The sequence below is a fragment of the Pseudomonas weihenstephanensis genome (assembly GCF_001043055.1).
Classification (GTDB): Bacteria; Pseudomonadota; Gammaproteobacteria; order Pseudomonadales; family Pseudomonadaceae; genus Aquipseudomonas; species Aquipseudomonas weihenstephanensis.
In genome coordinates this window covers 1-57,671 of record NZ_JYLF01000002.1, presented here as the reverse complement: position 1 = coordinate 57,671, position 57,671 = coordinate 1, and the positions used below count along the sequence as shown (strand labels likewise).

47 protein-coding genes, 1 tRNA gene, 1 rRNA gene and 2 pseudogenes (1 of these 51 running past the window's edge) are annotated in these 57,671 nt (G+C 55.9%); 15 read left to right on the top strand and 36 right to left on the bottom strand.

What is annotated here, in order from left to right; genetic code table 11:
- The 12 genes from TU86_RS04400 to sctW all read right to left on the bottom strand — a co-directional run.
- Positions 1-1,738, bottom strand: partial view of an AvrE-family type 3 secretion system effector gene (locus TU86_RS04400; protein WP_048363090.1) — the 5' portion only. Its footprint begins 2,477 nt before the window's first position; only the first 1,738 of its 4,215 coding nucleotides appear in the window; it begins with the start codon at positions 1,736-1,738; its stop codon lies off the left edge, out of view.
- A 271-nt stretch (positions 1,739-2,009) separates the two neighbouring features.
- Positions 2,010-3,107 carry a type III secretion system export apparatus subunit SctU gene (sctU, locus tag TU86_RS04395; RefSeq protein ID WP_048363089.1) on the bottom strand — a complete coding sequence of 366 codons (1,098 nt, stop codon included), beginning with the start codon at positions 3,105-3,107 and terminating at the stop codon, positions 2,010-2,012.
- Positions 3,104-3,901 (bottom strand): type III secretion system export apparatus subunit SctT, encoded by a 798-nt coding sequence (sctT, locus tag TU86_RS04390; protein WP_048363088.1) that lies wholly within the window; start codon positions 3,899-3,901, stop codon positions 3,104-3,106. Before sctT ends, sctU begins: the two co-directional genes overlap by 4 nt.
- A gap of 9 nt (positions 3,902-3,910) precedes the next feature.
- Complete coding sequence (gene sctS / locus TU86_RS04385) at positions 3,911-4,174, bottom strand: type III secretion system export apparatus subunit SctS (RefSeq protein ID WP_048363087.1); 264 nt, start codon at positions 4,172-4,174, stop codon at positions 3,911-3,913.
- A gap of 10 nt (positions 4,175-4,184) precedes the next feature.
- A complete protein-coding gene (gene sctR / locus TU86_RS04380; RefSeq protein WP_048363086.1) occupies positions 4,185-4,838 on the bottom strand; it encodes a type III secretion system export apparatus subunit SctR in 654 nt (217 codons plus the stop codon).
- Entirely contained in the window at positions 4,835-5,905 is a 1,071-nt protein-coding gene (locus tag TU86_RS04375) for a FliM/FliN family flagellar motor switch protein (RefSeq protein WP_239658766.1), read from the bottom strand. The genes sctR and TU86_RS04375 overlap by 4 nt, the downstream gene beginning before the upstream one ends.
- Positions 5,902-6,345, bottom strand: a complete 444-nt coding sequence (locus TU86_RS04370) for a type III secretion system HrpP C-terminal domain-containing protein (protein ID WP_053075981.1) — start codon at positions 6,343-6,345, stop codon at positions 5,902-5,904. Before TU86_RS04370 ends, TU86_RS04375 begins: the two co-directional genes overlap by 4 nt.
- Positions 6,342-6,755, bottom strand: a complete 414-nt coding sequence (gene sctO / locus TU86_RS04365; protein WP_338053662.1) for a type III secretion system stalk subunit SctO — start codon at positions 6,753-6,755, stop codon at positions 6,342-6,344. Before sctO ends, TU86_RS04370 begins: the two co-directional genes overlap by 4 nt.
- 1 nt (position 6,756) lies before the next feature.
- Entirely contained in the window at positions 6,757-8,115 is a 1,359-nt protein-coding gene (locus TU86_RS04360) for a FliI/YscN family ATPase (RefSeq protein WP_048363083.1), read from the bottom strand.
- Positions 8,112-9,020, bottom strand: coding sequence for an FHA domain-containing protein (locus TU86_RS04355; RefSeq protein WP_048363082.1), 909 nt, complete (start codon positions 9,018-9,020; stop codon positions 8,112-8,114). The genes TU86_RS04360 and TU86_RS04355 overlap by 4 nt, the downstream gene beginning before the upstream one ends.
- Before the next feature lie 17 nt (positions 9,021-9,037).
- On the bottom strand, positions 9,038-11,131 hold the full coding sequence (gene sctV / locus TU86_RS04350; RefSeq protein WP_048363081.1) for a type III secretion system export apparatus subunit SctV: 2,094 nt from the start codon (positions 11,129-11,131) through the stop codon (positions 9,038-9,040).
- Positions 11,128-12,240 carry a type III secretion system gatekeeper subunit SctW gene (sctW, locus tag TU86_RS04345; protein WP_048363676.1) on the bottom strand — a complete coding sequence of 371 codons (1,113 nt, stop codon included), beginning with the start codon at positions 12,238-12,240 and terminating at the stop codon, positions 11,128-11,130. Before sctW ends, sctV begins: the two co-directional genes overlap by 4 nt.
- Positions 12,241-12,506: 266 nt before the next feature.
- Between sctW and TU86_RS04340 the strand changes: the two genes are divergently transcribed.
- A complete protein-coding gene (locus TU86_RS04340) occupies positions 12,507-13,046 on the top strand; it encodes an RNA polymerase sigma factor (RefSeq protein ID WP_048363080.1) in 540 nt (179 codons plus the stop codon).
- 80 nt (positions 13,047-13,126) lie between these two features.
- Here TU86_RS04340 and TU86_RS04335 read toward each other — a convergent pair whose 3' ends face one another.
- Positions 13,127-14,344 (bottom strand): MFS transporter, encoded by a 1,218-nt coding sequence (locus tag TU86_RS04335; protein WP_048363079.1) that lies wholly within the window; start codon positions 14,342-14,344, stop codon positions 13,127-13,129.
- A gap of 173 nt (positions 14,345-14,517) precedes the next feature.
- Here TU86_RS04335 and TU86_RS04330 point away from each other — a divergent pair.
- The 6 genes from TU86_RS04330 (at position 14,518) to TU86_RS04305 (ending at position 20,936) form a co-directional block, all read left to right on the top strand.
- A tRNA-Met gene (locus tag TU86_RS04330) sits at positions 14,518-14,594 on the top strand.
- Positions 14,595-14,805: 211 nt separating this feature from the next.
- Positions 14,806-15,336, top strand: a complete 531-nt coding sequence (locus tag TU86_RS04325) for a fimbrial protein (protein WP_048363078.1) — start codon at positions 14,806-14,808, stop codon at positions 15,334-15,336.
- A gap of 99 nt (positions 15,337-15,435) precedes the next feature.
- Entirely contained in the window at positions 15,436-16,164 is a 729-nt protein-coding gene (locus tag TU86_RS04320) for a fimbrial biogenesis chaperone (RefSeq protein WP_048363077.1), read from the top strand.
- A gap of 16 nt (positions 16,165-16,180) precedes the next feature.
- The gene (locus TU86_RS04315; RefSeq protein WP_053075980.1) at positions 16,181-18,820 is read left to right on the top strand and encodes a fimbria/pilus outer membrane usher protein; all 2,640 of its coding nucleotides are present in this window, start codon (positions 16,181-16,183) and stop codon (positions 18,818-18,820) included.
- Positions 18,821-18,858: 38 nt separating this feature from the next.
- Positions 18,859-20,172: a fimbrial protein gene (locus TU86_RS04310; RefSeq protein ID WP_048363075.1), complete on the top strand. Its 1,314-nt coding sequence runs from the start codon at positions 18,859-18,861 to the stop codon at positions 20,170-20,172.
- 2 nt (positions 20,173-20,174) lie between these two features.
- Positions 20,175-20,936: a fimbrial biogenesis chaperone gene (locus TU86_RS04305; RefSeq protein ID WP_048363074.1), complete on the top strand. Its 762-nt coding sequence runs from the start codon at positions 20,175-20,177 to the stop codon at positions 20,934-20,936.
- Between the two features lie 12 nt (positions 20,937-20,948).
- Here TU86_RS04305 and TU86_RS04300 read toward each other — a convergent pair whose 3' ends face one another.
- The 7 genes and pseudogenes from TU86_RS04300 to TU86_RS23615 all read right to left on the bottom strand — a co-directional run.
- Complete coding sequence (locus TU86_RS04300) at positions 20,949-21,596, bottom strand: response regulator (protein ID WP_048363073.1); 648 nt, start codon at positions 21,594-21,596, stop codon at positions 20,949-20,951.
- Positions 21,597-21,665: 69 nt separating this feature from the next.
- Positions 21,666-24,869 (bottom strand): hybrid sensor histidine kinase/response regulator, encoded by a 3,204-nt coding sequence (locus TU86_RS04295; RefSeq protein ID WP_048363072.1) that lies wholly within the window; start codon positions 24,867-24,869, stop codon positions 21,666-21,668.
- A gap of 118 nt (positions 24,870-24,987) precedes the next feature.
- Positions 24,988-26,178, bottom strand: coding sequence for a response regulator cyclic di-GMP phosphodiesterase PvrR (pvrR, locus tag TU86_RS04290; RefSeq protein WP_048363071.1), 1,191 nt, complete (start codon positions 26,176-26,178; stop codon positions 24,988-24,990).
- Positions 26,168-28,999 (bottom strand): response regulator, encoded by a 2,832-nt coding sequence (locus tag TU86_RS04285; RefSeq protein WP_048363070.1) that lies wholly within the window; start codon positions 28,997-28,999, stop codon positions 26,168-26,170. Before TU86_RS04285 ends, pvrR begins: the two co-directional genes overlap by 11 nt.
- Positions 29,000-29,091: 92 nt before the next feature.
- On the bottom strand, positions 29,092-29,976 hold the full coding sequence (locus tag TU86_RS04280) for a Dyp-type peroxidase (RefSeq protein ID WP_048363069.1): 885 nt from the start codon (positions 29,974-29,976) through the stop codon (positions 29,092-29,094).
- Positions 29,977-30,073: 97 nt separating this feature from the next.
- Positions 30,074-30,505 (bottom strand): annotated as a pseudogene (locus tag TU86_RS23620) (methyl-accepting chemotaxis protein); the annotation flags it as partial.
- Positions 30,506-30,613: 108 nt separating this feature from the next.
- Positions 30,614-31,300: pseudogene (locus tag TU86_RS23615) on the bottom strand (PAS domain-containing protein); the annotation flags it as partial.
- A 303-nt stretch (positions 31,301-31,603) separates the two neighbouring features.
- On the opposite strand from TU86_RS23615, the gene TU86_RS04270 reads away from it, so the two are divergent.
- Together TU86_RS04270 and TU86_RS04265 are read left to right on the top strand one after the other, a co-directional pair.
- The gene (locus TU86_RS04270; protein WP_048363067.1) at positions 31,604-31,834 is read left to right on the top strand and encodes a DUF6555 family protein; all 231 of its coding nucleotides are present in this window, start codon (positions 31,604-31,606) and stop codon (positions 31,832-31,834) included.
- Between the two features lie 129 nt (positions 31,835-31,963).
- Positions 31,964-33,373 (top strand): short-chain fatty acid transporter, encoded by a 1,410-nt coding sequence (locus TU86_RS04265; protein ID WP_048363066.1) that lies wholly within the window; start codon positions 31,964-31,966, stop codon positions 33,371-33,373.
- A gap of 55 nt (positions 33,374-33,428) precedes the next feature.
- On the opposite strand, the gene can is transcribed toward TU86_RS04265, so the two are convergent.
- On the bottom strand, positions 33,429-34,073 hold the full coding sequence (gene can / locus TU86_RS04260) for a carbonate dehydratase (RefSeq protein WP_048363065.1): 645 nt from the start codon (positions 34,071-34,073) through the stop codon (positions 33,429-33,431).
- 152 nt (positions 34,074-34,225) lie between these two features.
- Between can and TU86_RS04255 the strand changes: the two genes are divergently transcribed.
- Positions 34,226-34,639 carry a hypothetical protein gene (locus tag TU86_RS04255; RefSeq protein ID WP_048363064.1) on the top strand — a complete coding sequence of 138 codons (414 nt, stop codon included), beginning with the start codon at positions 34,226-34,228 and terminating at the stop codon, positions 34,637-34,639.
- 55 nt (positions 34,640-34,694) lie between these two features.
- On the opposite strand, the gene rimI is transcribed toward TU86_RS04255, so the two are convergent.
- Positions 34,695-35,147, bottom strand: coding sequence for a ribosomal protein S18-alanine N-acetyltransferase (gene rimI, locus TU86_RS04250; RefSeq protein WP_048363063.1), 453 nt, complete (start codon positions 35,145-35,147; stop codon positions 34,695-34,697).
- Positions 35,140-35,922, bottom strand: coding sequence for an SPOR domain-containing protein (locus TU86_RS04245; protein ID WP_048363062.1), 783 nt, complete (start codon positions 35,920-35,922; stop codon positions 35,140-35,142). Before TU86_RS04245 ends, rimI begins: the two co-directional genes overlap by 8 nt.
- Positions 35,923-36,091: 169 nt before the next feature.
- On the opposite strand from TU86_RS04245, the gene mksB reads away from it, so the two are divergent.
- The 5 genes from mksB to TU86_RS04220 all read left to right on the top strand — a co-directional run bounded on the left by mksB (position 36,092) and on the right by TU86_RS04220 (position 45,606).
- A complete protein-coding gene (gene mksB / locus TU86_RS04240) occupies positions 36,092-37,372 on the top strand; it encodes an Mks condensin complex protein MksB (protein ID WP_048363061.1) in 1,281 nt (426 codons plus the stop codon).
- Positions 37,362-38,024, top strand: a complete 663-nt coding sequence (mksE, locus tag TU86_RS04235; RefSeq protein ID WP_048363060.1) for an Mks condensin complex protein MksE — start codon at positions 37,362-37,364, stop codon at positions 38,022-38,024. Before mksB ends, mksE begins: the two co-directional genes overlap by 11 nt.
- Positions 38,021-40,861: an Mks condensin complex protein MksF gene (gene mksF / locus TU86_RS04230; RefSeq protein ID WP_048363059.1), complete on the top strand. Its 2,841-nt coding sequence runs from the start codon at positions 38,021-38,023 to the stop codon at positions 40,859-40,861. Before mksE ends, mksF begins: the two co-directional genes overlap by 4 nt.
- A gap of 489 nt (positions 40,862-41,350) precedes the next feature.
- Entirely contained in the window at positions 41,351-41,980 is a 630-nt protein-coding gene (locus TU86_RS04225; RefSeq protein ID WP_048363058.1) for a response regulator transcription factor, read from the top strand.
- Positions 41,981-42,027: 47 nt separating this feature from the next.
- On the top strand, positions 42,028-45,606 hold the full coding sequence (locus TU86_RS04220; protein ID WP_048363057.1) for a transporter substrate-binding domain-containing protein: 3,579 nt from the start codon (positions 42,028-42,030) through the stop codon (positions 45,604-45,606).
- Between the two features lie 69 nt (positions 45,607-45,675).
- Here TU86_RS04220 and TU86_RS04215 read toward each other — a convergent pair whose 3' ends face one another.
- The 13 genes from TU86_RS04215 to rrf all read right to left on the bottom strand — a co-directional run.
- A complete protein-coding gene (locus TU86_RS04215) occupies positions 45,676-46,605 on the bottom strand; it encodes a fimbrial protein (protein ID WP_048363056.1) in 930 nt (309 codons plus the stop codon).
- A gap of 66 nt (positions 46,606-46,671) precedes the next feature.
- Positions 46,672-47,193 carry a fimbrial protein gene (locus TU86_RS04210; RefSeq protein WP_239658764.1) on the bottom strand — a complete coding sequence of 174 codons (522 nt, stop codon included), beginning with the start codon at positions 47,191-47,193 and terminating at the stop codon, positions 46,672-46,674.
- Between the two features lie 45 nt (positions 47,194-47,238).
- Positions 47,239-47,718, bottom strand: a complete 480-nt coding sequence (locus tag TU86_RS04205) for a fimbrial protein (protein WP_048363055.1) — start codon at positions 47,716-47,718, stop codon at positions 47,239-47,241.
- A gap of 13 nt (positions 47,719-47,731) precedes the next feature.
- Positions 47,732-48,226 (bottom strand): fimbrial protein, encoded by a 495-nt coding sequence (locus tag TU86_RS04200; protein WP_048363674.1) that lies wholly within the window; start codon positions 48,224-48,226, stop codon positions 47,732-47,734.
- A gap of 10 nt (positions 48,227-48,236) precedes the next feature.
- Positions 48,237-48,812 (bottom strand): fimbrial protein, encoded by a 576-nt coding sequence (locus TU86_RS04195; protein WP_048363054.1) that lies wholly within the window; start codon positions 48,810-48,812, stop codon positions 48,237-48,239.
- A 21-nt stretch (positions 48,813-48,833) separates the two neighbouring features.
- Positions 48,834-49,595, bottom strand: a complete 762-nt coding sequence (locus tag TU86_RS04190) for a fimbria/pilus periplasmic chaperone (RefSeq protein ID WP_048363053.1) — start codon at positions 49,593-49,595, stop codon at positions 48,834-48,836.
- Positions 49,592-52,162: an outer membrane usher protein gene (locus tag TU86_RS04185; protein WP_053075978.1), complete on the bottom strand. Its 2,571-nt coding sequence runs from the start codon at positions 52,160-52,162 to the stop codon at positions 49,592-49,594. Before TU86_RS04185 ends, TU86_RS04190 begins: the two co-directional genes overlap by 4 nt.
- Complete coding sequence (locus TU86_RS04180) at positions 52,163-52,687, bottom strand: fimbrial protein (RefSeq protein WP_048363052.1); 525 nt, start codon at positions 52,685-52,687, stop codon at positions 52,163-52,165. It abuts the gene before it with no gap.
- A 100-nt stretch (positions 52,688-52,787) separates the two neighbouring features.
- On the bottom strand, positions 52,788-53,321 hold the full coding sequence (locus TU86_RS04175; protein WP_048363051.1) for a fimbrial protein: 534 nt from the start codon (positions 53,319-53,321) through the stop codon (positions 52,788-52,790).
- A 458-nt stretch (positions 53,322-53,779) separates the two neighbouring features.
- Positions 53,780-56,083 carry a PqiB family protein gene (locus tag TU86_RS04170; protein WP_048363050.1) on the bottom strand — a complete coding sequence of 768 codons (2,304 nt, stop codon included), beginning with the start codon at positions 56,081-56,083 and terminating at the stop codon, positions 53,780-53,782.
- Entirely contained in the window at positions 56,076-56,699 is a 624-nt protein-coding gene (locus TU86_RS04165; RefSeq protein ID WP_048363049.1) for a paraquat-inducible protein A, read from the bottom strand. The genes TU86_RS04170 and TU86_RS04165 overlap by 8 nt, the downstream gene beginning before the upstream one ends.
- Entirely contained in the window at positions 56,686-57,345 is a 660-nt protein-coding gene (locus TU86_RS04160) for a paraquat-inducible protein A (RefSeq protein WP_048363048.1), read from the bottom strand. Before TU86_RS04160 ends, TU86_RS04165 begins: the two co-directional genes overlap by 14 nt.
- Before the next feature lie 224 nt (positions 57,346-57,569).
- Positions 57,570-57,671 (bottom strand): 5S ribosomal RNA (gene rrf, locus TU86_RS04155); the annotation flags it as partial.

The window sequence follows — 57,671 nt, the reverse complement described above, 5'->3', positions numbered from 1 at the left end:
CTTCTTGAGTTTGACCCAAGACCGTTGAGGACGCGCTCCACGCGTTAGTGCCGTTGATGTGCCCTTTCATTTGTCCCTGCATCAAGACCGAACTTATCGGCGATGCATCTTTGTTGCTCGATGAAGTAACCGGCCCCCATTGCAGCGCTCCCTGCGCCGAGATATCCAGTCGCCGGTTTTTCTCGCCCCAACGTTTCTCCTGAGGATTATTTTCACCCCAACTGGCGATCAAATGCTGGTCAGCGCCCATGCGTAATGATTTAAGCGGCTGGTTGTCCGGCAATTGAACACGCCTCCAGGCGACGTCCGATACGTCAGGGGATTGCCAATCTGCTTTGTCCAGCCTGACTAACCCATCCGTTTGGGTTTGCCCATAAAGGTTGCCAAGGTGATCCAGCGCCAGAGCCTTCAGAGGAGTGGGAGTGGTAAACGTTAAGGTTTTTTCCTTTCCATCAATATGCGCGTGTAACTGATTTTTATCATCGAGGCTCACAAAGCGCTTGCCGTTTTCAACTGCAAAGCCGGTGATTATCCGCGCCTCATCTCCAGCCATGACCTCAGCGAGAGTGACGTGTGTCTGTGCACGGGCGGGAGGGGCCAAGTCATAACTGCCGCCCATATGGACCGGCTCTTGGCTTTTGAGTGTTGTCAGTTCTTTCAACTGGCCTGCTTGCAGCGCATAAGCACGACCATCCAGACCGCGCGCCAGATGATCCACATCCACATGGGGGGTCTTGTCCCAACTCTGTGCTGCCGAGTCCCAAGACATCAGCGTGCCACCCTCGAGCGCAACTTTACCCCGCTGCCCAAGATCGATACTGCCCGCCAATGCTTTCAAATCAAGGCCTGGCACCCCTCTGTCGACGACTTTGAGCATCACGTCAGTGAGGTTCCACTCCGGTAAGAATCGGGGGTTATCCGTTAATGGATTGCTATGCAGTTGCTTGTAGTTGTCAGCCACCAACGCATTAAGCTGGCCATTATCGTCATGCATGAAGCCTTTGACATGAGCGCCGCTTTTGGGCAACTCGACGGGCACCTGGTGCATCTGCAAAAGGCTTTTATCAGCACTTCGCAAATCTGCGCGAAGCAGCTCGCCGTCTTCAGTGGTGGCAAAGAGCGTATGACCTGCCAACCCGATTCGGGTCAGTGCAACAGGCTCACCAGACTCACTGACAGGTGTCAGCCGTGCAGGAGCACCACCTGTTGCAGTGTTAGCAATTTCAAGGGACATGTCGTCTTCTGATTGCATCAGGCTCACCTGCGTGGTGCCTTCAACACTCATGTCACTGATGCCCTGCGGCACCTTCATCAACGCGCCCTCATTGGTCAAACCAAGTCGTTGGTATTGCCCCTGATCTTTGTCGGGTAACCAGGTGTCCGTTTGAGGTTCAAAGCGATGCAAACGCTGTTCTATCAAGCGAAACTGATCACCTTCTTGCGTTGTGTGTACACCGCTGACTTGCCCTAAATGCGCTCTCCCCGGGTTATTTATGACCTCAGGACTGGCAGCCTGAGTGCGGCTGCTTTTGAACACAGCCGCAGCGGCCGGCGTACATGAAAGATGAAAAACATTGAGTTTTTGATCCACAAAACGTAGCCCTTGGCCTTTGTCTACCCCCGCGGAGTCTTGCATAAAGCGCTTGGGGAGCTGATTAAGTCGATCGGCCATTTCTCGGCCGGCTTGCGACCCTTGCACAACTACTTTTCCGTGTTGCAACGTTGCGTTGAACGCCATTGAGGACACGTGATAGTGACGAAACTGAGTCAGTGCGACAGGTTGCTTGCTGGCTCGCCCTCGGTGAAAGAGGTCACTGCAGCATTTAACAAAGCCACGAGAGGCTGGCTTTTGCGCTATGGCGTCATGGCCAGGCTTCGCTGCGCTTGACGTATTGAGATTACTCAGATTAGGAACGATGGCATCTAAAGGACTTAAGGGCATGAGACACTCGATTGACTGGCTGATATAACCTGAGTGACCGTTAACTCACACTCGGTTCCCTTAGCCCTTACAACCGATCAAGCTCCGGCAGCTCAAGGGTTTCACGAAGTGCCTCGGCATCCAGTTCCTGCAAAGTACGATAAATCAAAGCCACAGCCTGTAACGTCTCTCGACTGATGCAATGGCCCAGCTCTTCGCGATACAACGTTCGGGCCAACCATACACATTGAACAACCGGAACATCCGCAGCCTTGGCTCTGACGATCATGTCACGCGCCTGAGCATCCGTGCCTTTGTCGATTAACACCGGCAATGGGGTGTGCGGAGGCCGGTAATACAGCGCTACAGCAAAATGGGTCGGGTTCACCAGCAGCATGTCCGCGTCCTCGAGCGGCGGCGGTTTGGCCGACTCTCCCTCTTGCGACATCTCTTGTGCCAGTGCCCTGCGCATCATTTTCACGTGAGGGTCGCCTTCCATATCTTTGTATTCCTTGACCACATCGACATAAGTCATGCGCATACGCTTTGCAAAAAAGTACCGTTGAAGCGATAAATCGATCATCGCCAGAACCAACAGCATCCCCAGACAAACGTGCAATAAATGCCGAAACAACACAATCAACGCATCGATGTAACCCGGTAAATCACCGTTGACCAAACCCACCAAGGCGCCCAGTGAAGGCCCTATTACCCGATAGAGCACAAAACTGATCAATACGGCTTTGAACAGCCCCATCAACATGTTCATCACCGACTGGGCCGAGAACATTTGCTTGGCCTGGTTAATCGGGTTGAGGCGATTGAAGTCCGGCTTGAGCGTTTCGGGGGCAAACAGAAAACCAAACTGAAACCAACTGCTGATCAGCTTCATCAAAATGGCGCCGCCCGTCATCAACAACGCCAAACCAAGAAACACCTGAGTGACCTCTGCCACTACCTCTTGTAGAGCACGGATAAAGGGCTGTCCGATCAGGGAAACAGGCAATACCAATAATTGTTGAAGGCGCTGCATGACCCCATGAGCCGTCATCATCGCCAGCTCACTCAACAACGCCAAAACCAGCAGTTTGCCGACATCCTGGCTCTGTGCCACTTGCCCTTTCTTGCGTTGATCCTTGAGCTTTTTTTGGCTCGCTTCATATTTTTTTTCGCCAGAGTCACTCATGAGCCGGGCACTGTGAACAACAACGTCAGTGAGTGTTTCAAGTCATCCAGCAGCCCCATACGTCCCACAATCAAATCCTGCAGCTGTGGTAAGTAAATAATCAAAAAACATAACCCGGCCAAACTCTTGGCTGGCATCGATAACACAAAAACCTGCAATTGCGGGCTGTAAAGACTTAGCAGGGCGATGGCGAACTCAACGATCAACAGCAACGCGATAAAAGGCGCTGCGTACAACACCATATGCGTGAAGGTATCTCCCAGCAGGGTTAAAAAAACTGCATACCCATCTGCTGCCAGGTTCGGAACCCACAGGGTCGGTGGCCAGATCAAATAACTGTCCCATAGCACCTGAGTCAGGCTGGTCAAACCCAGTGTCACAATCAGCAGAAAAATGCTCAATTCCTTAAACATATGTCCAATGGGCGTGGCATCCGGCCCCAGCGACGGGTTGAGTTGACCACCGATCAGCGCACCTCGTTGATTATCGAGCAAAGCGCCCACCGACTCGAACAGCCAGAAAGGCATGGACAGCAGCATGCCCAACAAAAAACCTAAAATCGCTTCTTTGAATACCAGGCCACAGAGTGCCAACAACGTGTAATCAAACCCCATCAAATGGTGATGAACCCCCGGGACGGGCATAAGGGCGACTGAAAAAACAATGACGTGACGCGGCATACCGCGCACATGCTGAAAGCAAAAGGCCGGAACCATGTAAAAACAGGGATACAAGCGCGCCATGGCAATGGCCATGCTGGGCAGGTATTCAAGAAAGGGGATGTGTGGCGTCATGACCGCTCCCTATCCGCGCGCCGAGCGCGAAACCATGTCGAACATGAGGTTAAGGAGTTGAATCATCTCGACCCCGATCCAGCGTCCCGTCAACGCCAACGTTATGCCCACAGCCACCAGTTTGATCCCGAACGGCAGGGTTTGATCCTGTATCTGCATCAATGCCTGGACCAGGGACGTCAAGACGCCCACCACCACAGCCACAATCAGCGGAGGCGCAGACAGCAGCACCACCAACAACATGCCTTGTTTGAAAAGCAGCGTAGGGTCCATAGGGCATCTCTCACAGGTACGAAAGAAAAAGACTGTCGAGCAGGCGCGTCCACCCCGATACCAACACAAACAGCAGTAGTTTGAGTGGCAGTGAAATGGTCATGGGTGAAACCATTTGCATACCCAACGCGAGCAACAGGTTTGACACAATCAAGTCGATGACAATGAACGGGATATAAATCAAAAAACCTATCTCGAACCCGGCCTGTAATTGCGAAAGTACAAAAGAGGGCACTAACAAAATCAGGTCATCACGTTGAACATGTTGCGCCATTTCGGGGGGCCACATGCGCTTGGCACTTTCCTGAAGATGAGTCAGCACATCCGGGTCCGTGTTGCGGTTCATAAAAGCCTGCAGCGGTTTTACCGCTTGCAATCCGCTTTCTTGAAGTGCTTTTACGCTGCTTAAATCAACCGGTGTCTCTTTGAGGTTTTGTGCAATTTCATACCCCACCGGAGCCATCACGAACAATGTTGCCGCGAGTGCAACGCCATACAGCGCCATGCTTGGAGGCACTTGCTGAACGCCAATGGCATTGCGGGTGATCATCAGCACAATACATATCTTCAAAAACGCTGTGCACACCACCAACAGCATGGGCATCAACGACAAACTGCCAAGAAACAGCGCCAGCAATAGGGGATCAACCCCTTGAACGGTCATCGCGAAAAAATGATGCGTGACAGTTGCAAGCCCAGGCGTCCATCCACCTCCACCAATTGCCCCTGACCAATCGGCCGATCCCCGTAATAAAGTCCCGCCATGCCGGGGCTATAACCTTCAATGTTCAATACCACGCCCGGCGCTAGCTGGCGCAGCTCACCCAGACTCAGCTTCAGTGCGCCGCACCTGACGCTCAACGCCAAGGGCAGGTTTTCAAGCGACTGGTCCTCATCCAGCACTCGTTGCGCCTGTGCATTTGCATTTGCATTTGCATTTGCATTTGCATTTGCATTTGCATTTGCATTTGCATTTGCATTTGCATCAACGTCCGTACTTGCAAAAAAAACATCATCCACAGCCACTTCCTCGATAGAACAAATGTTCAAGCACCTGCGTGCACCTTCATCGTCAATCATCACGTGCAGCCGAAGTTTCCCAACATTCAGTTGGCCAACGCCCTCAACGTCCAATTGCGTGCTCTCCAGCAACACAACGTCTCCCGGTTGAACGGAGCGCAGTTGCTCAACGGACAATTGCAACTGCCCCAAAATCACTGGAATCAGAAATGGAAAGCGATCAGCCACAGATGCTTTAAGGGGGTGCCAATGGCCGGACTCATACAGCGCCAGTAACGATTCAGGCGCCATCCTCAGCCGACTGACGCTACGCGCTTGCCCCAACGCAATGCTGGCCCGACATTCAAAAGTCTGCGGTTGTACGTCGCAAATCGGCCGCACATAGCCAAAAACGGAGACCAGTTGCGTACTCATGCGCTGCTCAAATAAAGCCCAAAACCATGAGCACGGATCATTCTCAGTATCAGCCAGCACCACAGGGCAATCGCCCATCAAACTCAGCAGAGGGCCCGCATCGCTGAATGTCATCACTCCACAACGCGTCTCTAATGAGAGCGACACGCCACACTCTGGAGCCCTCCCTGGCTCAAGCAATAATTCGCCCACCTCACCAGCGACCTCGAACGAAAAACGCAAGCCTCGCCCCAACCGGCGGTAAGCCTGGACAGTCAGGCTGTCCAGCACGGGAAGTTTGATCACCGGCGCGGTCACTGCACACGATCCCATATCAACAACACTCTGACCGATTGACCCAACGTGCGTGAAAGTCGCGCTTGGCAGTCCGGCTGCTGGCCGATAAGCCATTGATGGGTTGCTGATTGCTCGGCCTCCAACGAGAACGTCCACCCGGCATATTCATGGTGCGCGCGGACATTGATCCGCCCGCGCCGCGCCAGGCTGATCACAAATTGCATGGGTGTGCTGACGCCTCTCGTCCAGCGAGGTCCACAACGCTCACCGATGGCCTGAAGCAGATCGCACCCCGTACCAGCCCGCGTAAATGATTCACTGCAACCCCAACTTTTTTCAGTGCCCTGTTGAGCCACAAAGCGAGCGAACAGACTGCTGTCAGTCATCCGGGCAGACGCGGGATGAGCCTCAAACGACAGTGCTTGTACGCGTAAAGGGGTTAAGTCAAGCCGTTGGGTCATTCCTCCTCCTGCGCCAGCAACGCAGACAACTCGCGGAGTTTTTCAACTTGTCGCGAACAGATGCTCGATTGCAGTCGAGCCTGTTCAAGCTGTTCGTTCTCGCGTGCCTGTTGATCAAACAGTTCCTGCAAATGCACTTTTTGCTGAGTCGTTTGCGCCGACAATTTGCGTTCATCCTCATCCCAGCTCGTCAGGGCCTGGGGCGAAAGAACCTGTCCACGGTGACGATTCAGCAACTCATTGCATTGCCGGGTTTCAAGCCCTCGTACCTGCTCAACACGCTCGCGGGCCTGTTGGATGCGCCCGCTCAACACACGCTGCGCCATGTAAGCTCTTTGTAACTGCCGAGCGGCCCTGTCTGCGCGATGCTGACGCAGTTGCTGCAAAGCCTGTATTTCACACAAAAACATTTCAGGAGGGGACATAGGCAGTCAGCTCACTCAGTTGGTCCAGGGTTGCCAAAAACGGCGTAGGTTCACGCAGGTCCTGCCGTAAAAAAGCATCCACTTGATGTCGGCTCTCTACAGCCATATCAGTCAGCGCATCATTGCCTGCTTGGTACTCACCCAATTTGAGCATCAGCTCGATCTGCTGATGCGCTGACAGCAGTCGCCTTAAAGCCGTCATGTTTTGCACATGGCCCGGCTCGGCAACATTGCTCAGAATCCGCGACAAACTGGCCAGCACATCAATCGCCGGGTAGTGACCGCGCTCTGCCAATTTGCGCGACAACACAATGTGGCCGTCCAGCAGAGAGCGCACTTCATCCGCAACCGGGTCATTCATGGAGTCCTGCTCAATCAGCACGGTGTAAATCGCGGTAATCACCCCTTGTTGGGTCAGCCCTGCACGTTCAACCAAGCGCGGTAACAGGCTGTATACGGAGGGCGGCAAGCCCCCTCGCCCCAAAGGTTCGCCAGCCGCCAGGCCAATCTCACGCTGGGCACGGGCAAAGCGCGTCAACGAGTCAATCAACAATAAAACTCGCTGGCCTTTACGACGAAACCCCTCAGCCAGAGCCGTCGCCGTAAAGGCTGCGCGCGCACGCTCCATACTGGAGCGATCAGACGTTGCACACACCAGAACGGCTTTGGATCGCAACTCATCATCGAGTTCATGATCAAGAAACTCGCGCAATTCACGCCCACGCTCGCCGATCAACCCGAAGACGATGACATCGCAATCAACATTACGAGCGATCTCAGCCAGCAGAGTGGTTTTACCGCAGCCAGCGCCCGCAAAAAGCCCGATCCGCTGCCCTTCACCCAAGGTCAGCAGACCATCAATTGCGCGTATGCCTGTGGATAAGGCACGGTTGATACGGGGTCTTTCGGTGGGCAGCGGCGCTTCACACATCACAGGACCCGCGTCGGCGCTGGACGGTGTGGCAAATGCACCCCAGCCGCTGCCTGTGAGTGGGCGACCAAAGCCATCCAGCACCTGCCCCAATAAACTCTCTGCAACGCAAATATGATGAGCTCCGCCTAAGCGCTTAACCGCAGCCCCTACACAAATACCTTCCAGGCTTCCCAATGCACTGAGCATCGCGTCTTGTTGATCAAAACCAATAATCTCGGCCAGGATCCAGTTGTTATCAGCCGTCTGAACCTCACACAGATCGGAGATACGCGACTGCGGCAAGCGACATTGCAATAACGTGCCATTGACCCGCTGGATCCGGCCGCACACCGTCACCGGTGAAAAACGAGCCAGATAAGCCGACTGGCGTTGCTGCCAAGACTCAAGTCTTTCCTCAAAACCCTGACTCACCAGCTCACCTCATAGCGCTGGCGCCCTTCAAACAACAGACGATTATTTTCGATAACCGTCAGGCGCACCCCATCCACTTCGTCACCAAAAAACAGACGGCGCCCGTCCGCTAACACCACATGGGCCTTTGGGCCGCCAATGATTTGAACAATTTTGAAAGGCAACTCACGGCTAATGAGCTGAACCTTGTTATGGATGGTTATCGAGGTATCGAATTGAAGCTGAAATCGTTTGAGCATCCGCGAGACCAGTGCTAATTGCTCAACCTGAACGTCCCCCCTCAGAGTCACTTGATGGCTTGTGGACTCCAGAATGACGTGGGTACTCAGTTCACGGTCGTTCAGCATCGAAAGCAGTTGCCGATGAACGTCGATGGCCGTCTGGAGAACGCGTTTTTCATTCACGACAGGGGCAGGCACCTCCAAGGGTACGTCCTCATCGCGCGACAGAAAAAAAGAGCCGGCCATCACCAGTACTAGCGCTGCCAATGCGCCTGCTATTGGTTTCTTTGCTGCCTTTTTCGACGTTTCTTGCACTTTGCCAGTCAGGGTATCGCCAGGTTCAAAGGGCGAATGACTTGGCGCTTGCGGCCAACTGCTTTCGGCATGCGCAACGCAGAGACGAATGCCACCCAAGGAAAACTCAGCTCCTGGAACAAGGTTTGAGATGTACGCCAAGGTAGCGCCCGCATCGTCCTGCAAAAGGCCTTCTTGAGCTTGCAACGACCAGTGTTCGCCAGTGCGCTGCAACTGCGCATGTCGAACATGAACGCCAGGATCATATAAACCCAGATCAGCTTCTTCGCTGGCACCGATGCTCCAACACTCACCAAACAGAGGCAAAGCCGCACCCTGATGCAAGCCGCTGAGTACGCGTAGCTCGAATATCTCGCAAGACGTATCCATGCTGTACGTTAGAACGTTCAAAAATCCGCCTCGTGCTCGTCACTGTCGCCTTCAAAATCAAGACGACCCAATACTTTTACCTTTGCCGTGCCCATCAACTCAGCAAAGGACAAAACAGGTACATGGTTAAATTCATCGAACAACAAAGTCCGTATGGGGCTGCGTAAATCATGGGCAACCAACAGCACCCTTTGCTCACGCTGATAGGGTAAAAAAGCCTCTTTGAGCAAGTTGATCAGCTGTGCACTGGGACCGCTTTCCAGGGCCAGAAATACACCGGTTTGAGTCTGGCGGAGCGCTTCACGAAAAATATTTTCGGCGTTGGATGAAAACAGCCAGGCATGCAGCCCGTCGCTTTCACTGTACTGATGATAAATCTGCGATTTCAGAGCAATCCGCGCGTAGTCCGCAAGCGCATTGACCTCACGCTCATGCTGCCCATACTCATTCAGCGCTTCGATAATCAGACGCACAGCTCGCAGGGGTACACCTTCACTGGCCAAGCGTTGCAGTACGGCAGAAAAACGTGAGAGTGGCATGATGCGCTGCAACTCTTGAACCAACTCTGGCTGACTCTGCTCTAGCCAGGAGAGGATGGATTTACATTCTTGAATACCCAGAAACTGCGGCCCACTGATCATCATGGCCCGCTGCATGCGCACGACGATCAAGTCGTGCGCAGTGAACGGTTCGATCTCTTCACCAGCCAAGATCGGATCTTCCGGTTGCAGCCATAACCATTCCTGCTCATCCCGCTCTTCACTGCCTCGTGGAGCCTCAGGGCATAGGTCCAGATAGCGACTGCGCATCAGTGCGATCAACGGAGAAAAAGTCGCCTTGATCATCGGTACTTCGTGCACACAAAAGCGAAACTCATCATCGGCCAGCGAGGCGCTGTATTCGATCTCAAAGGGAGGGAGGGTTAAACCGATCGCAGTGACAATGCTGTTTCGAGCCTGGCGGATGGAATGAATCAGCTGAAGGGTGCGCTGTTCGTCCTGCTGCAGAGCTGAAAATTGCAGCACATAGGGGCGCGTAGGTGTAAAACTGCGCAGGTCCTCATCCCCATTCAACTCAGGGGTGGTCTGGGGCACAGACGCAGACTCGACTGACTCACCCTTAGTGCCGCGAAACCACAGGTAAAAACCCAGCGCAAAGGTGTTCAGTGCAATAAAAATGAACACCAGGGTCGGCATACCCGGGAGTACGGCAAAGGCCAGCATGCCTGCCGAAGCGATCATCCAGCTCTTGGGCTCACTGGTGATCTGCTGCCCTATTTGCGTACCAATGTTTGTTCTTTCTGAGTCATCATCAGGCGCAACACGGGTGATGATCATGCCTGCGGTCAATGCAATCAGCAGCGCCGGGATCTGCGCAATCAAGCCATCACCAATAGTTAATACCGAATACAGCGTAATGGCGTCCGCAGCGCTCATCCCGTGTTGAATAATCCCGGTGGAGAAACCACCCAGTATATTGATAACCACAATAATCAGTCCGGCAACCGCATCGCCTTTAACAAACTTCATGGCGCCATCCATCGCACCAAACAACTGACTTTCGCGGGACAGTTGTTCGCGTTTATAGCGAGCCTGTTTACCGTCTATTAAACCGCCTCTCAAATCGCTGTCGATGGACATCTGCTTACCGGGCATCGCATCCAGACTAAAACGCGCTGCCACTTCAGCGACTCGCTCCGATCCTTTAGTAATCACCAGAAAGTTCACCAGCGTGATGATCAAAAAAATCACCAACCCTACGGCAAGGTTCCCCCCCACTACAAAGTTACCAAACGCTTCCACAATGTCGCCCGCGTCTTGTTCCAACAAGATCAGGCGCGTGGTCGCAATCGACAGCGCCAGGCGAAACATAGTGGTTAACAGCAACAACGAGGGAAAGGAGGAAAAAGCCAACGGGTTCGGTAAATAGAACGCGAGCACAATTAACAAACAAGAAATACAAATATTGACCGCAATCAGAATATCAATCAGCCAGGTGGGAAGCGGGACAATAAAAATAAAGACAATCCCGAGCACGACCATCGCCCCCAGCACTTCCCCTCCCCCGGAGACTTTGGAGAGCACATTATTGAAGGTGCCAGCCCACGTCATTTAACGATGCTCGAGTACCCGAATGCCTGTGGTACAAGCCCTTCGGACTGAGTCAGCTCATCCATCAAGCCCATCAGAAAACGCAACGTATCCTGGCGGTTTCGCTGATCACACCATATGGCCAGCGGAAGACGCTGAATCAGTGGGTAGACACGATTGAGCATGAGCAAATGACTGTCAGGGTTGGTCGCGCCCAAATCACGACCCAACGATTGACTCTCGCGCAGGTCAATACCCTCGCTGGCATACCCCAGCAAACGTTGTAACAGCGAAACCGCAGCCAGTTCGATTGATTTTTCGTGCCTGGGCATTTGCTCAATAAATCGGCGACAACTGTTCAATACACTGCCTAATTGCCTGCAACTTTGCAGACCCAACATAACGGACCTTAACTTGTTGGTCGGCAACGATGGACGTTGCGCTGCCATATCGTCAGCCAGTGCCCGACTCATCATTTTTAACCCTACGCTGAACCCTTTGTCCCCAAACATTCCCAGCAGTGCCTGCATGATGATCGCCGGTGACTGGCGCCTTACCACATTGGCGTAATACAGCGTGCGAACTGCCTGGCGCAAAGAAGCATCATCACTGATAGTGCTCAGCCCACGCGCAATGTTCATCCCCGCTTGAACAGGCTCTGCGTGCTGCGTGTGCAGCTGATCCTGATAGCTGTGCGACAACGCAACATCAGCGTCATGACCTTCTGATTGTGCCCATGCAGTCACGTAACTCAGCACTACACTGGTCCGGGCCGGATCACCTCCGGTCAGTTCAATCAGACTGTCCAGGCTAGACCTGGACGACATCTCCTGACGGACCTGTCTGGCTACCTGGCTCAAGCTGGCCTGACCGGGATGGCCCAACTGCTCGTACAAAGCCATGAGTTGCTCGATGCCCTCAATTCTGCGCACTCGAATCTCAGCCCCCGAGGCACGCAACGTTCGCTGCGCCGTTTCTTTGCTGCTGCTCTCGGTCTTTTGACTAAAGAGCATGCCGACCTCTTCGGCAGAACTTTGCTGAGTGGCCTGAGGTACCGGCGGTCGAACGTTTGTCGCAGCGAGCAAAGAGCTCACTGCTCGCGAGGGGTCATGTCGCACGTCAACTTTCATAGCGTAATCGCCCATCAGAGAAGTTTCGATCCTCTGTGTGGCCAAGTACGCGTGAACAGTTCCTTATTAATGTGACTATTTTTTAAATTGAAAAAGTTGGCGCACGCGCACGCATGATTATGCAAATAACGGCACAAAAAAAACCGCGGCAATTATAAAACCACATATAAATCAACTTGATAAATCACTTCAGAAGATTGGCACACGCAGTGCTTAGGAGGTCTTTCTCGAAATTATTTCGAGGCCGCTTATCCTGAGGATGAATAATGAATCAGCGTAAAGATGTTTCACTCACCCGACCTGTAAACGCGCCGCAGAACGTGTTGGATTTATCACCCGAACTTCAACGAAAATTGAAGGCATTTATCCACAAACGTGTATTGAACCCCGAAGATGCTGACGATATTTTTCAATTAACCTGCCTTGAAGCATGGCGCGGTAAAGACCGATACAGTGGCCAGGCAACGATCAGTACGTGGGTGTGCGGTATTGCACAGAACTTGATCCGCAATCACTTTCGCCGCCTTTACGCAAAACCCATACATTGCGAATTTGATGAAGCGCTGTGCACGGACCTGGATAACGCTCAAGACTTGGGTGGGCAGTTCGAGATCAAGCAACGCCTTGAGCGCACCCTGATTGCCATTGACCACCTGCCCAAAGAGATGCGCAATACGCTCTATGCCTCTCTGGAAACCGGCGGTAATTACCGAGACACCGCGCTCGCCCTTGAAATCCCCATCGGCACGGTTCGCTCACGCATCTCTCGAGCGAGAGAGCAGCTCAAGATAGCCACCCACCGTTAAAGACGATTACCCGCGTGAAGGTACTGACTCACCACGGGACTGTTCTGCCAAGTCCCGTGGTTTTGAGTCAGACAATGGCCTCACGCTTTTTGCGAGCGTGGCAAGAAAATAGCCAATACACCCAACAGCGGCAGATACGAGCACAAGGTGTATACGTACTCGATGCCATGAATATCAGCCAAATGCCCGAGCAGCGCGGCACCAATCCCTCCAAAGCCAAACATCAGGCCGAAGAAAATACCTGCGATCATGCCCACATTGCCCGGCACCAGCTCTTGGGCATACACCACAATGGCCGAGAACGCCGAGGCCAGAATAAAACCGATGACCACACTCAGCACACTGGTCCAGAACAGATCGGCATACGGCAGCAGCAAGGTGAACGGCGCCACGCCCAGAATCGAGAACCAGATCACCGCCTTACGTCCAATACGGTCACCGATAGGCCCGCCAAAGAAGGTGCCCGCCGCCACAGCGCCCAAGAACAGAAACAAATACATTTGCGAGCTGGCGATCGACACACCGAACTTCTCAATCAGAAAGAACGTGTAGTAACTGGTCAGACTGGCCATGTAGAAGTATTTGGAGAACACCAACAGCCCAAGCACGACGAGTGCCGCCAATACCCGTTGTTTCGATAACCCGTGGGTCGCCTTTTGCCCGGACTTGAGCTTGAACAGGTTCAAGTGGCTGCGATACCAGCGGCTGATGGCATACAACAATCCGACCGCGAACAGCGCAAACAAGCCAAACCAGGCGACATTGCCCTGCCCGAACGGAATGATGATCGCGGCGGCCAACAACGGCCCGAAGGCAGAACCCGCATTGCCACCGACTTGAAAAGTGGACTGCGCAAAACCATAGCGCCCGCCTGAAGCCAGCCGCGCCACTCTGGAGGCCTCCGGGTGAAAGGTCGACGACCCGATGCCCACCAATGCTGCGGCCAGCAGAATCAAGGGGAAACTGCCCACCTGAGACAGCATCAAAATCCCGACCAGTGTGCACACCATGCCCGCAGGCAGCAGCAATGGGTTGGGGTGTCGATCCGTGTAATAACCCACCCACGGCTGCAACAGCGACGCGGTCATCTGGAAGGTCAGGGTAATCAGGCCGATCTGAGTGAAGGTCAGGTCATATTTAGCCTTGAGCATCGGATAGATCGAAGGCAGAACGGCTTGAATCAAATCGTTGATCAGATGCGCCAATGCGACTGCGCCGATGATGCGCAGCACTAACGGGCTGGTTTGAGCGGGTGACGAGGCTGTCGTTGTTTTTGTTTGAGCGTTGCTAAGGGCCATAAGCGTTTCCGTACATCAGGTGAATGCGCACTTGCAGGGGACGTCAATGTGCCACTTTTTAACAACATATTTCCATGCAAACGCTGGAAAACCTTAAGCGGTTGATAGAACAGCAAATTTTTTAAGATATTTGCTTGACACATGCCCCACTCGAGGGAATAATGCGCGCCATTGGCTACATAGCTCAGTTGGTTAGAGCATAGCATTCATAATGCTGGGGTCCGGGGTTCAAGTCCCTGTGTAGCCACCAATACTAAAAATGGCTTACCGCAAGGTAAGCCATTTTTTTATGCCTGTAGAAAATCAGCGCCTCTGAACCGCAGCCCGCGGGCTTTTAAGAATCGTCTGATTAAAGATCTGCCCCCCGATCGATAACCTGAACTGGCTAAACCTGCTCCTGACCGACTCCACGAAGAATGGGTTGGGCTCGAGCCTCATCTCCAGTTATCAGGATTATTACTATGAAGCGTACTGCTCTGCTCATCGCGATGACGGCATTCCCGGCGATCTCTTTCGCTGCCGCCAGCCAAAACACCATCACCTTCAAGGGCCAGGTGTCTGACCAGACGTGCCAGGTGTCGGTCAACGGTAACTCCGGTAGCCCAATCGTGGTTCTGCCCACCGTTGCTTCCAGCGACCTGGACACCGCCGGTAAATTCGCAGGCGAAACGCCGTTCACCATCGCGGTGACCGGTTGCACGGCACCGACCACTGGCGACCTGAACATCAAGACCACGTTCCTGGGCGCTGACGTGAACGCCGGCGGCAACCTGGGTAACACCGGCACCGCACAAAACGTCGCCATCCAACTGCTGGATGCTACCGGCGGCAACCCGATCGCGCTGAGCGGCATGACCTCGGTTTCCGGCCTGATCTTGAAAAAAGACGAGACCGCGACCAGCCACGACTTCGCTGCGCGCTACATCAGCACGGGCGCAGCAACGGCCGGTACCGTATCGGCTTCGGCTCAGTACGCCCTCGACTACCTGTAAGCGTAGCCCTCTGACCTGCCGCCTTCGCACCTCGCGAAGCGGCGGGTCCGCACCTCGATTGCCCTTATCTGATCCCCAGCATTTCGGAAGGAGTTGGTCATGACCTGCCTGAAACGCTTAGCCCTGTCCGTTGGTTTGCTGATCGGCGTCACCGTTGCCCAAAACGCACTGGCCAGTGTGGTCATGAGCGGCACACGGGTGATCTACCCCGCCAGCATTCGCGAAAAAGCCCTGCAACTCACCAGTCACGATGCGTATCCCAATCTGGTGCAGATCTGGGTGGACAAAGGCGACCCGGCGTCCACGCCGCAAACCGCTGATGCGCCGTTTATCGCCAGCCCACAGATTTTTCGGATGAACCCCAAGGCCGGGCAAATCGTGCGCCTGGTGTACACCGGTAAAGACTTGCCGCAAGACCGCGAGTCCGTGTTTTACATCAACTTCATGCAGATGCCAGCCCTCAAGGCCCACGACATGGACGCCAACAAGCTGATGCTCACCGTGAGCAGCCGGATGAAGGTGTTCTATCGCCCTGAAAGCATCGCTGGCAACCCGGAAGACATCACCAAATCGATGACATTCAAGCTGCAAGGCAGCGGTTCAAACCTGAGCGTGAGCGCCGAAAACAACAGCGGTTATCACGCGGTGATCCGTGAGGCCAACCTGCTGGTCGGCGGCAAACCGGTCAACGTGGCCAAAGCCGTGATGATCGCCCCCTACTCCAACGCTCAATGGCCGGTTAAAGGGGCCAACGCGGGCAACCAATTGCGCTTGACGCTGGTGAACGATTACGGCGCTGACGTCACCACTGACTTGCCGCTTCACTAGCCCTGAGAAAATGCACATGACCGTGACTCACTTCACCCCTTGCCGGATCCGCAACCGCGCCCCCCATAGCCGTTGGCTGTGGGCAATGCTGCTGGTGTCGTCGACGATCCTGTGCAGCGGATTGAGCGCGGGCACCGCCCAGGCCGAGACCGAAACCAGCAGCAGTAACGACGACTATCAGTTTGACGACAACATGATGTTTGGCGGCGGCTCGCTGTCGCGCTTTAACAAAATCAACGCCATCGACCCCGGCCATTACACCGTCGACCTGTACCTCAATGATCGTTTCGTCGAACGCGTGCCCGTGCAGTTTGTGGCCGTAGCCCAGGGCGATGTGCAACCGTGCTTGGCGCGCGAGTTGCTGGAAGGCGCAGGCGTGTTGGCCAGTGCCATTACCGACACGCAAGGCAGCGAATGCCAATTGCTCAGCGACACGGTAAAAGACGCCAGCAGCCATTTTGACTTCGCCCAACTGCGCCTCGACATCAGCATGCCGCAAAGCTTGATGCTGCACGTACCGCGCGGTTATGTCTCACCGCAAAACCTCGACGCGGGCAGCACCATCGGTTTTATCAACTACAGCGCCAACCAATACCACGTCAGTCGCAGCGGGAGTCACGCCCAAGACACCGACTCCAGCTATCTGGCGCTCAACAGCGGCCTGAACCTGGGCATGTGGCGCCTGCGCCAGCAAGCGTCCCTGCGCTACGACTCGCAACACGGCAGCGACTGGAATGCCACGCGCACTTACGTGCAACGCGCATTGCCAAGCCTGCGCAGCGAACTGACCGCGGGCGAAGGCTACACCTCAGGGCGCTTCTTCTCCGGGCTTGGCTTTCGCGGGGTGCAAATCACCTCAGACGAACGCATGTTGCCCGAGTCGGTACGTGGCTATGCGCCGACCGTACGCGGGATCGCCAAGACCAACGCCAAGGTCACCGTGCGCCAAAACGGCAATGACATTTACGAAGCCACCGTCGCGCCGGGGCCGTTTGAAATCAACGACCTCTACGCCACCAACTACAACGGCGACCTCGAAGTCTCGGTACAAGAAGCGGACGGCAGCATCAGCCGATTCAGCGTGCCGTTCTCGGCCGTACCCGAATCGCTGCGCCCCGGGACCTCGCGCTACAGCGCCGCCGTGGGCAAGACCAGTGACGTGGGCGATAACGACCTGTTCAGCGAGTTCACCTACCAGCGCGGCCTGACCAACACCGTCACCGCCAACACCGGTTTACGGGTGGCGGACGGTTATCAGGCGTTGGTATTGGGTGGCGTGTACGCCAACTGGCTGGGCGCGTTTGGCCTGGACGCTACCTACTCACGGGCCGACATGCCGCAAGAGGGCCTGGTCGATGGCTGGATGGCGCGCTTGTCGTACAGCCGCACCTTCGCACCGACCAACACCACCTTGTCGATTGCCGGCTACCGTTACTCCACCGCTGGTTATCGCGACCTGGGCGACGTGCTCGGCGTGCGTGAATCGTTGCGCAAAGGGGAAGAGTGGGACTCGGCCAGCTACCTGCAACGCTCGCGATTTGAAGTGTCGGTCAACCAAAGCCTGGCCGAGTACGGCTCCATTTACGTGTCCGGCTCGACTCAGGATTACCGCAACGGCCGTGAACGCGACACACAGCTGCAATTGGGCTATGCCAATACGCTGAAAAACTCGGTGAGCCTCAACCTGTCGGTCTCACGCCAGTCCACGGGGAGCTTCGAAAACACCCGTTACGGCGGCTTCGACGGTCACAACAACGGCAACAACGTCAACGGCGGCAGTTGGAACCCTTCTTCGCCCGGCTCGACTGAAACCGTCACCTTGCTCTCGGTGTCATTCCCGCTGGGCAGCCCGTCGAAGAACAACACGCCGACCTTGAGCAGCTCGGTCAGCCACAGCTCGACCTACGGCAATGTGTATCAAACCTCGTTGTCCGGCACAGCAGGCGCAGAACAAACCCTGAGCTACGGGATGGACGTGTCTCACGACGCCGAGCAAAAACAGAACACCTGGAGTGGCAACCTGCAAAAACGTTTGCCCAAGACCAGCCTCGCCCTCAGCGCCTCCAAGGGCGAAGACTACTGGCAAGCTTCCGGCAGCGCCCGCGGTGCCGTGGCGATTCACAGCGGTGGGGTAACCTTTGGACCGTATTTGGGTGACACCTTCGCCCTGGTGGAAGCCAAAGGCGCCAGCGGCGCAAAAATCATGAACAGCCAGGGCACGACCATTGATGACTCAGGCTACGCACTCGTGCCCGCGCTCACGCCGTACCGCTACAACACCGTGGCCATCACCCCGGAAGGCATGAACCAGAAAACCGAACTCGACGACGGTCAGCGCCGCATCGCGCCGTATGCCGGTGCTGCCGTCAAAATCCAGTTCAAAACCCGTAGCGGCAACGCCCTGCTGGTCAAGGCCCTGTTGGCCAATAATCAGGCCGTCCCTATGGGTGCGGACGTGCTCGACGAAAGTGGCAGCGTGATCGGTATGGTCGGTCAAGGCAGCCAGGCTTACTTGCGCAGCGAGAAGCCTGAAGGCGCATTGACCCTGCGCTGGGGTGATCGGCCGCAAGAGCAATGCGTTCTGCATTACGACGTGTCGGATCGCGATCTGGAGCAGCCATTGCTGCGCGTGACCAGCGAATGCCGTGCGCTCTGATTTCCCCTTTATTCACACCCTGAAAATCGAGGCCTTTTATGTTCACTCTACGCCCACGATTGAATCAGTTATTGCTACTGGCGCTGACTCTCGCCGCGCTGCCCGCTGCACACGCCACCTGTACCCGCGTCTACAACGGCATTAACGTGCTTGACCCTTACTCGGCGCAAATCAGCTTTGGCCGGGTCAACCTCACCAGCACCTACCTGCAACCGGTCGGGACGCCGCTGGGCACCACCATCGTCGACAGCGCCACCGCGACGGGGCTAAACAGCGAGACCGTGCTCTGGCAGTGCGACCTGGCGGACAAAGATGAGCTGTATGAAGTGTTTGCCACCAACGGCGACGACCGGGTGGGCGGCTACTGGGAAATCGGCAACGGTGCCGGTACATCCACCAATGACGGGTTGCCCGGCTACTACGCCACGTACTTTCCGTATGTCGGCCTCAAATTGACGCACCTCAATTCCGGCAAAGTGTTCACCCGCTATTGGCAGCAAAGCAAGATCACCCAATACGACGTGGTCGGCAACAAGCTGCAAATCAAACCCAAGCACCTGAGCATGGTGCAGGCCGACCTGGCGCGCGTGTCCAGCCTGCCACCCACATCCGGCAGCGGCAGTAACTACTGCGGCGGTCAAGCGGCGGCGAGCGGCAGCGGCAATTACAGCTACACCTGCACCCAGCCCAATGGCTATGTGCAATTTCAAGGTCCGGGCTACAAGTCTGACACCGTGGGCACTGACTCCAACACCAACTATTACTTTTGGGGCCAGTACAACGGTATTGGCTTTGGCATGCGCAGCGCCGCGTCGATCAGCTACACCGCCACCTGCGTGGCGCGCAACGTCACGCCGCTGGTGATGTTCATGCCCGTCACGGCTCAGGAACTGAATGACAACATGACCCGCGAAAGTGATTTCAGCATCGAGATTGAATGCAGCGATCAGGCGGTGTCCGGTGTTAATACCAACCAGACGGCAATGGGCGTGCAAGTGTCTGCCGCCGCGTATGCCAAGGCCGCGGAACTGGGGCTGCTGACCGGGTCCCAAGGCGTCACGCATCTGGTTTCCAACGGGTACGGCACAGACCCCTCCATTGCCACCGGGGTTGGCATTGCCTTGAGCAACAACGGCAAGCAAATGAACTTCCTGGGCACGGGGGTGGCGGGCGGCGGTAACGCGAGTGGCTGGTACCCGGTCAAAGACGGCGCCAGTGCCAATGGCAGCGCCGCCTCGGGCTACACCACCTATACCCAGACCCTCACCGCCATTCTCAAAACCCTGCCGGGGCGTAAAGCCACACCGGGCAAGGTGAATGCCACCGCTTACGTCCTCGTTAAGGTGCAGTAAACATGACTAAAAAAATAACACTCACCCTCACCCGGCTATTAATGCTCGCCCTGTTGTGCGTGTTCATTCTCCCCGCACAGGCAGGCGTCATGGCATCACGCACGCGGGTCATTTATGAAGAGGGGCAAAATCAGCACTCGCTGATGCTGGCCAATATCAATCCGTATCCGGTGGTGGTGCAAACCTGGGTCAACGACGGCGAAGACCAGCAGGCACCGGAAAAAAGCACCTCACCAATGATCGCCCTGCCGTCTGTGTTTCGTATGCAACCGGGGGCGGTGCAAGGCTTGCGCATTATTTATAACGGCGATCAATTGCCCAAAGACCGCGAGTCGGTATTTTGGCTCAACCTCTATGAGATTGCTCCCAAGTCCACCACCACGCCTGCACCGCAGGCAGCCGTAGCGCTGGCCATGAACACCCAGATGAAGATTTTTTACCGCCCTAAGAACTTGCCAAGTACGGCCGAAGACATGCCCAAGGTGCTGACGTTCACCCTGGAGCAACAAGGCGAGCAATGGGTGCTGGTGCTGCGTAACCCGACCCCTTATCACGCCTCGATGGCGTCTTTGCGCCTGGTCGACAACGACAAGCAGATGGCCGTGCCGCAAACCCTGGACATGATGGCGCCACCGTATGGCGAAAAGCGCTATCGCATGGCCCCTGGCAGCCAGATCAACCCCAAAGGACTGAAAGTGAGCTTTACCTGGGTGGATGACGGCGGTCACTTTCACACCGCCACCGCCCCTGTGCTCAATCCCTAAACCTGCGGCGGTTCAAATCAGGTTCATGCTGATGCAGAAGGTCAGCAAGGCGTGATCGTTTTCCACGTCCAGCTTGCGCATGGCTGAAACCTTCTGCGAACTCACGGTCTTCACACTGCGATTAAGCGAGTGAGCGATATCGCGCACGTTCATCCCCGATGCAAAGCGGCGCAACACCTCAAACTCCTTGACCGACAGGCTGGAAATCCGCGCCTGCACGGCATCTGAACGCTCCACGACACTGGCGGCTCCCTGGGCGGCCTTGCTGTGCCACTTCTCTCCGTTTGCCAGCGCGCTGAGCGCCAGCGGGATCTCATTAAGGTCGCCGTTTTTCAAAATAATCCCGCCGACCCCCAAGTCATACAGACGCGACAGAATCAAGTTGTTGGTGAGCATGGTCAGCACCAGGATCTTGACCTGCGCAAAATGCCGGATCAGGTACTCGATGAGCTTGACCCCGTCGCCATAGGTTTCATCCCCCGGCATGTTGTAATCGGTGACCACAATGTCTGGCTGCAAGCGTTGCAACTGCTCAATCAGCTCTGTGGGGGTCTGAGCCTGGCCCACGACTTCATAACACCCATCACGCTCGATCAGATCCCTAACGCCCATCAGCACGATCGGGTGGTCATCCGCTAATACGACTTTTATTTTTGGCACAGGTACATCCTGTCAAAAGAACGATCACTCTGTGACGCGCTCAATCGGTGGTGTGGGAAAGCGAAAATATCAAACCGTAGCTACAGCCCGCTTGATGCGAGCCAACAGCGCCTCGATCTGATCGTACAAAGACTCATCCAATACATGACCTTCCAGGCGGTGCTCAAGTTCACCGCAGCGCTCGGTCAACGCATGTGCCTGAACCACCGCCAAAGCCCCCCGAATACAATGCAATAGGGCCTTGAGCGCATCACTGTCGCGAGCATTCAACGCCTGCTGCGCGTTTTTTATATCGGCGCCCATGGTGTTGATAAATAAATCACGCATCCGCGCAGAGACCACGATGGGTACTTCGACTGGCGCGGGATTCTGGGCCGCAGAAGGAGGCTCTGACTCAGGCAGTTTTATGCCGCAGGCGCGTACCAACTCGGCCCATAACCTCTGCAAGGTCATAGGCTTGACCATGCGTGCGTTCATACCCACCGCGATACACCGCTCGCCTTCCTCGCGCATGGCATTGGCGGTGACCCCGATGATCGGGATGTGGGCATCCTGCTGGCGAATGGCGCCAGCCAGTTCGTAACCATTCATGATCGGCATGTTGACGTCGGTCAACACCGCATCAAACGCCTGCGGCGACCACAAACTCAGGGCCTCTTGCCCGTGAGAAGCGAGTACCACACGACACCCCAGTTCTTCGAGCTGCTCTTTGAGAATGGTTTGATTGATCGGGTTGTCTTCGGCCACCAGCACCCGCAGGTCGAGCTTCTCGCGTCGCACAGGAGGTTGGCCGACGGTGGTGTCCACACGCCCAAGCTGCGCCAGCATGACGGCACGGGCCACACCGCGAATCATGTTCACGCCCACGAGCCAGCCCTGCGCCGTGTACTCCGGCTGGCCGGAGCCGGGCAGGCCAATCACGCACGGGCCAGGCCATTGCACGGTCGAGTGACGGCTGGGCAATAAATCCACCCATACCGCCCCAGGCGAGGTGCTGATCGAACCGCTGGGTGCAACCAGCGCATGGCCACCCCAGCGGTTAAGCCAGTCACAGGTGGTTTGCGCCAGCTCAATGACCGGTGCCCGCACATACACCGGGGTTGGGCGCAGATGCAGGTCGCTGACCGCCGGCAAGGCCCCCTCAAGGATCGGCATCTCCAGCATCAAGCTGAAACTGCTGCCCAGTCCCGGTTCACTGACCACACGCAATTGGCCGTCCATCAACTGCGTCAGACGCATACAAATTGACAGTCCCAGCCCCGTGCCGCCCGCTGAGTGGCCGTTAAACACCTGGTAAAACGGTTCGAACAAACGCTGCTGCTGGGCCTCGGAAATACCTACGCCGGTGTCCGTCACCTGCCACTGCAACGTCACGTTGTGCGCATCCCGGCTTAATACCTTGAGGCGCAGTACTACGCGACCATAGTCGCTGAACTTGATCGCGTTATTGAGCAGGTTGTTGAGAATCTGGCGGATGCGCGACTGATCACCGCTCAACTGGTCGGGCACATCGGCATCGATGCAGGCATAGATTTGCAAGCCTTTGCTTTCGGCGGAGGCCGCGTACGCGTCCACCACTTCCTCGGCCATGTCCAGCGGGCAAAAACGCCCCGTCTCCAGTGCCATTTGCCCGGACTCGATCTTGGACACATCAAGAATGTCGCTGATCAATTGCAGCAAGGTCGACGAGGAACGCGAGATGGTATTGAGGTACACCCGCTGACGACTGTCCAATGGCGTCAATTCCAGCAACTCAAGGGTGCCGAGTACGCCATACAACGGGGTGCGGATTTCGTGACTCATGGTCGCTAAAAAGGTGGTCTTGGCATGACTGGCCTCTTCGGCCTGATGCTTGGCGTGGTTCAGCGCAGCGGCGTCGTCCTTGTGCCCGGTCACGTCACTGAAGGCACACACGATGACATCCTGCTCCTGGTAGCGTGTGCTGCTGAAACTGACATGGAAATAGCGCCCGCCGACTTCCACGCAGGCTTCTCCCATGTCCGCTTGCTGCTCACGAACCAGCCGTGAAATGTACTGCGAATTGCCCAACCATTCTTGTGCCCGCTTGTTGGCCAACAACATATGGTTATCGGACTGGCGTACCACGCATAAGCCCGTGGGCGCCGTGTCGATCACTGCGCGGCTGAATATTTCACTTTCAATCACCCGCCGATGTGCGCGTTCAGCCGGGCGTACCACGCGTAGCCGGTACCAGCGATTGACCAGCCAGCCCACGTACACACTGAACAGCGCGATACACAAAATGCTCAACAGTTGCCATTTTGCATAATGAAAAAAGCTGTCGTAGCTGATCCGGTATAGCGCCGTCCAGCGATCCTCACCCTCACTGGAGACTTTCATTTCCAGCCCGTGGGAGGTAAAGCGCATGCCATCGGGCCGCGTGTTGTTGTCATGCACACTTCCCAGCAACACGGCACCCGTTGGCGCGATCAGCGTCAGGTCGTCAAACTTCGGGGAGGTCACACTCGAAGGGGTTTGGGCCAGGCGCCGCACATTGATCAGGGCCGCCAGCAGCACCTCTCGGTCAGTCCCCGCCACATCCAGAAACTTGGAGGGCAAGTTGATTTTTATGAAGGCAAACACCTGGGCATTGCCTTCACTGACACTGCCGGTGTTGGACCAGTACACCTGCCCCTCTTGCAGCTCATCCTTGCGCGCCTTGAACAGGTGCAGCAGGCTTCGGCTGGTGTTCAGATACGACTCAAGGCTGAGAATCGCTACATGTCCGCGACGAGCGCCGATGGCGGGTACGGCAAGGGTGAAATCATGGTTGGGCGGCAATAGAAACAATTGCGGCGAGGGGTACACCGACCCCGACCAAAAACCGCTGTAGAAGTTGGACAAGTGCATGCCCAGCGAAAACGCCGACTGGCTAATCGTCTGGCTCGCATCGCTTTGCGCCAGGTTGAACGGTGTCGAAAACGAGAACTCCTTGCCCTCATAGATGTTCATCCCGGCGCCTTGAAACACCAGAGCGCTTTGCAGCGGGGTGATGTTCTTGTCCAATACATCCTGAGCATCTTTGACGGCACTGTTAACGTTGTTCAAAAACAGACGGTTTTCATTCAGGTTCTCCACCAGCAGTGAAAAGTGATAATCGACCTTGTTCACTTCCACTTCCAGCAAGCGCTGCAACGCCCAGGCGCAGGTGCCCACCAGCACCACCGCGACGCCCACCAAAATCAAGACGCCACGGTTCAAGCGCATGGAACTCAATGCGAGTTTGCCCAGCGAGGTGTTGTCGGCGGTCATGTTACTTCCTGTTTTTGGCGTGATGGCCCAACGGGCTCAGGCTCGTATAGCGTAGACGAGCGGATGGCGGCGGATGAAGGCGGTCCATTTTCAGGCCAGATGCTGCCACTTGCCGGGGTCAGTGCAGCAGCGGCGGAGCATCCTCATGCAGCAGGTGCCCGAAGTGACCTGATGATACGGCACGCGATATCAGAAAACCCTGCACCCGGTCACAGTTGAGCTTGCGCAGCAGGGCCAGCTCTTCCTGACTCTCGACCCCTTCGGCGACCACCTCCAGACCCAACTGGCGGCCCAAGGCCACAATACTGGCCAACGCCGAGGCCAGGTTTTCATTTTCGACACAGCCATGCACCAGCGCACGGTCGATTTTCAGTTCGGTGAACGGTGTCGACACCAAATTGAAATACGAGCTGAAACCCTGTCCAAAGTCGTCCTGGGCCAGCCCAAAACCTTTCATGCGCAACCGGCAGGCGCCAGCGTAATACTTGCTGATGCCCTGCGTGGTGGAGCACTCCATCAACTCAAAGGCGAGCTTGGCCGGTATCCCGCCTTCGGCGCGCACGTAATCATGCAAGGCGTCGGCCAGGTCATCGTCATCGAGCAAGTGGGTGGGCAAGTTGATCGACACGGGAATGTCATAGCCCTGGCTGGCCCAACTGCTCTGGGCGGCAATGGTTTGCTTGATAAACAGCAGCAACAGTTCTTTTTCCAGCCCATGCCCCACCAACGACGGCAAAAAGTCAGCGGGCATCAACAATCCCAGCTCAGGATGAACCCAGCGCGCCAGGGCCTCGGCCGCCACGATGTGGCCGTCATGAAGTGATTTTTTGGGCTGGAACCACGCTTGCAACGCACCACTTGCCATTGCCGCGCGCAGGGCTTCACGCTCCAGCACCAACGGCTCGCGCTTAAGGGGTTGATCGCTGGTGAGTAATTTGTCCAGTGTGGTCATCACGGTACGGACCGCCGCGGGGACCACGGGTTTGGACAATTGCCCTACCACCGTCAACCCCATGCTTTGCGCCACCAGGCTGGCACTGACAATCATGCGCCGCGAGGCCGCGCTCATGATCGCCAGTGCCGGTTTGTGCGGCAAAGATGCCAGCCGCTGGATCAGTTGCACGCCGTCCATGCCTGGCATCAATAAATCGGTGAGCACCAGATCAAAAGGCCGCTTTTGCAGCCACTCAAACGCTTCATTGCCGTCACGGGCCGCTTCGACCCGAATATTGCCCAAGTCACGAAACAGGTTGAGCAAGTATTCATGCTGAAAAGGATGGTCCTCGACGATCAGAACGCTATACGGCATGCGGCTTCCTCTGGGTTTGCTCAAGGCAAGTAAATAAGGCGCTGAGGCCAAACGGTTTGACCAGGCATTCATTCATCCCCACCGCCAGGCAACGGGCACGCTCTTCGTGCTGCGCGTTGGCGGTGGCCCCAATGATGGGCACGCTGCTATCGAGCTGGCGCAATTGTGCGGCCAGTTCGTAACCATTCATACGTGGCATGTTGACGTCCGTCAGCACCCGGTCAAAGGTCGCCGGCTGCCACAGCGCCAGCGCCTCCAAGCCGTCCGAGGCCAGGTCGACCGTGCAGCCCAGCTCTTCGAGCTGGTCTTTGAGAATCAACTGGCTGATGGCGTTATCTTCAACCACCAACACGTGCAACCCCAAGGGTTTGAAAACACTGGTTGCCAGGCCAGCAGGTCGCGCATACGGGCTTAGCCCTTGCGCCTGACTGACCGCGCGACGCAAATCCTGCAAGTAGCTCAAGTTGACATGCCACTGCGGCGTTTCTTGTTCAGGCTGGGCAAAGCACACACTGCCGCAGGCCACGACCACCGGTCCCGGCCATTCCAGCTCATGGTTATGTGTGCAATCACCGGGGTGAATTTCAACCAGCACCGCGTTGCGGTCGCTGATGTCCATACCGGGGCGCAGCACTTGTGCCCTGGCGCCCCAGCGGCTTAACCAGCCACTGATGTTCTCGGCCATTTCCGGCATCGACGACACCACAAACACGGTTTCAGGCAGCAACTCAACGGGCGTCGTGATCCGTGGTGCATAGCCCTGTTCGAGCGGCAAGCTCAAGGTAAAACTGCTACCCAGCCCCGGCTCGCTGACCACGCGCATGCTGCCGCTCATCAGGTACATCAGGCGCTGACAGATCGACAAGCCCAACCCCGTGCCCGTGATCACGTTGGCACGGGTGCCGGTCTGATAAAACGGGTCGAACAAAAATGGCTGGTCCTGCTGAGCAATGCCCTGCCCGGTGTCCGTGACCTGCCACAGCACCGTCACCCGTTCATCGTTTCGGCTTTCAACCTTGACCCGCACAACGATTTGCCCACTTTCAGTGAACTTGACCGCATTGCTCAGCAAGTTGTTCAGGATCTGACGGATACGCGGGCCATCGCCGATCAGCTGCTCGGGCAACTGCGGATCAATGTGGGCATACAGTTGCAAACCTTTGCTTTGCGCGGCAGCCGAATAGCCATTGACCACGTCCTGGATCAAGTCCAGTGGCGCAAACTCATTGACCTCCAGCACCAACTGACCGGCCTCGATCTTTGACACATCCAGCACGTCGCAAATCAATTGCAGCAAGGTTGATGAGGAGTTCTGGATGGCGTGCAGGTACTCCTTTTGTCGCGGGTTCAGCTGGGTGCGGCTCAATAACTCAAGGGTGCCCAAGGCACCATAGAGCGGGGTGCGGATCTCATGGCTCATGGTGGCAAGAAACAAGGTTTTGGCTTCATTGGCCTTGTCGGCCTCGCGCTTGGCCTGCTCCAGCGCCAGCTCGACGTCCTTGTGCGCGCTAATATCGCTGAACGCACACAGCAACACGTCCTCACCTTTGTAACGGGTGGCCACACAGCTGATGTGTAAATGCCGACCCGCCACCGAAAACTCGTCGACACGGGGCAGGCCGTCGCCGTGGTACGCCTGATCGATCCAGTCATGGCACAACGCGTCGCGCTCACGGCCACGTCCCAGCCATTGCTGGGCCAGGGTGTTTTCCAGCACCACTGCGCCGTTGGCACGCCGTAATACACACAGGGCCACGGGCGCGGTCTGGATCACTGCGCGGCTGAACGCTTCACTCTCTATCAACGCCTGTTTGCGATTAATCGCCGGGTTAATCAATTGCCGTTCAATGCGCCGCACCAACAGGCCCAACGCCAGCGTGCAGCCCACAGCCAGCAACAGCCCAATCAGCAACGGCTCACGCATGGCCAGCAGCAAATGGCCGAACTCCATCGAATACACCACGTTCAGGTCGGCGTACCCCAACTGGTTGCGCATGATCAGGTAGTCCGGCCACACGCCTTCGCCGGTAAAGCCAAAGTGCTTGTCACCGGCAAAACTTTTCAGGGCCTGGCGTAAACCGGGGTTCAAGGCGCTGGCAAAAATCTCTTCGCCCTGGGCATTGAGCACCACAAAATCACCCGCATACTTGCGGTCCATCGCGGCGGAAATATCAGTCCCTTCTATTTCCAGCCCCAACCAGCCCGACGCGGGATCACGCTTGTCGAGCAACGTGAACAGGTACAACGCGGAGTTTTCAGTGAGCACCAGGTTGGGTGTGGCGTTGAACCAGTGCTCCCCCACGACCGAAACCTGCGAGTGTTCGAGCGCTTTGAGCTGGCGCAACACGTCCTGGTCCACTGCCACCGGGTTAAGTGCTGTCTGAGTCAATCGTTCGGCCTGCACGACACTGCCCGCCTTGACGTACAGCAGATTGATTTTTTTACTGCGCAGGTAGTCCAGTTCGCGAGATGTCTGCCACAGGCTCCAGGAGTGGGCGCCCTCACCCAGCACCAACTGGAATTCGTCACTGTCTTCTTCAGGTTCCATCACCGCCGGTTTGTTATTGCGCACCGCCGACAAACTGAGGCTTTTGAGAAGAATTTCATGGCCCGTAAAAAAACGTTGGGCCTCAAGAATGGCACCGCTCATGTAACCGCGACGCTGGGAGATTTCCCGGTCAAAGCTGGAATTGAGGTAAACGTAAAGCCCGCCGAACAACGAAAGCAGCAACGCGACGAAAAAAGAACGCAGCAAGGTACGCGCTGCGATTGAGGTCGAGAACGAGGCATCTAACGGACGGAAAAACTGTTTGAGCTTCATGCCGCCAGACTAGGGATCTGGCGGCTTTTGAAACATCAGACAAACCTTAAAAAAACGGTTCAGCCAACGCACTGTAGGCGTGCAAATAAAACTCAGGCAGGGCTGACGGCCCTGAAATCCAGGCGCCCGTCCTTGAGCGGCGGGCACCAGTAATAGCCGCCATTGAGCGGTCGGCTGTAGCGGTACAGGCCGTCAATAATGCCGTCTTCCAGACCGCTCATGCGGCGCAGTTGCACTTCAAAGGCGTTCAAGGTGCGACCAAAGGCGACAAACATCAGACCCGACTTACCGTTCTCGGTCCACGGCATGGAACGGCGCACGATAAAGGCTTCAGGGCTGAAGCTCTCTTGCGCAGTACGTTTGACGTGGGCGGATGCGGGGGCGTCGTCCAGTTCTTCGTTGTCGCTCATGCGACGGCCCATGATGTTGTCCTGCTCCTCGCACGGCAGTGCCGCGAAGCCGTTCAAGTCATGCTGCCACTGCTGAATGGCCACAAAACTGCCGCCATCCAGCCCCGGTCCTGCGTTGGCGACGATGGCGGCGTCGACGGCCGCCTCGTCCACCGGGTTTTCAGTGCCGTCTTCGTAGCCGGTCAAGTCGCGGTCGGTACCGTAGCGAAAGCCTTCGGTGACTTGCAGCAGGTTAAACGCAGAGGCCAGCGCGGTTTCAATCTTTTGGCTGCGGTGCAGCAGCTCGCCACGGTCATCGCCCAGCAGCCAAAGCCACAGTGCATGTTGGGTTGACGGGTTTTCGACCATCGCATTGAGCGCCGGGAACACGCGCAAGCCCTGAACTTTAGCGCCCAAAGCCATTACCAGCGGCGAACCAAAACCCGCCACCACGCTTTTGCCGTCCACCCACTGCGACAAAACGTCAAGTGCAGCCGGCAAGGCTTCTACTGACTTGAGGGCGAAAAACATATAACGCGCTTGCGAAGGGATCGGCTTAGCCAGAATGCTCGACTGGTAGAGACTCATAGAAACTCCTTTGGAAAGCGCAGAGTTTACGCCTACCCGTACTTTTTCCGTCACCCGGAGCTTACTTTTCTTGAGTACAACCCCGGCATATCAAGGTTTAAGACGAGAGTTGGTTAGCAAACTGCCCGACCGCGCTCACCACTTTTTGCGCACCGTCCTGAATCTCAACGATCACCGTGCCCGCTTCCGCCGCCAGTGCCAGCCCTTCTTCAGCCTGTAACTTGCCATCGGCCATCAAGGCCACGGCGTCGCGGGCCATGTCCTGATTGTGACGCACCACATTAATGATTTCTTCGGTGGCTTTGCTGGTACGAGACGCCAACTGCCGCACTTCGTCGGCGACCACAGCAAACCCACGCCCCTGCTCACCGGCACGCGCAGCCTCGATGGCGGCGTTGAGTGCCAACAAGTTAGTTTGCTCGGCAATGCCACTGATGGTTTTGACGATGGTGCCAATCACTTGCGATTGATCATTCAACGCCTCAATGCCGTCCCCGGCCTGCTGCATGTGTTTGGCCAGGTCACGCATCACATCCACAGCCTGGGTCACGACTTTGGTTCCGCGCTGCGCACTCTCATCGGTTTGCAAAGACGTGCTGTAGGCAATGCTGGCTGCCTCGGACACCGCTTGCTCCTGATGAATTTGATCGGTAATCACCGTGGCGAACTTGACCACTTTGTACAGCGTGTTATTGGCGTCACATACCGGGTTGTACGACGCTTCGAGCCACACGTCGCGGCCGTGGCTGTCAATGCGCTGGAAGCGACCGGCGACAAACTCACCCGCATTCAGGCGCTTCCAAAACGCCTGATACTCGGCGCTGCCTTGCTCCTGCGGGGTACAGAACATGCGGTGATGCTTGCCTTGAATCTGCGCCAGCGAGTAGCCCATGCCATTGAGAAAGCGGTCATTGGCGGTCAACACCTCGCCATTGAGGTTGAACTCAATCACGGCGGTGGAGCGCAGCAATGCGCTCATCAGGTTTTCGTGGTCGCGGGACGCTTCGATGGTGCGCGTCAGGTCGCTGGAAAAAATCGAAATACGCAACACACGGCCACTGGAATCAAGAATCGGCTGCACGATCGAGCGTAGCCAGGCTTCTTGCCCATTGCCGCGCAGCAACCGTACGGTGCCGCTGAAATGCTCACTGCGCGTCATGGCCGTTTTGAAACGACGCAAGTGCTCGTCGTTTTTCAGGTGCGCAGGGAACAGGTCGTCAATGTGCCGCCCAATCAGCGCGCCATGGGCGTAAAGCATTTCGTGGGTGAAATTGTGATTTGCGGTCTCAATGCGTCCATCTGCCCCCAACGAGAGCACCAGCATTTCGCTGTCCAGGCTCTCTTTAACTTGTTGCAAGCTGGACAGTTCTTCGCGAAGAGCCGCTAGCTCTTGCTTCAAGCGTTTGTTAAACATGGGATACCCGGGGCAATGATGGTCTGCGTGAAACAGAATCGGCTAGGAGTGCCTTTTCTGAAGGACAAAACACGACCGTTGATCAAAAATACTTTACGTACGAAACCTGGCCGACCCACCCCCTTAAACCGGTGTGCGTGACACCGACAATTGAAGTGAATTTTTCGAGATGCACGCAATCCCAAATACATCACAGGGAGCCATTGTTAAGCCATGAACTCAGCCAAACTTTTCGTTATTGACTACACGCTGCACGGCACACCGAAATCTTTCATCATCCGCCAGCCCCGCCTGAACGACGCCACGGCATGGTATTGGGCTGGCTGCGACGCGGGGGTCGAACGTATCGCGCGTAATGATCGCGATGCTGCGAAAAAACTCAGCCGCGCCGACATGGAAAAAAAAGGCGTCGCCAACGTGACATGGCGCTCGGCCTCCACCTAAGCCTGCGCGGGTGCCCATCGGCAATACCTCAGGATTGATTTATGGTGTGCTCAGTCGCCGCCTATGCCTTGAACCTTCAAAGGCTGGGTGCAGGCGTCACCATAATCATAAGAAATTGAGGTATGTCCCATGGCCGCTGAGATTGAAGCCAGCCGTTATGCCCGCTTTGCCCTGCGCTGTTCCAATTGGGCCGAACGCTGGTTCCCCGATTCATGGGTGTTTGCCGCCGTTGCAGTGATCACCGTGGCGCTGGCCACGATGGCAATGGGGGCCAAACCCACAGACGCGGCGATGGCGTTTGGCGATGGTTTCTGGAGCCTGATCCCCTTCACCATGCAAATGGCCTTCGTGGTCATCGGTGGCTACGTGGTCGCCAGCTCACCGCCCGCCGTCAAACTGATCGACAAACTCGCGCAAGTACCCAGGAACGGACGCCAGGCCGTGTGCTGGGTGGCGTTGATTTCGATGGTCGCCTCCTTGCTCAATTGGGGCTTGTCACTGGTCTTTGGCGGGTTGCTGGTGCGGGCACTGGCGCGCCGTACGAACTTGCGCATGGACTACCGCGCGGCCGCGTACCTGGGCCTTGGCGCGGTGTGGGCTTTGGGGTTGTCGTCTTCGGCGGCGCAGTTGCAGGCCAACCCGGCCAGTTTGCCGCCGTCTATTCTGGCGATTACCGGGGTCATCCCGTTCACTGAAACCATCTTTCTGTGGCAGTCCGGTGTGTTACTGGCGGCGCTGGTGGTGGTGTCGTTGATCGTGGCATACGCCACGGCCCCCGGCCCGGCGTCGGCGCGCGATGCCGCAGCGTGCGGCATTGACCCCAGTTTCAGCCTGCCCAAGCTGCCTGAACGCACCCGACCGGGCGAATGGCTGGAATACAGCCCACTGCTGACCCTATTGCTGGTGCTGCTGGCGGCAGGCTGGTTGTTTCACGAGTTCTCGACCAAGCCGGCAATCAGCGCTATTTCGGGGCTTAACACGTACAACTTTTTGTTCTTGATGCTCGGCGCGCTGCTGCATTGGCGACCGCGCAGTTTTCTGAATGCCGTCGCCAGCGCCGTGCCGACCACAACCGGGGTGATGATTCAGTTTCCGCTGTACGGCTCGATTGCCGCATTGATGACCGTGGTCAAAGGCACCGACGGGCAAACCCTGGCGCATCACATCTCGACGTTTTTTGTGCACATCGCGTCTCACGACACCTATGCCGTATTGATGGGCGTGTACTCGGCGGTGCTAGGGTTCTTCATCCCGTCGGGTGGCGGCAAGTGGATCATCGAAGCGCCGTACGTGATGCAAGTGGCCAATGACCTGGGTTATCACTTGGGCTGGGCGGTACAGATCTACAACGCGGCTGAAGCGCTGCCCAACTTGATTAACCCGTTTTATATGTTGCCGTTATTGGGTGTGCTGGGGTTGAAGGCTCGGGACTTGATCGGGTTTTCGTTCGTGCAGTTGTTGGTGCATGCACCCTTGGTGCTGTTTTTACTGTGGGCGTTGGGAACGACGCTGACGTATGTGCCACCTGTGATGCCATAAAAAATCCTCACCCTAACCCTCTCCCTTTGGGAGAGGGCTAGGGTGAGGGGGCTGTTTAGACCGGTTTTACCGGGCGCAAGCGGTATTGCGGCGGTAACTGGTCCAGGCCGCTGATGGTGGTGTTCAGGCTTTTCCAGCGACCGTCCTTGATCCCGTAAATACAGCCATGAACCGACAGGCTCTGCCCGCGGTGCCAGGCGTTTTGCACAATGTTGGTATGCCCCACGTTAGCCACCTGTTGAATCACGTTGAGTTCGCACAGGCGGTCAACCCGTTCTTCTTCGGTGGGCAGCAGCGCCAGCGCTTCGCGGTTTTCGTAATACAGGTCGCGAATCGAGCGTAACCAGCCGTCAATCAGGCCCAGTTGCTGGTCCTGCATCGAGGCGCGGACACCGCCGCAACCGTAGTGGCCGGTGACCAGGATGTGTTTGACCTTCAAAACATCGACCGCGTATTGAATCACTGACAAGCAGTTGAGGTCGGTGTGCAGCACCACATTGGCGACGTTGCGGTGTACAAACAGATCGCCGGGCAGCATGCCGACGATCTCGTTGGCCGGTACGCGTGCGTCCGAACAACCAATCCATAGGTATTCCGGCGCTTGCTGGCGAGCCAGCTTGGCGAAAAATTCGGGATCTTGCTGCTTGATCGCATCCGCCCAGCGTGCGTTGTTATCAATCAGATCTTGTAGTTCGTTCATACGGTAAGGCCTCAAGAGTTGATGCGCAGCTTTGACAGCCGACCGGCGGTCGGGGTCACGTGGGCAACTGCCAAATCCAGTGGGCAATCAGGTGGAATCTTCAAGCTTAGCTACAGTCCACCGTATCAGGCCCCACAGTAAGAGGATTTACCATGACCGATTCACGCCGCCCATTCGGGGCGCAAGAACCGTCAGAAATCGACGATACCGAAGACCGCATGGGAGCGGTTGAGCCGCTGGATTTCGACGATGACGAAGACACGCATGAGCCTTTGACTGACTTGCTGAGCGATGAAGAATACGAGCGCCATGTGGCCGCCCATCGTCCCCGTAATAAAGAACTGAGTGGCGCCGCACTGCCTGGCCGGGACTCAAACCCGGATGATCTGGACGCCGACATGCTCACCCCTGAAGACGGCGCACGCGATGCCCAGGAAGCCGCGCAAGCGCGTGGCGGCGCGGCCGATTGGGATTTAAGCGTGGTGGATGAAGACGAGATCGGCGCAGGCCGTGGGCTGGATGAGGCCGAACTGGCCGATATTGACCCGGTGGGGCGTAAAGATTAAAAGCCCCTCACCCCAAGCCTCTCCCAAAAGGAGAGGCTTGGGGTGGGCCAAACGGTCAGTCCACCAATGTACAGGCCATGACCACCGCATCTTCGCGACCGCCCACTGCCGGGTAATAGTCGCGGCGGCGGCCGATCTCGTTAAAGCCATAGCGCTCGTACAACTTGAAGGCCGCGGTGTTGCTGTCGCGCAGTTCGAGGAAGCACTCACGGGCTTCGTGCCGATAGGCAATCGACATCAAGTGTTCCAGCAGTTTAAGCCCCAGGCCACGGCCCTGACTTTCTGGCTTGACCGTGATGTTGAGCAAATGCGCTTCGTCCAGAATGATCTGCACCACGCCGTGGCCCACTTGCTGCTCGCCTTCGAACATCAGCCAGATGTGATATTTGCCCAACCCGTCGAGAAAAATGCCTCGCGTCCACGGGTGGCTGAATGCCGCGTATTCAATTTTCAGTACGGCATCGAGGTCCGCCTCGGTCATCGGGCGGAACGTTACAGCGTCACTCATTGATAGGTTTCCAGCGCGCCATCAGCCGGCGCATGGCTTGCCACACATCCGCTTTGCGGTGTGGCTCATCCATTAACAGTTCCAGGCCCGGCAGCGCCCATGCGCAGCCCAACCCTTCAATTTCAAGTTCGCGATTAAACGACTCGGCGTTGACCTCACCGGCGAAACGCACCGCAGGCAATCCGATCAACCATAAGCAGGCGCACTCGGCCTCTTCAAGGCGCGCCATCAGAAAGCCCTGTACGAATTCACGGGCCGCATCCGGCCCTTGATCGACGTTGCCACGGCGCAGCAAAGGCCAGCGAATCGGCTCGCCAATGATTTGCGGGCTGTCGGGCAAGCCCGCAGCACGCAGCATGTCTTTGAGCAACAAATAGGCTGGATCGCGGCTTTGGAACGCCCCACCTGTGGGTAACTCCACCAACACCAGGCAACGGCCTGCGCGCAGCAACTGCAAGGCAAAACGCGGGGGCGGCACGGGCGCCGCTTTGGCCACCACGGGCGCGACGTCGCCTTCGACCACTGGTTTGCTCGCCGCGCGCACGGTGACCGAAGGCCGTGGCACTTCGATCTTTGGCCGCTCGGCAGGTGCGCTCGGTGCGACCACCACCTTGGCCTTGGCCACAGGCTGCGCAATCACGGGCGCTACAGGCGCCTCATCAAACACCAGCAGTTCTGGCCGCGACGGGGCGGCAAACGGCAATTCAGTGCGCGGTAACCAACTGACCACCTGCATGGCGGTCAAGTAAGCGCGGCGGCGGGACTCATTCAACAAGGGTCGGCCATCTGTGGATAACAAAAGAGCGGGGATTCTACCGCCCTTCTGCCCTTCACGCCTGCTGTTGATCGCCCGATGGTGGCTGGGCCCATCCGGCGGCAGATCGCCAAGTAAAGATGTGCGCAGTACAATCGCCGCCTTTCATTGCCAATCGACCGGCCCTCCCATGATCGAACCCAAGCGCGTTTTACGTGCCCTCGCCGAGCACTGGGCACTCCTTGAGCCTTTGTGTGAACACTTCGACCAAGGCACCTTGAGCCTCAGCGAACTGCGTCTGCAATTGGCAGCGCATCAGGTGGACAGCACACCGCAAGACATCACCCAGGTGCTCGATAGCTGGATCCGGCTCGACATTCTGGTGCCGGTCGCCAAAAGCCCTAACCGCTTTGAGCTGAACGCGCAAATCCATGACTTCCTGGCCTATTTGCGACGTGAACACCGCCTCGGCCTGTGCCTGGAGATCGAAGCCTACCTGCGCCATCTGGAGCGCCTGGCGGGTTATATCCAGGATGCGTTCGATGTCCGCGACGGCAACGATCTGGCGCGCCAGCTGCGTCTGCTCGATATGCGGGTACGCGATGTGCTGAAAAAACTGGCCAACGATGAACAGGCGCTGGTGGCTGTGGCAGAACGTGCCAAGACCAGCGACCGGCAGATCCCGTTGCGCCAGCGTTACGCCGAAGTGCTGGCGACGTGGGATGAATACGTCGAGCCGATGATTCAGTTAGTCAATGCCGACGGCGCCTTCGAACAAGGCGTGCGCAAGGTCGAAAATGTGCTGCTGCGCATGCTCAGTGAACAGCAACGTCTTGGCCACTTGGTCGATGACGACATGCTGCTGCGCACCCATGCGCGCATCCTCGAAATGCAAACCAGTGCGCAATTGACGCTGCGCCACGCCCGCGAACTGCTGCTGCCGCTGCGTGAAGAGGCCCGCCGCCACAACGCCGTCACCCGTGGCGCGGCACTGGCCCTGGCGGCCATTCGACGCAAAGGGCTGGACGCAGTGCCGCAAGCGGCAATGCCGATGTTCACTCGCCCGCAAAGCACCTTTTTGGGCAGCGCCAGCCAGGTCGAGGCCTACGTGTATGCGCTCGCGCGCTTTGAACCCAAACCCGCACGGTTCCCCAAAGCGCACAAAACCCACAAGGTGGGCGAGGCCCCTAAAGCACCGCGCACGGTAAAGGAAATGCTCGACCGTTGCAGTGACGCGCTGCCCATGCCGGACTTGATGAGCTGGTTGCTGGCCCAAGAGCCCAACGGCGACACCGACGAATTGCTGTATTGGTTCTCGCGCTTGTCGCGCGAGAAACGCTTCGTGCGCGAACGTCTTGAGCGTCGCGAGTATCACACCCACGAACATTTGGTCAGCCTGCGCTCCTTCGCCCTGCTTTCACGCAGCGAAGACGCGGCCGAGCCTACTGCGAGCCCTCTCCATGCATCTTGATCTGTCTGAACTGTCCCAACTGGCACCGATTTTTCGTGAATTGTTCAAGGGCTACCACGTGAGCCGACGCGACCCGGAGCTGTACGCGCAGTTGTCGAACTTCCAGGATCAGTACCGCGCCCTGTTCAAGGCGCTGGGCTTTGAGCTGGTGTGTGATACCCGCGGTTTTTATTACTTCGTGCCCGACACCGCCACAGCGCAGGTCAACAAGACCGCGCAGCGTCTGGCGCTGTTCACGTTCATCATCGTTGAGCATTTGGCCGATCAGGGGCGCGACCCGATTGCCGTGCTCGATGGCGGTAGTCTGGGCCGCGACGAACTGCCCGCGCTGCTGGAAAAATACCGCGACCTGTTTGTGCAAGCCGAAGTCACGACCCAGGACGAGCTGGAAGAAAAAATCATGCGCCGCATGACGCAACTGGGCTTCGCCAACGAAGAGAGCGGGATTTATCGCTTCTTGCCGCCGATGCACCGCTTTCTCGATGTGTGCCTGTCGGTGCAACAGGACCGCGATCTGGCGGCCAGCCTGCACAGCATCTTGCCGTTGCCCACGCCCGTGTTGGCAGGGGACGACCCTGAGGTCGAGGACGAAGACGAAGACGCCGCCTTGGCGCGGGCCATTGCCGCCGAGCAACAGGAGATGGACGCATGAGCCAAGAACGTTACGGAATACGCCGCTTTGCCTTGTTGAACACTGCCGGTTACAGCCTGGGCCTGTTCCCGCTGGAACATCCGTTGTCGGTGTACGGGGCCAACAACCTCGGCAAGTCGGCGTCGATCAACGCTTTGCAGTTCCCGATTCTGGCACGCATGTCGGACATGAGCTTCGGCAAATACAGCCTTGAACAATCGCGGCGTTTTTACTTCGCCTCCGACACCAGCTATATCCTCGTTGAGGTGTCCCTGCCCCACGGCCCGCATGTGATTGGTGTGGTCGGGCGCGGCCCCGGAGGCGGTTTCGGCCATCAGTTTTTCGCCTACGCCGGCAAGCTGGACCTGGCCCATTACCAAAAAGACGACACCTGTCTGCGCCAAAAAGAGTTGTTCAGCAACCTTGAGCGCAACGGCCTGAAAGCCTACGAACTCAAGCCTGACGAACTGCGGCGCTTGCTGGTCGGCGGTCACACCTCGATCCCGCTCGACCTCACCCTGATCCCGCTGCGCTCCACCAGCGAGCAAAGCCTCAAAACTTTCCGCGCGCTGTTTATCAACCTGCTGCACATGCGCGAAATCACGGCCGCCAAACTCAAGCAACTGTTCCTCGATGCCTTTGAACACAGCCTGCGCTCGGGCAGTGTCGATTACATCGCCGCCTGTGAAGAAGCGTTCCGCGATGTACGGCGCATGGAGCAGGATTACAACGCACTGGTCGGCGCCGGGCCTCTGGTCGAGTCATTGGCAGGCGGCGTGCGCCAGCGCGACCTGCTACGCGGCAAGCTGCATCGCCTGTCACCGATCCTTGATTCATTGCTCGGCGCTTGGCAGGACTATGCCGGGGCGCGCAAAGAGGAGCTGCTGATTCAGTCCGAGCACTACCGCGGCGAGCAAGACGCACTGCAAAACGATCAGCGCAGCAGCACCCAGGAACTGATGCGCCTGGAGCGCGAAATCACCGGCATCCAGCGCTGGCTGGGCGAGCTGTCGGTGCTCAAGCACCGCTTCGCGCTGGTGGCCGATGTGAAAGTACTCGAACAACAGTTGCTCGCCGCCAAAGACGCGCACGACGAACTGGCGGGCGCGCTCGCGCAATCGCGTCAGTTCAGCGCCGAAGATCTGGACGAGCGGGTTCGCGATCTGGAAAAACGCCTGAAGTCGGTCAAGCAGCAACTCGATCACGCCGACAACAACAGCTACGCCCGTCTGCGCGAAGAGTTTTCGCAGCAGGACGTTGAGCGCCTGATGCGGCTGTTCAACAGCGCTCTGTTCAGCTTGCCGCTGGGCGAGCACGGGATTGCGCTGGACGACAGCGACGCGTGGGTCAAGTCGCTGGAAATGATCCTGGAGGGCTTCAAAGGTGAACGCTTTGAAGCGCCGGGGCTGTCCATCGACCTCAGCCATATCGAACCGCCCGCCTTGCAAGCACTGGCAGACCGGGCCGCACTGCGCGATCAAAAAGAGCGTCTGGACAAAGAACTCAAGCAACTGAAAACCCAACAGGCCGTGACCTCGGACCGCGCGGCGAGCAAGCACGAAGCCGAGTCGCTGTACCAGCAAGTGCTGGACGCGCAAAAGGCGCTGGAAGACTTCCGCCGCAGCCAGACGCTGAGTGCCGAAGAAGGCGAAAAACTGGAGCAACTGGCTCAGGCTGAAGCGGCGCAAGATGAATTGAAGCGCTCCAGCGATGCGTTCACCGAACGCGTGCAGCAACTGTCGGCCAAGCTGCAACTGGTCGGGCGCCAGCTCGGCGACATGGAAGCCAAACAGCGCACGCTGGATGACAGCCTGCGCCGCCGCCAACTGTTGCCCGCCGACCTGCCGTTCGGCACCCCGTTCATGGACCCGATCGACGACTCGATGGACAACTTGCTGCCATTGCTCAACGACTATCAGGACACGTGGCAAGGGCTATTGCGCTGCGACGGCCAGATCGAAGCGCTGTATGCACAAGTGCGCTTGAAAGGTGTGGCCAAGTTCGACAGCGAAGACGATATGGAGCGCCGTCTGCAACTGCTGATCAACGCGTACGCGCACCGCACTGAAGAAGCCCTGACCCTCGGCAAAGCGCGGCGCGCAGCCGTCACGGACATCGCCCGTACCTTGCGCAACATTCGCAGCGACTACGACAGCCTTGAGCATCAACTGGCGCTGTTCAACCGCGAGATCAACAAACGCCAGGTATCGAACCTGCAAAGCTTTCGCATTGTGCTGGCGCCCAACAAGGAAGCGCTCAAGCACATCGATCAAATTATCCACAGCGCCGGGCAATACGAAGAAGGCGAAACATTGTCGGTGTTCGACCTCAGCCAAAGCGCCGAGCAAGACAACAAAAACGAAGAAGCCAAGGAATACCTGGCGCGTCTGGTGGCCGCCAACCATAACCAGTTGGGCCTCAAGGACCTGTTTGAACTGGCATTCGAGATCACCAAGGTCAATGGACAACCGGTGATTCATACCGACATCGACGGGGCGGCGTCCAACGGCACCACCATGACGATCAAGGCGCTGACCAACATGTATTTGTTGCTGCACTTGATGGACCGCGACCTGGCCGGGCGCATTCGTTTGCCGTACTACCTTGATGAGGCGGCAGACATCGATGAGAAAAACCAGACCGCGCTGCTCGAAACCAGTTTGCAATTGGGCTTTGTACCGATTCTGGCCAGCGTCAAGCCGCAAGTCTGTGCCCATGTGGCCATCGACCTTGAGGGGGGTAGCGGGCCTAACGGGATTTATATCGATGAGGATGACTGGAAATACATTCGTCGCCATGACGAGGCAAAACATGCGGGAGCGGGGGCGGCACAACAGCCGGAGCTAGACGAGGTCTGACGCACCCCACAAGCACACCAAAAGGCCGCGATCACAGGATAGCGGCCTTTTTTGGTTCATGCGCACGTGCAACATGCAAGACTCACCACCTCCAGGAAGCCCCCGCCGGTGAGATTGAAACGTCAACAAATGCGTCTTACATCTAGAACAAAAATATATTTTAATTTTCAGAAAATTCCTACCAGCTCTCCAACAACCAAACAGCACACTGCTAAGTGCTTAGCGCCGCAGGGCTTGCCACTATAAAGCTACTGCCCTGGCTTTAGATGTTTTATCGCTAACAACGGTGATGGCTCATACCTATTTCATCTACCTCAAGCACTCAAGAAAGCCGTAACCTTTACACGTTGTGTGACTTGAAAAGTTAGCTGTTTATCCAATTCGTTACGCCGTAGGAACTTTCATATCAGAACATCCTTTTCTATCAATACATTGAGATAGTGAAAGCCAGCAGCCTACAAAGCAATCTTGAAAGTTGTAGGAGAAATCATGCGTAAGGCCCTAATAGTAGACGACCATCCTTTTATTCGACGTATTGTCAGGCTGGTATTAGAGAAAGCCAATTTTCAGGTCGCGGCAGAAACAGATAATGGGGCAACCGCTCTGGACTTGGCGCGATCGCATATTCCACATCTAATCATTCTAGATTTGTCGATGCCCAAGCTGGACGGGCTGGAAGTATTGAAACGCCTGCACATACTCGGTTTACCCATAAAAGTATTGGTCCTCACCTCCAAGGGGTCTGCGTTTTTTGCAGACCGCTGTATCCGTGCAGGTGCCATCGGGTTTATGGAAAAAACCGAAGATGTAGATGCGTTAACGCACGCCATCCATCGTGTGATGAGTGGCAGCATTTATTTAAACGATATCAACGCCAATGTTGCCACGGCGGGAAGCGACAACCAAAGCGATCAACAATTGATCAAGACACTGTCAGACCGGGAACTGAGAACGCTGCAATATTTAGTATCAGGTTTATCCAACAAGAAAATATCCGAAACCATGTTATTAAGCGAAAAGACCGTCAGCACATATAAAACCCGCGTTCTCAACAAACTCAACATCAAGTCTGTGGTCTATTTGGCTGAGTTCGCAAAACGCAACAATCTGGTCGAATGAGCAGGTTGTCACGTCGACGATGCCTGCCCTTGCTCTTCTCGTTATGTATGACGTCGACGGGGTGTGCAGAGACCATCGACTTGCAACTGCTGGGTCGTTCGCACATCGACAGTCCTCCTCTTGATCTGAGCGAGGACGACAAACAATGGTTAATGAGCAAAGGCTCGCTGACGCTGGGCACTTCCGCACCGGACTATGCACCCTTCGATATTTCAACCGGCAGTGATTACTTCGAAGGATTAACGGCCGACTATGCAGGGCTCTTGAGCCAACTGTTACACGTTCCGTTCAAGGTACGCCGGTATGATTCTCGCGCCGAGGTCATTGAAGCGTTAAAAAAAAGAGACATTGATTTACTGGGAACCGCCAATGCCTATGAAATGACCGACCCCGAGTTGGCGTTCTCTTCACCGTATGCACTGGATACACCAGTACTCGTCACGCGCACTGGCAACACGCCGCAAAACGCTGAGCAGCCAAAAGGGCTGCGACTGGCCATGCTTTATCACTACCAGCCCGTTGAAGAGGTAAAAGCCATTTATCCGCATGCGGATGTGCAGTTATACGCTTCTACCCTGAGCGCTATTGGCGCAGTCGCTTTCGGTCAGGCGGACATGTACTTGGGGGACGCCATCACCACCCATTACCTGATCAATAAGAACTACTTGAACAACGTTTATATCAAAGACTTCTCCCCTATCGAGGGGCATCCTTTTTCTTTTGCAGTCCATCACCCCAATCCGCGTTTACTGCGAATAATCGATGCGGCGCTGGCCCGGATTCCCTCTGACGAAAGCTATGCAATTTTAAGTCGCTGGGGGGGCAGCGGGATCAGGTTCGAGGGCCGCGAACCGTTGCATTTTTCACCCTCAGAACAGCTCTGGATCGCTCAGCATCCCCGGCTGAAAGTCGCTATCAATGAAGACTTTTTGCCCTTCAGTTTTTTTGATGAAAGTGGCGCTTTCAGCGGTCTCGCGGCCGACCTGCTGGCCAAGATCAGTGCGCGTACGGGGCTGAAATTCGATTTGGTTCGCACCACGTCCGTGGCGCAATTGACTGACATGATCAAACAAGGTGATGCCAACCTGACCCCCGCGCTCACCCCCAGTAACAGCCGTGGAAATGTCCTGCGCTTTACCAAACCCTATCTCACCACCCCTTTTGTATTGGTCACTCCTGCAAAGCCCGGGAGCGCGCTGACGCTGGATATGCTGAATGGAAAGCGAGTGGCGTTGGTGATCGATAACACGACGCTGCCTTACCTGAAACAAAACTTCCCGGGTGTGAAATTGATTGCTGCCACTAACTCCGCGCAGGCATTGGCGATGGTTGCCAGGGGCGAAGTTGAAGGGGCGGTCAACTCATTGATCAGCGCACGTTATTTGATCAAACAGCACTACAGCGGCCAATTAAGAATTCGCAGCACCGTGGGGATTGTGCCTGCCCAATTTTCATTGGCGGTTGATGCGAACGCGCCTGCGCTGCACTCAGTTTTAAGCAAGGCGCTGACCAGTATTCCCCCGGAAGAAATGGATGTGCTGACCAAACGCTGGCAAAGCGCAGTCGTGCTGGACAGTCGTTATTGGGAGCGTCACCGCTCAACGCTTCTAAAAGCCTCGATGATTCTGGCCAGCATTTTGGTACTGGCCGTTGTGTGGATTGCCTACCTGCGCGGACTCATCCAGAAACGCGAGCACGCTGAGCGCGCATTGAGCGATCAACTGGCGTTCATGCGTACATTGATCGACGGAACGCCCCACCCCATCTATGTGCGTGACCGCGAAGGACGCTTGTTGATTTGCAACGAGGTTTATCTAGAAACCTTTGGCGTCAGTCGCGAAGCCGTCATCGGCAAAAACCTGCTGGAACTTGCGTTTTGCCCCGAACAACAAAGCAAGGCCTACCACACCGACTATATGAGCGTGATGCAAGACGCTCGCCCACTGCTGCGCGACCACCCGCTGACACTGCCGGACGGGCGGGTGCTGACGATTTATCACTGGGTGCTGCCTTATCGGGGCAGTGACGGGGCGGTGGCAGGGATGATCGGCGGCTGGATCGACATCAGTGAACGCGCACAGCTGTTTGATCAGCTAAAAGAAGCTAAAAATCACGCCGATCAGGCCAATCTGGCAAAAAGTGATTTTCTGACCACCATGAGTCACGAAATTCGCACGCCGATGAACGCCGTAATCGGGATGCTTGAACTGGCGCTGAAAAAAGCCGAACAAGGCGTTGCCGATAAAGAGTCAATCAACGTGGCGTCTGAAGCGGCACATGGCTTGCTTGAGCTGATTGGTGAAATTCTGGACATCGCGCAAATTGAATCCGGGCGCATGTCACTCAATCAGCAACGCACACACTTGATGTCATTGGTGCAGTCCACCGTTCGGGTATTCGAGGGTATGGCCCAACAAAAAGGGCTGCTGATGAGCGTTGAGCTTGACCCGAAAATCAGCACCGACGTATTAATCGACCCGCTGCGCTTCCGGCAGGTTTTGTCCAACCTGCTCAGCAATGCGATCAAGTTCACTGACGCCGGACAAGTGCGCTTAAGTGTTCGCGCCAAGCGCTCTGATGATGGTGAAAGACTTCACCTCTATCTACAGGTTGAAGACACGGGCATCGGGATTTCAAACGACGATCAACAACGCTTGTTCAGTTCTTTTTCCCAAGTGAATCTACCGCAGCAAACACCGGGCGGTTCGGGGCTGGGGCTGATGATCAGCCGTCAGTTGTGCACCATGATGGGCGGCACGCTGACATTGGAGAGTACGTTGGGCAAAGGAACGTGCATCAACATGCAACTCGAGATCGTGACGTTGCTATCACAGATACCGGTTGCACCTGTAGCCGGTGTAGCGGGCTGTCAAACTCGACCTTTAAAAGTATTAGTGGTTGACGATTACGCGCCCAATCGCAGGCTGCTGACCCAACAGTTAGGGTATTTGGGGCATACCGCGATTGAGGTTAAAGACGGTGCACAAGGGTTAAAAGCCTGGCGGGCAGAACGCTTTGACATGATCATGACCGACTGTTCAATGCCGGTCATGGATGGTTACGAGCTGGCCCGTACCGTTCGCGCCGAGGAAGCGGCCACTGGCGCCTGCGCTATTTTAATCGTGGGATTTACCGCCAATGCCCAGATCGGAGAGGCCGAACGCTGTTTGGCGGCGGGGATGAATGATTGCCTGTTCAAACCCATCAGTTTGCAAAGCCTGGAAGCCCGATTAACGTCGGCAAATCGGGTCAGCGTCGATCTGCATAACGAACGTTATATTTCGCCCCAAAGCCAACTGATCGATCTGCAAGCCCTTGAACAATTAACCGGGGGGGACGCCAATACCCTGAAAAGCCTGCTTGAGCCTTTGATCGACAGCCTCGAAGACGATATGGCGAGCCTGTTAAAAGCATTCACCAAAAACGACTTACCGGGCCTGAGTGACATTGCCCATAAGGTCAAAAGCGGGGCAAGAATGATCAAGGCAACGCATTTGGCGCGCTGCTGTGAAAGCCTGGAGCAGGCATGCTTAAGCCCCGAGTGGAGCCAATTGGCACAGCGGGTCGATGAACAATACGAAGCAATGGCGCAAGTGATGGAAGTGATTGAGGCGTATCGGGTCTGATCAAGGCCCGTGCGCAGTGAACGTTCACCTCGCACGGGCCATCAGCACACGTGGGCATACCCTTGGGGCTCACGGTATACCCATGACTAACGTGCCACTCCCAGAAAAAGCACCGGTGGCAGGAGCGCTGCCCGGTCGACGGGTGAGCGCGAAGGTCACATCGTCCCCACCCGAACTGTTGACGATGTTGGTGGTGAATGAATTCTCCGGGGCCACTTGTCCTGTCCCTCGCAGCATGCCCGTTCCCAGGTTCGGATTGCTCATCCTCAGGACACCGGCGTCAAACGAGGCGGGAATGCCTTTTAGCGTAATGGTGATGGGCATGGTGATCCCGGGATCAGGGCAGGCGTAGCTCAACCGTAGAGTCGTGCGTATCGGCGTGCTGCTGACAGTTTCGCCGATGAGCGTACGGTCGACAGTATTGAAGTTGACGTCGATGGGCTGATTGCTATTAATCGTGCAGGTGGACGGCTCAGTCATAAAGTCATTGCCCGCATACAAAAGCACCTCCACTTCATGGTCTTTATGAAAGCCTTTTTGATAAAAATAGAAGGTGGCAAACTGCTGGCCAGCATGGATATTAATAGGTTTGCCGGGAGAGCCTCGGGTCAGGATGTACATGTAGGTATCAAGGTCATGCCTTTTTGAGTCATTGCGCATCGTGGCAAGCAGAATATTTCCCGTCACGGGACTGGGATAGTCAGTGCCCCGTATGCGCAGCCCCACCTTGTAATTTCCAAAATAGGGTGACTGTAAAGCCCCAGGCTTTGTGTACAAACGATCCGTCCTTGATACAGGCCCGCTTTCCGGTGTGTAACGGCACTCCATGCGGTAGCCATTGAGATCAATTCGTCCCGTACTGGGGTTAGCGATCAAAGGGACGGTTAGCGGGAACCAGCCGCCAGCCACACTCTCCCAAGGACCGCTATCCACTCGGCATTGCGAGGCCATAGCCGTGTGCATGAACAACAACAGTAAGAGGCCGGTCAAGTATTTCATTTTGAAGTAATCTCTTCACACGAGCGCGTCGGTGCACTCCGTAGGATAGGGGGACGATTTAAACCGTTATGGGTAATCCAGGGTAAATGTCGAGGTCGCGCTAAATACGCCAGCGGTTATCGATTTATCTGCCAAGGCTTGAGGCTCCCCCCTTACATAAGCGTTGAAGGCAATAACGTTGTTACCGTCGCTGAGCGTTTGTTCATCGCTAATGACATTGAGAGGCAGCGGTTGATTGGCCGGTGTTTCAAGCCCGATTGCAATACCGTTCGCAACGCTGCCTGCGTCCAGCGCAAGCAGTCCGGGAAGTGCCATATTTTCCACACCACTGAACGTGGTTGTGACCGAATCAGCAGTATCCGTATCGCAGTCTTCAAGATGAATTTCGAAACGCCTGCCCATCGTGCGAGAGTTTGAGTAGAGCTCGCGGCTTGAGACTTCTTCCATGTTAAGTTCCAACGCCTCGTCACCTGGACGAAGGGTACAGGCCTCAGCCACCAAGTTGCCCTTGAACGTCAGATTATCAGCGCCATGGCCTCGCCCGGACATCAGTAGGAATGCCACCAGTAAAAAGAACAATGTGCCCATCTGGACACCCCTGATTTGCATTGCACTTCTCATAACCGCCCTTCCTTACTGAAACTCGGCCAACAAGGTGGCCGATGCCGAAAAACCGCCCGTGGTGAGCTGTACGCCTGGTCGCTTGATCGGTACTGCTTCAAGCACTGGCGGTGTTGTGGGGTTGATGATCAGCGAGGTATTGAGGTCGAAGGGTGTACCGTCTTGCAGAAGTCGAATGCCTAGATCGGAAACGCTGGTCTGCACAGCGGATGATTCGAAAGACGTGGCGACGCCTTTAACAGTCAACACCATTTCCCAAGGTAAAGTGCCCGAAGAGCATGTAATCGTGTAGCTCACCGACTGACGATAATTAATGCCGTCAACCTTGTTGATACCGACATCCTTGAAGTCGGCTTCTATTGTGCTGCCACTGTTGATCGTACACGGCGGGGGCTCTACTAATGTCCCGTCGAACGTGAGGTTCGCCATTGCATGGCTCCCAAGCCCCATAGAACACAGTGCCAGCAGAGCAGGCTGTTGCCAGAGTCTCATGTGTTTTTCCTTGTCATTGCCATGCAACCACAACCGTTGCCGATGCCGAAAAAGTACCGGCGTTTAGTACGCTGCCACTCTTCTTCACGGGCACCGCTTCCATGCTCGGTAATGTCGGATAGGTGAAGCTCACGGTGTTATTGAGGGGCCAGACCACTCCGTTGATAAAAAGCTTGATGCCCAAGTCCGCATTGCTGGTACTCAGAAATGCACTGTCGAAGCCTGCCCCGGTACCTTGCAATTTGAGGGTCATGCCATTGGAGGGCAAGCCCGTGCATGTGACCGTATAAGGCACCTTACGTCGATAATTAAGACCGTCGATACGGGTCGTCATAAGGGCATTACCAAAGGGGACGTTGAGCGTGCTCCCTCCATTAATGACGCAAGAGGGAGGCGCCATGATGACCCCCCGGATAGCCAACGTGACCTGTGCCAAAGCAGCTTCGCTGATAGCTAAAAGCAGCAGGCTACACACGCATAAGGACCTGGCATTTACGGCTTTAGCCATGGTTGCACCCTCACTCATAATTGAGCCTGAAATCCACCACGGCCCTGAAAGTGCCATTGGTCAGCGCTGCCGGGGTGCGGGTGGGCTGGACATACCACGTCAACGTGTCACTGCCGTGGGCCAAAAATAAAGGTTCGCCTCTGGACCCCAAACGCACATCCCGCCCCATTGCGTCGCTTAGGCGTAAACCTAACCCGGTGACGCCGCGTACCTGGACCAAACGGGGATCATCCGCGTCGGCAGGCGCCAGAAAAGCGACTGACACCACCGGGTGATAAGCACTCCAGACCAGCTTGCCCGTACGTTGATTGGTGATACTGCCCGCGGCCCGTCGACAGTCAAAAAAACGCAAGTGGAAAGCAATGGGGGCCGCCCTATCACCCGGTCGTTGCAATAGACTGCGCGGGACATTACCAAGCTCCACCGTCTGATACGCAGAAGGCATGTCCACGACACAGGCGGAATGGTGCAGCGAACCGGTGATATCCAGTAATCCGCCCATACCGTCATCATCCGCAGCCTGGGTGCTAGACGTCAGTAGCACCCACAAGAGGCAACCGAGGACCTTTGTACTGTCAGGTTTCATGCGCGCCTCCTGTAGCAAGCATTACTCATCACCCGGGGACGCTTTCAGGTCCACTGTGCAGGTATCACCCGAGCAGCTGAAAGCGAGCGTCGGGCGGCCACCGTAATCATTCACATAGGTTACATACGGCGTAACGCCGAGCGCTTTGGCACTAGGGGCTAAGGCGAGTGAGCCTCTGGGCGGTACCATTAATGGCTCAAAACCCTCGGCTGTCTTGGCATCCTTACTGCTGCGCGCATCCACCAGCGTGATGTAGTAAGGGGTTGGATTGTTGACTTGGTACTGGTCCCCAACCCGGGTGAGGGTCAGCTTTTGCTGCCAAGGATTGGACAGCTGTTGCTGGCTCGGCACGATCGCAGTTGGCCGATAAAACAGCTTAATCCGTGTTTGCAGAGCAATTTGAAGCGTGTTGGCCTTGTCAGTGCGGGGCGGAATTTCACGCAAGTTGAAGTAGTAGACACTCTCCCTGTCCTGAGGAAGGAATTTAGCGGCTGGCAATGCCTGAACCTTTACTTGACTCTGCTTGCCAGGCTCCAGCCGTTGAACGGGGGGAAGCACCGTCAACGGAGTGGTAATCTTGTTGCCCTGTTCATTCTCGATCCAGCCGTGAGCCAAGTAAGGGAGCTGCGTGTTGTTGTTGGTGATGCTCATGCTGACAGCATCTTTACTGCCGTCAAAAATGACCCGGGTTCGATCAAGGCCAATGGCTGCTTTAGCGTTGTTGAATACACACAACGCGACCAGCGCAAGCGCCAAAGGCGTTAAACGTGAATTGAGTGTCATAAGGTTTTGTTCTCCGTGTCGTTATCAGTCAAGGGGGTGAGCGCAGGCAACCTGTCATGCGCACTTGCACCTTGGCAAAGCAGGCTCAGCGCAGAGGCCAAACCATCGGCCGGCAAGCTCGCAGGCAACATCAACGTGCAGCGTTCTGCACCGCCCCAACTCACGGTCATCTGTTGGCCAGGCTCGATACCGCTCAGGTAAACACTGCCGTCCTCGTTGACGATCCCCGTGTCCTGCTGCCTCTGATTTTTCACCGTGGCGCCAAATGGAGGCACACTGCCATCAAGCAGTTGGATAATCGCCATAGCCTTCTCACCGGAAATCACATCCAGTGAGCGGTAGCCAATAGCCCCTTCAGTCAACGTCAGTTGGGTCACTGATTGAGTTGCCTCGGCATTGGCTGGCAGGTTTTCCAGATCGACACTTGCCGCCGTGCGGTGGTAACTGCTGATGTCTGCAATAACGGTTTTGCCAAACGCGTTGCTGCGGCTCGCTACACCATATCCTCGGATCGGTATGCCGGGCACACCGGCGGTGTCGACCATCAAACGCGTACCGCCCATCGTGCCGGCCCGATGCAAAGCTCCCCCTTTGGTGGTGAGCGTGCCGCCGCCACGCGCAGAAACACTGAGGCTGGTGTAGTCGTTTTCTTGTGCGCTGGCGCTGAGGTCCAGGTTAACGCGATCACCGACATGACTGAGGTATCCGCTGACAGCGTTATCACTGGCCGACAGTTGATAGCTATTGCGCTCATCGAGCCGATCACTGAACCGCGCTGAATAGCTGTTTTTATCCAGTGTTCTGCTGGCATTCGTTGATAACGTCCCCGATCTGCCCAACGGTAAACTGAGTGATACGTACATCCCGGTACTGCTTTGTGCTCCGCTGCGCTGATCTCGCTCCTGATTACGAAACAGGTTCATGGACAGGCTCATGTTCTTGATCGTGCCCACACTGAAATAACGGGCCAACGATAAATTCCATCGTTCGCTGACGGGGCGGTCCCAATAAGACTGGTTGCTGTAGTTGAGATAAACAGAGACGCCGGCATCACGAAACTGCTTATTAAACGTAGCGGTGTAGAGCGCCTTACTGCCTCCGACCGGGCCGCCATACTGACTCGCGTCCAAATACTCACTCATGCTCAGGTAGTTTTTTTCCGAAAAACGGTAACCGGCAAAAGTGATTTGGCTATCAAACTCTTCAAATCGTTTCGAATAACTCAAGCGGTAGGACGCACCCGACAATGTTTCATCCGACAGCGATGTTTGTGCGCGCGTGGCATCAAATGACAGCGCTCCAAATGCAAGCAAGTCACGCCCCAAGCCCATGGAAAATGCTTTGTAATTGTTATCTGTGATTGCGCCGCCATACAGGGACCAGCCATTACTCACCCCCCACGAGAACTCACCCGTGGCGAAAGCATTACCCTGTCCGCCCTTATGCAAGTCTGATGGACGGCCACCGGCCACCTTGTAACGAACAGTGCCCGGGCGCGTCAGGTAAGGAATACTCGCTGACTGCACCTGAAAAGTGCTGACAGTACCGTCTTGCTCTTCAACGCGAACGTCCAGGGAGCCACTAACGGCATCATTAAGGTCCTGAATGCGAAACGGCCCGGCAGCAACCAGCGTTTCATAGAGCACACGGCCCTGCTGGCTGATGACAACTTTGGCGTTGGTCAAGGCCACACCTGTTACTTCAGGCGCATAGCCGCGCAAGTTGGGAGGCAACTGCGTGTCATCAGAATTCAGCATGGCGCCGATATACCGAAAACTGTCGAAAATATCTGAGTACAGATAGTTTTCGCCCAATGTCAGGCGCGACTGAATCGCGGGTAATGCGCGATAAGCGTAAAAACGGCTCCATTCCAGTTTTTGCGTACTGCCTGTATCAGCACTGTCGGCACGCCCTTGCCAGTCGGCGCGAAAACGCCAAGGTCCTGCATTGGCGCCAACAGTGCCGTTGCCGCTGAAATTATTGCGTACCGCCTCGTCTCGCTGATGGATGTTCTGCGCCGTGATGTTGTAATCAAGCAGCAGACCCGGAACACCTTCATCCCACCGCGATGGCGGGTCCCAATTGGGTGCGCTGTATTCAAAGTAAACCTGCGGCAGCGAGATGTGCAGCGTAGAGGAGCTCAAATCACCCGAGACATCCATTCCGGGCAAACTGCGTGTATCTAGACATTCGCCACTTTTCCACCATGCCAACTGAGACACATACTCTTTCTTCAATCCCATCTGGTCCACCAATTGGGGGGACAGGCAAGCCTGGCTGCCTTTGGGGTCTTGCTCGGGAGGATAAAACACCACCGACTGCTCCGGGAGTGTGTCGCTGTTTATCTGCACAGCCATCGGGTAAGTCCCCGGCAAGATGAAGCCACTGCGCGAGAATTGAGACAGGTCAAAATTGCTGCGATCGTTCAGATCTAAAATATCGGTGTTGAACTGAATATCCCCAGTGGCCAATACACTACCGCTTATCGACATGAGCCCAACAAGCAAACCGGGTTGCAGTCTTAGCTTTCCAATCAAAGGGTTTAATAACGCGTACAGCCCATACATTCAGTAATACTCCAGCCTGAAACGCACCGCAGCACGATGACTTCCGACAGCCATTGGCTGATCATTGCCAACCAGTTGAAGCACGTAGTTGAGCACCATGTCCTCTCCCGCCAAGGGCGTCAGGTCCATGGGCACGCCCGGAATACTTTCCTGCCCATTTGCATCTGTTATATGCAAGGCCACACCCTGTGAAGATCCTAAGGCCGCGAAAGAGCGCCCTTCGCGATCAGTCAAACCTTCAAAGGTCACCCGTACATGCTCCCAATCCGGCAAATAGTGGCCTGGACGGGCGGGGTCAGGGCGGGTGAGCGAGCACTTGACCAAGCGCAATGAAAAGGGATGTGGATCGCTCTCGCCTTCGCGAATTAATCGCCCGACAGGGACGGGCGTCATATCAATCACTTGATAAGCACTGCTCGCATCCAGAGCACACGCAGAATCGAGAATTTGCCCTTCCAACGTTACAAGACCGCTGCCTTGATGTTGTTGCCCTGCAAATACAGGCAGGCAGGAAGTTGCAAACATGACAAGCACGCAAGTAAACGCTGGCACCGTAAATACGTTCACATGAAACTCCCCCTCCAGCTTTGTCCTGCCGCCGACTTCACGGCGGCAGGACAAACACTTATTGGTAAGCCAGGGAGAAGTTAGTCACGGCGCTAAACTCACCCGGGGTGATATCGCCCGTTGCCTGACCTTTCAAGAAAGCACCAAACGACAGTTGGTTATTACCGTCTTGAAGGAGTTGCGGCTTGGTCGCTGTGCCCAGTACCACCGCGGTACCACTGCCATCGACCATCATGATGCCAGCGCCTTTAGCCGTCCCAACGATACCCAACGCACCAGGAACATCAGCCGAGCCAGCCCCGGTGAAAGTAGTGGTGACCGTCTTATCTGTAAGAGAGGCTACATTGCACCCCACCAGCTTGATGTGGAAATCTTGAGGGGTCGCCGTGCCACCCCCCGCCAGTGCCGACTTTGCAACCTGGCCAAGTCCGACGGTTTGATCCACACTTTCGGGGTCGATGGAGCAGGCGGCTTCAATAATCGCTCCTTTGAAAGTAACAGTGCCTGCGCCTGCGCCCGCGGCATGAGCAACTGAGGCAGGACCTGCCAACAAAACCATGGACGCCAACGCAGCTTTTATTGCAATGTTCATCTAAATTATTCCTATGTAAGCCAATTAAAATACGCTGCTTTAATTACTCACACGTTTGCGTGACCGTGAACACTTGAGAAACACCTTGCACCCGAGCAAGTTGCTTCAACACGCGCCAGTTCACAACGACGCTCATCATTCAAGGACAAATGAATGCCCTATGAGTATCCGAACACCGAAACAACGCACAATTAAAGCAATCGTTAATTTCTGCATTGTTTTATCAATGGCTTCAATATCGCCACGTACTGAGCACGAAGACTTATATACGTAGATCAACTATCTACCCCTGATGAAACAGAAAAGAATTTAACTGTTAATTTTCAATTCGCTTGTAGGAATTTACTGAACATTAAAAAATCGTTCCTGCGTGTCATGCAGGCCACGGGAACGTGGTGGTGAAAAATGAATAAAAAAAAACCGTGATCAGTGATCACGGTTTTAAAGGCTATGGGTGGTTACTTGCCGAGGGGTATTTTCGGCGCCCATTGAAGCCATTCATCTTCGAAGGCATCGAACAATGGGAAGGTTTGCTCGGGCCGGGCTTGATTGCCCATTTTGCCGTCATCCGGCGTGGCAAATGCGATACCGCCCTGGATCAAGGTCTCAAGTGATTCGGTGCGCACTGTCGCGCCCTTGAACAAACCAAAGTCGACACCAAACCCACTGGTGTTCCAGAAGCGACTGCCGCTGCGCACCAGAGGTGCGTAGCGTGGCTCGATCAAGATGTGCACCAGCACTCGATCCGCCGTATTGCCGAGCTCATATCCGGTTACCTTACCCACGGTAACTTCGCGGTAGGTCACCGGCACGCCCTCCTTCAGCGATCCTCGGCGCGCAGCACTCAGCACCAAACTAAGCCCGGCCTGAGGCAGAGCAGCATCAGGCGCGCGATCCAGTGCTACGAAGCTGGTTTGCTGGCCTCGGTCTTTGGCCGCAGGCTGCACCTCAAGGTATTGACCCGTGACGAGGGTTTCCAGGTTGGCCGTTTTCATCAAACCCAGTTCCGGTTTAACCACCCAAAACTGTGAGCCGACCCGTGCAATGCGATCAGGAACTTCGGTAATACGTGCCTGAAGCAAGACAGATTGCAGATCATCACTCAGATCAACGCTTTCGACTTTTCCGACTGTCAGCCCTTTAAAGCGAATGGGTGAACCGCTGCTTAAGCCGTCGGCTCGGTCTACTTTTATCGTGATGGGCACGCCTTGCTCCATTGCCGCATCGCGATCAGTAAACAAGCGGAAACGTGGAATGCGCTTTTGCAAGGGAGCAGTTGCTTTCGGCGTTTCGAAGGCAATGCCGCCTGCCATCAGGCTTTGCAGCGATTCGCTTTTAACCTGGATGCCGCCAGTAAATCCGCCTGTCAGGGTTATGCCGCTGGCATTCCAGAATCGCGTAGAGGCATTCACCAGATTTTCATATTCTTTCTCAATGTGAACGCCAATGATCAGTTGCTTCTTGGTGCGTGAGAACTGGTAGCTCTGAACCGATCCGACTTTCACCTGTTTGTAGAGAATCGGACTCCCAACATCCAGCGATCCCAAGTTGTCAGTGAACAGCACCATATGCAGACCTGGCGAACGTAAATCCAACGGCGGTGCTTTGGGACGGGCAATGAACTCGCGCTCAGGTGTGCTGCCTTTATCGCCGGGACGTATGGCGATGTAGTTGCCTTTGACCAAGGCTTCCAGACCGGTAATGCCCGCCAGCGATATAGAGGGTTTGACGACCCAGAATTGAGTGCCTTCTACCAAGTAATCTTCGGCCAACGGGTCCAGCGCCAACTCAGCGCTGGCGCTGGTTAGATCCGGATCAACCTTTAAGCCTTTGAGACTGCCGACTTGAATGCCTTTGTACATGACCGGCGTACGGCCTGCCTGCAAACCTTCGAAGTCGCTGAGTTTAACTTTGACCTTGATCCCGGCCTGCGCCGCATCAAAGTCCTCATACAAGCGGAACGGCAAACTTGAGTCGGTCGGTGGGCTGTCTTTGCGATTCTCCGGTGTCGCAAAAGCAATGCCGCCAGCGACGATGCTGGCCAACGACTCACTTCGCAGCTTTACACCGGACAGATTGGCGTCAATGCTGATGCCGCTGGCATTCCAGAAACGTGTGTGTTTGCGCACTAGGTTGGCATAAGTCGGTTCAATGAAAACTTTGACCTCGACTGTGCTCTGGTCTTCAGACAACACATAACTTTTGATCTGGCCGACCTGGATTTGTTTGTAAAACACCGGACTGCCGCGGTTCAGTGAACCTAAACGGTCTGCCTTGAGCGTGAGGTGCAATCCAGGCTTTGCATCAGACAGCGGCGGTTCTTGCGAAAGTGCTTTGAACTTGCGCGTAGGCTCCCCATCCGCTGGGCTAACAGCGATGTAGTTACCGGACACCAGGGTTTCGAGACCAGTAATACCTGCCAATGTCACGCTCGGCTTAACCAACCAGAAGCGGGTGTTGGTTTTCAGATACTGCTCAACATCTTTGTCCATTTCGACGGTGGCGATGACGCCTTTGCTGGGGCCTTCTTCATCCAGCGCCAAGGTCTTTACCTTACCGACTGGCATGCCCTTATAGACCACTTCGGTTTTGTTGGCGACGATCCCTTCTCCGCTTTCGAAACGAACCTGGATGTTGATCCCGGTTTCGCTGTAAGCACGCCAGCCCAGCCAGCCGCCAATAATCAGCGCAATGAGGGGGAGAATCCAGATGGCCGACCAGTTAGAAGCCGGGCGGGTTTTAGCGGTAGGTAAATCACTCATGGTCGTCGTCCGACTCCGTGTTATCCCAAATTAGTCGGGGATCGAAAGTTACAGCTGCAAGCATTGTTAGTATCACCACACTGGCAAACGCCACAGCGCCCAGGTTGGCCTCAACACTGGCTATACGGCCAAAGTTAACCACTGCCACCAAGATGGCGATAACGAAAATATCCAACATCGACCAGCGGCCAATGAATTCAATAAATCGGTACATGATGATGCGTTGTCGGGCGGATAAAGGCTGGCGGCGCTGAACAGAGAACAGCAGCAAAGCAATGCCCACCAATTTAAAGGTTGGCACCAGAATACTGGCGATAAATACCACGGCGGCAATCGGGATCATGCCGTGCTGCACCAACTCAATGACGCCGGCCATGATAGTACTTGGCGAGCCCTGCCCTAACGAACTGATCGTCATGATCGGCAGCAAGTTGGCGGGGATATAAAGAATCGCTGACGTCAGCAACAGCGCCCACGTTCGCATCAGGCTGTCGGGACGACGCGCGTGCACTAAGGCACCGCATCGAGTGCATGTTTGCTCATCTGTTTGAGCGTCTTGCCGGTTGAGTTCGTGGCACTCGGTACAGATCAAGATCCCGGCATCAATTGCACGCATGAGCATCCTCCCCTGAGAGGGCCTGCCATATCTGGTGAGGCGACATGACGACCTCCAGCCAGACTTGAACCAGTAACAGGCTGACGAAGCAGGTCAGGCCAAGTCCAAGACTGAGTTCCGCCAGGTCGGCCAACTTCACAATCGCCACCAACACCCCCATCAAGTAGACCTCAAGCATGCCCCAATCTTTCAGGTGGTGATAAATACGGTAAATGAGCAGGCCATATTCGCGTCCTATGTTCCAACGAATACTGAGTAACACCGCGAGCTGGCAGAGTAGCTTGAGCAATGGGATGCCCATGCTGCACAGGAACACGACAACAGCGATACCTTGCATACCCGTATCGAACAGCCCGACTACGCCGCTCCAGACGGTGTCTTGTGAGACTTGGCCCAAAAGATTGAGTTGCATGATGGGTAGAAAGTTCGCAGGCACGTAGAGCAGCAGAGCAGCAATCACCAGCGCAAGACTGCGCTCAACCACGTTATGACGATGGGCATAAAGCTCATATCCGCAGCGCGGGCATTGAGCTTTCTCACCGAGGGCAAGATGCGGCTTGCGCATCAAAAGATCACACTCATGGCAGGCCACTAACTCGTCCAGCGGTAAATCTGACACCCTGCGGGCGTCAACCGGATCTGGCATATAAGGAGTCTCTGGCTTTGAAATAACTGCGCCCATTCTAGTGTGCGGAGCATGAAATGACTGCGTCTATTTGTAGGACTTTAGGTGAAGCACGCCGGAGTGGTGCCCGGCATGGCTGGTCAGTGGCCTGAGATCACGTTGCAAGCTGAGCCGATAATCATTGTTTTTCGAGCGCACAAACAAAATCCCCATCTGCGTGAGCAGACAGGGATTCTGGAATTTAATCTTGACGATGACCTACTCTCACATGGGGAAACCCCACACTACCATCGGCGATGCATCGTTTCACTACTGAGTTCGGGATGGGATCAGGTGGTTCCAATGCT

Excerpts from the sequence above, each read along its gene's own strand:
- sctU (WP_048363089.1), bottom strand. The coding sequence starts at position 3,107 with ATGAGTGACTCTGGCGAAAAAAAATATGAAGCGAGCCAAAAAAAGCTC.
- sctT (WP_048363088.1), bottom strand. The coding sequence starts at position 3,901 with ATGACGCCACACATCCCCTTTCTTGAATACCTGCCCAGCATGGCCATT.
- sctS (WP_048363087.1), bottom strand. The coding sequence starts at position 4,174 with ATGGACCCTACGCTGCTTTTCAAACAAGGCATGTTGTTGGTGGTGCTG.
- sctR (WP_048363086.1), bottom strand. The coding sequence starts at position 4,838 with ATGACCGTTCAAGGGGTTGATCCCCTATTGCTGGCGCTGTTTCTTGGC.
- TU86_RS04370 (WP_053075981.1), bottom strand. The coding sequence starts at position 6,345 with ATGACCCAACGGCTTGACTTAACCCCTTTACGCGTACAAGCACTGTCG.
- sctO (WP_338053662.1), bottom strand. The coding sequence starts at position 6,755 with ATGTTTTTGTGTGAAATACAGGCTTTGCAGCAACTGCGTCAGCATCGC.
- TU86_RS04355 (WP_048363082.1), bottom strand. The coding sequence starts at position 9,020 with ATGGATACGTCTTGCGAGATATTCGAGCTACGCGTACTCAGCGGCTTG.
- sctV (WP_048363081.1), bottom strand. The coding sequence starts at position 11,131 with ATGACGTGGGCTGGCACCTTCAATAATGTGCTCTCCAAAGTCTCCGGG.
- sctW (WP_048363676.1), bottom strand. The coding sequence starts at position 12,240 with ATGAAAGTTGACGTGCGACATGACCCCTCGCGAGCAGTGAGCTCTTTG.
- TU86_RS04340 (WP_048363080.1), top strand. The coding sequence starts at position 12,507 with ATGAATCAGCGTAAAGATGTTTCACTCACCCGACCTGTAAACGCGCCG.
- TU86_RS04335 (WP_048363079.1), bottom strand. The coding sequence starts at position 14,344 with ATGGCCCTTAGCAACGCTCAAACAAAAACAACGACAGCCTCGTCACCC.
- TU86_RS04325 (WP_048363078.1), top strand. The coding sequence starts at position 14,806 with ATGAAGCGTACTGCTCTGCTCATCGCGATGACGGCATTCCCGGCGATC.
- TU86_RS04320 (WP_048363077.1), top strand. The coding sequence starts at position 15,436 with ATGACCTGCCTGAAACGCTTAGCCCTGTCCGTTGGTTTGCTGATCGGC.
- TU86_RS04315 (WP_053075980.1), top strand. The coding sequence starts at position 16,181 with ATGACCGTGACTCACTTCACCCCTTGCCGGATCCGCAACCGCGCCCCC.
- TU86_RS04310 (WP_048363075.1), top strand. The coding sequence starts at position 18,859 with ATGTTCACTCTACGCCCACGATTGAATCAGTTATTGCTACTGGCGCTG.
- TU86_RS04305 (WP_048363074.1), top strand. The coding sequence starts at position 20,175 with ATGACTAAAAAAATAACACTCACCCTCACCCGGCTATTAATGCTCGCC.
- TU86_RS04295 (WP_048363072.1), bottom strand. The coding sequence starts at position 24,869 with ATGACCGCCGACAACACCTCGCTGGGCAAACTCGCATTGAGTTCCATG.
- pvrR (WP_048363071.1), bottom strand. The coding sequence starts at position 26,178 with ATGCCGTATAGCGTTCTGATCGTCGAGGACCATCCTTTTCAGCATGAA.
- TU86_RS04285 (WP_048363070.1), bottom strand. The coding sequence starts at position 28,999 with ATGAAGCTCAAACAGTTTTTCCGTCCGTTAGATGCCTCGTTCTCGACC.
- TU86_RS04280 (WP_048363069.1), bottom strand. The coding sequence starts at position 29,976 with ATGAGTCTCTACCAGTCGAGCATTCTGGCTAAGCCGATCCCTTCGCAA.
- TU86_RS04270 (WP_048363067.1), top strand. The coding sequence starts at position 31,604 with ATGAACTCAGCCAAACTTTTCGTTATTGACTACACGCTGCACGGCACA.
- TU86_RS04265 (WP_048363066.1), top strand. The coding sequence starts at position 31,964 with ATGGCCGCTGAGATTGAAGCCAGCCGTTATGCCCGCTTTGCCCTGCGC.
- can (WP_048363065.1), bottom strand. The coding sequence starts at position 34,073 with ATGAACGAACTACAAGATCTGATTGATAACAACGCACGCTGGGCGGAT.
- TU86_RS04255 (WP_048363064.1), top strand. The coding sequence starts at position 34,226 with ATGACCGATTCACGCCGCCCATTCGGGGCGCAAGAACCGTCAGAAATC.
- rimI (WP_048363063.1), bottom strand. The coding sequence starts at position 35,147 with ATGAGTGACGCTGTAACGTTCCGCCCGATGACCGAGGCGGACCTCGAT.
- mksB (WP_048363061.1), top strand. The coding sequence starts at position 36,092 with ATGATCGAACCCAAGCGCGTTTTACGTGCCCTCGCCGAGCACTGGGCA.
- mksE (WP_048363060.1), top strand. The coding sequence starts at position 37,362 with ATGCATCTTGATCTGTCTGAACTGTCCCAACTGGCACCGATTTTTCGT.
- mksF (WP_048363059.1), top strand. The coding sequence starts at position 38,021 with ATGAGCCAAGAACGTTACGGAATACGCCGCTTTGCCTTGTTGAACACT.
- TU86_RS04225 (WP_048363058.1), top strand. The coding sequence starts at position 41,351 with ATGCGTAAGGCCCTAATAGTAGACGACCATCCTTTTATTCGACGTATT.
- TU86_RS04220 (WP_048363057.1), top strand. The coding sequence starts at position 42,028 with ATGACGTCGACGGGGTGTGCAGAGACCATCGACTTGCAACTGCTGGGT.
- TU86_RS04215 (WP_048363056.1), bottom strand. The coding sequence starts at position 46,605 with ATGAAATACTTGACCGGCCTCTTACTGTTGTTGTTCATGCACACGGCT.
- TU86_RS04210 (WP_239658764.1), bottom strand. The coding sequence starts at position 47,193 with ATGGGCACATTGTTCTTTTTACTGGTGGCATTCCTACTGATGTCCGGG.
- TU86_RS04205 (WP_048363055.1), bottom strand. The coding sequence starts at position 47,718 with ATGAGACTCTGGCAACAGCCTGCTCTGCTGGCACTGTGTTCTATGGGG.
- TU86_RS04200 (WP_048363674.1), bottom strand. The coding sequence starts at position 48,226 with ATGGCTAAAGCCGTAAATGCCAGGTCCTTATGCGTGTGTAGCCTGCTG.
- TU86_RS04195 (WP_048363054.1), bottom strand. The coding sequence starts at position 48,812 with ATGAAACCTGACAGTACAAAGGTCCTCGGTTGCCTCTTGTGGGTGCTA.
- TU86_RS04190 (WP_048363053.1), bottom strand. The coding sequence starts at position 49,595 with ATGACACTCAATTCACGTTTAACGCCTTTGGCGCTTGCGCTGGTCGCG.
- TU86_RS04185 (WP_053075978.1), bottom strand. The coding sequence starts at position 52,162 with ATGTATGGGCTGTACGCGTTATTAAACCCTTTGATTGGAAAGCTAAGA.
- TU86_RS04180 (WP_048363052.1), bottom strand. The coding sequence starts at position 52,687 with ATGTTTGCAACTTCCTGCCTGCCTGTATTTGCAGGGCAACAACATCAA.
- TU86_RS04175 (WP_048363051.1), bottom strand. The coding sequence starts at position 53,321 with ATGAACATTGCAATAAAAGCTGCGTTGGCGTCCATGGTTTTGTTGGCA.
- TU86_RS04170 (WP_048363050.1), bottom strand. The coding sequence starts at position 56,083 with ATGAGTGATTTACCTACCGCTAAAACCCGCCCGGCTTCTAACTGGTCG.
- TU86_RS04165 (WP_048363049.1), bottom strand. The coding sequence starts at position 56,699 with ATGCGTGCAATTGATGCCGGGATCTTGATCTGTACCGAGTGCCACGAA.
- TU86_RS04160 (WP_048363048.1), bottom strand. The coding sequence starts at position 57,345 with ATGCCAGATCCGGTTGACGCCCGCAGGGTGTCAGATTTACCGCTGGAC.